This window comes from Nostoc sp. ChiQUE02, from assembly GCF_034531305.2.
GTDB lineage: Bacteria > Cyanobacteriota > Cyanobacteriia > Cyanobacteriales > Nostocaceae > Nostoc.
On record NZ_JAVRBN020000020.1, the window covers coordinates 57,672 to 115,342 of the forward strand.

Sequence of the window (57,671 nt, forward strand, 5' to 3'; positions counted from 1 at the left end):
TATCTATACCATCTAAATAATTAGTTGGTATATCAAAAATAGGACATTCAAGTAAAATATCCCCTTGTTCTAAATCTGCTCCACTAACAATACAATACCAAGGATAACTACTTATATCAATCGAATAATTTACATTTAGAACAAAGTTTATTTGCGAAATAAATATCTGGCTATACCCATGTTTTGATGTAAATATCATCCTTGGTAAATCAGGATTAATATCATCTGGAATGCCAATAATTTGAGGCTGACTATATAAATCTTCAAGTTTATTTTCAAAATCAAAAGCACTTCTCCGAATAGATGGTTTTCTAGGGAATATAACAGTAAAGCTATTTTGTAAGTATTTTGGTTTTTGAAACACTTTGTACTCCTTCTTGTGATTTAATTAGCAATATAATAATTTTAAGCTCAGATTTGTGTACAGTAACTAATGAATAAAATTTTTAAATAAAAAGATCAGCTAGTTTTTATAACAATAACGAAATTGATTTTACTATTTTTTCAATAAACTGTTGCCAATAACCAATATTTTTGTTGATTACATAGAAATATTGAATTATTAATTATATGAAACTTAACGTAATACAATACATTATTATATTATTCCTAGTATACAAGAATTTGCATTGTTACACAAATAAAATAATTTTTATATCAGATTTGTGCTGTTGAATGATCTGTTCTTTCTTTCACAGACAACCTCCCGAAATTCATCTGTTGGCTTGCTTTCACCGGAATCGCAGCAAGATAAATGATAAATCGGCTTACAGCAACTGACTTTTCACTCTAGAAAAAAAGTTTGACTGTTTAATCTGCGACAGCACATTTGGATTGAGCATTCTATTTGGTCTGTGGATGGACTGTTAATTGTTGGTTTGACACCTATTGGACGAGCAACTGTCACTGTATTAACATTAAATCGGGAACGGGTTATCAATATTCGTGCAGCTGATAAAGAAATTGGTCGCCATCCACCAATGGACGATCCGATTCAAAGAAAAATTGATACAAAGGAGTAGGGATAGTATCCTCGCAACATTTTTGTGAGGATACCAAAAGCCGATCGCAATTTGCAGAGATCGCGGGCAGTTCTATATCGCAAATACGTGTATATTGTGGAAATATGTGAAAAACTGGCAAGGAGTGTAAAAATCAAATTTACTCACATATACATCAAATCTATTGTTAAAATCCAGATAATTTTAAGTTAAAATTCCTACCCAACTCCTATGAGAGAAACTGTCCTAGAGGTTCGCAATCTCCAAGTTGAATTTCCCAGTGATGGCAGTAGCGTCAGAGCTTTGGATGGTATTTCCTTTGGCTTGCATCGAGGTGAGACTCTAGGAATAGTAGGAGAATCGGGGAGTGGGAAATCGGTGACAGCCCTAGCTGTGATGGGTTTGTTGCAAACTCCCGGCATAGTGACTGGCGGTGAAATCTGGTTTCGTCCTCAGGAGAATGCCAACCCCATCGATTTGGTAAAATTGCCTCCTGAGCAAATGCAGCTACACCGGGGTGGCGACATTGCCATGATTTTTCAAGAACCGATGAGTTCGCTCAATCCGGTTTATAACATCGGGTTTCAGCTAACAGAAGCGATTATGCGGCATCAAAATGTGTCAGCAGCCCAAGCACGACAAATTGCGATCGCAGGTTTGCAAGAGGTAAAGCTTCTACCTAGCGATGAGGAAATACAACAGCAGTATATCGAAACTTGGCATCAAACCAACGCCAATTTATCTAAACCAGATGGGCCAAAGTTGGCACAGTTGGTTAAAGAACACAAAGAAGCCATGCTGGAACGCTATCCCCATGAACTTTCTGGGGGTCAGTTGCAACGGGTGATGATTGCAATGGCAATTTCTTGCAACCCATTAATCTTAATTGCCGATGAACCAACTACAGCTTTGGATGTGACGGTGCAAGCGACTATTTTGGACTTGTTGCGAGAATTGCAGCAAAGCCGTGATATGGCAATGATTTTCATCACCCACGACTTGGGGCTAATTTCAGAAATTGCTGACCAAGTAGCGGTGATGTATAAAGGTAAGGTTGTCGAATCTGGTACTTCTGAGCAAATTTTCAGCACTCCCCAGCATCCATATACTAAAGGTTTAATAGCTTGTCGCCCCACACTCAACCGCCGTCCCCAAAAATTACTTACCGTTTCTGACTACATGAGTGCAGAAGAGACACCAACAGGACAAGTTGTCATTCAGCCGAAAGAACCTGCACAACCCACAGAAGTCACCACCGAAGAGATTGCTGCAAGATTGGCAAACTTCAATGAGAAGGAACCCTTGCTGCAAATCCGCAACCTGAAAGTTGGTTTTCCAGTGCGCGGGGTGTTTGGTGATACAAAACGCTACAATATGGCAGTTAATGGCGTTTCTTTTGATGTCAAACCAGGAGAAACATTAGGTTTAGTGGGAGAATCTGGTTGCGGTAAAACCACCCTTGGCAGAACCTTGCTGCGCTTAATTGAACCGATGAGTGGTCAGATTATCTTTGAGAAACAAGATATTACTAGCCTTAAAGGAGAACGGTTGCAAAAACTGCGGCGGGAAATGCAAATAGTCTTCCAAAATCCTTTTAGTTCCCTCGATCCACGGATGAGGATTGGGGACGCGGTGATGGAACCGTTGTTAATTCACGCCGTTGGTAAGACAAAGCAACAACGACGGCAACGGGTAGCCGAACTCTTAGAACGGGTGGGGTTGAGTGCAGATGCGATGAACCGCTATCCTCATCAGTTTTCTGGCGGTCAACGCCAACGGATTTGCATAGCTCGTTCTTTGGCGTTAAACCCTAAATTTATCATTTGCGATGAATCAGTTTCAGCACTGGATGTTTCAGTACAGGCGCAGGTATTAAATCTTCTCAAAGAATTACAGTCAGATTTTCAGCTTACTTATATCTTTATTTCTCACGATTTAAGTGTGGTGAAATTTATGAGCGATCGCATTTTAGTCATGAATCGCGGTCAAATTGTTGAAGAAGGCACAGCCGAAAGCATTTACCAAGAACCCAAAGAGGAATACACGCAAAAATTAATTGCTGCGATTCCTACAGGTAGTGCTGAACGGGTGCGAAGTCGTCATCTGAAGGCTTTGTAAAAAGGGCAGTTAGAAACCGCGTCTACACGAGACTTTACCCACCTCCGTGGGTTATAAAATTCTTTTTAACAGATATTTGTGCAAACAAAGTTAATTACATCTGCAAGTCCTGACTGAGTTTTTAAATTAGTAAAAATAAAAGGTTTATCACCGCGCATTTTTTTGGCATCTCGTTCCATCACACTTAAATCTGCACCAACGTAGGGTGCTAGATCAGTTTTGTTAATCACCAACAAATCAGACTTGGTAATGCCGGGGCCACCTTTGCGGGGAATTTTATCGCCAGCCGCAACATCGATGACGTAAATCGTTAAATCCACCAGTTCGGGACTAAAGGTAGCAGCTAAATTATCGCCGCCACTTTCTAAAAATACTAAATCCAAATCGATAAAACGTTCTTCTAACTGTTCAATCGCCGCCAAATTCATCGAAGCATCTTCGCGGATAGCAGTATGAGGACAACCGCCAGTCTCTACACCCAAAATGCGATCGCTAGCCAACGCCTGAGAACGTACTAAAAACTGAGCATCCTCCTGAGTATAAATATCATTGGTCACCACGGCAATCTGATACTGCTCACGCAATCCTTTACACAAAGCATCCACCAAAGCCGTCTTCCCCGAACCCACTGGACCAGCAACTCCCACTCGAAATGCATTCATAACTCCTAACTCCTGTACAGACGCGATTAATGAGCCAGCGCGTTGCGGGGGTTCCCACGCCACTTCCTTCAAGTCGGCAAAGCCGCCCAACGGAGTGGCTCCCCGTTGTAGCGACTGGCGTCGCGTCTCTCCTAACTCCTAAACAACCTTGTATACTGCGTTTCATGCTGCATACTCGCCAGCGACAAACCCCAACTACAACAGGCGAGTTCATCATCCTCCAACGCGAGAATTTCTAATGCCGCAGCACTGAGTAATGGTTGCAAATCTAGCAATAACTGCTGTCCTGCTGTTTGTCCAAGGGGGATAAGTTTCACGCCAGCAGTAATCAAATTACTTGCCCAACTGTGCAGATATCCGAGTAATGCCGCTTTGATACTGATTTGCCAATGGGCAATGGCAATACCAAAAGCGATCGCATAATTGCAAGGATTACCCACAGCATTGGCAATAGGTATAATCTGCGGTTCTAGTTTACCAAGTAATTGGATGAGCGATCGCCCCATCTGCCAACTAGAGGCGCGTAATTCTTCTGTTTCTCTAGCAGCGGATAACCAGAGATTCCAACGGCATAGCGACTCAACATCACTCATTTTTGCAGCTTGCTGCGATCGTACCATCACCGCTGCCTCTAACCGAATTGCCCCGCAGAGCAACTCTGCTTTTAACCAATGTTTGAGATGTACAGCGTTGGCGATAATACCATTTTCTACGAGCGTTTCTAAGCCTTCAGAATAACTATATGCTCCCACAGGCAAAGCGGGGCTAGCCAGTTGCAAAATACTCAAAAGATGGCTGTCAGTGAGCATGATGGTGTTGTCCATAAGCTCCCAATTCTGGCTGAAACGGTAAAATTTCCTCTTTAACTTCTAACCCCAGTTGTTCCAACATTGAGCGTAAAACAGAATCTGAAGACAAACGTAAATAAGTCGGGGTAATTTCTACAGGTACATGGCGATTTCCCAGATGGTATGCCGCCCGTAATAATAAAAGTGATGTTTGGGCAAAGGCAGTCAGTACTAGTTCTGGTTTAGCAGTAATTCTGATTAAACTGCTATGGGTTTCTTCTTGCAGAATATCACCATCGTGTAAGACAGTTCCTCTGGGTAAATGTAAAAACACAACTTTACCATCTTCCGTTTCAAAGCGATGACGACTGCGAGTGCGTTCTTCTGCTGTTAGCGCCAGAGTAAAAGTGACTGCGGCATTGTCATTAGGTGATTTAAGTTGGGTAAAAGTCAGCATACAGAGTTTCGCCTGAACTTCCGCTTTTCATTATGGTTCTAATTTAAACCCCATAGTTGCCTTGCCCGAAGAAAAGATAAAATTAAACAGACAAAGGCAACGAGTCAAACAGGGACAATCATGAACCAAGCCGTTGAGGGAGTACGCTGGACAATTCACGATTTAGAAGTTCTACCCGAAAATGAGTGGACGCGCTATGAAATTATTAATGGAGAACTCTTTGTGACTCGCACTCCTCATCGCCGTCATCAACAAGTTTGTGTTAAGATTGCTCGACAACTCGATGTTTGGTCAGATTTGAGTGGTTTAGGGGAAACAATTGTCGCTCCAGGCGTGATTTTTTCGCAAGCAGATAGCGTTATACCGGATGTAGTTTGGGTAAGTCGAGAACGACTGGCGCAAATTGAAGATGAAGCGGGACATTTGACAGGCGCACCAGAGTTAGTAGTAGAGGTTTTATCCCCTGGGAAACAAAACGAACTTCGAGACAAAGAAGCAAAACTGAAACTTTATTCAGTTCAAGGCGTGCGTGAGTATTGGATTGTCGATCGCTTTACTAAACAAGTTGAAGTTTATCGGCGGGAAAAAGCACAGTTGGTTTTAGTTGCTACTTTGTTAGGCGATGATGAAATCACATCGCCACTTTTACCAGGATTTGGTTGTTCTATCAGTTTATTTTTTCCTGAATGACTAGGTTGTATAGGTTTAGATTCGATATCATTGTTGTGAATCTGATGAATCTCGTATCTTAATTTCTACGTCTCCTATCATCGATTCTGCTTCTGCGAAAGCTTTTGCTAAATCATCAATAGAACTCTTTCCGGCACTGAATCTTATTGTTTCAACTTTTAAATGTCTTTGAGCTTGACGAAATCCGTTACCCTTTCGTCCAACACCTGTGGTATTGATGATTCCAATAGAAGCTGCGCTAATTGCAGCAAAAACTTTTGTCCTAAATGTTCCAAGTTCTTGAACAAAGGTAGCGACTATCAAGGATGAGAGTATAGAAGTTACTCCTAAACTTATGTAAATGGAGTGTAATATCACTGCATCTTGATGCCATCTTTTAATTTGCTTCTGAATTTCTTCTGGTATTTCTTGCATTATGAAAATTAACCTATTAATTTTGGTAATACGTGCACTTTAACTTCAAGTAAAACCAAGTATAAATTATAAACTAACTTACACTTTTTTTATTTAATAACATACAGTAATGTAAGATTGGCTATGCACACCAAAACCTGGATATGGTAGATCAAGCCAACTTTACGTGTATTTCAAGACTCAAATAGGAGTTCCATAATATCTTTTAAAAATGAGGATACCACAGTAAGAATAAAGCCAATATTGCAGGTATTGATTGGATTAAAAATGCTGTTGGGCGTTTCAAAGTAATACTACCAAAAATCCCTGCGATCGCTACACAAATTAAAAAGAAAATCACAATCGATGAAGGCTCAATTTGTGGAACCTTTTGTGAGATAAATAATCCCCAGATTAAGCCAGCAGCAAGAAATCCGTTGTATAACCCTTGATTTTTAGCAAGAATTTCAGAAATTTCCTTTGGACTGAAATCTCCGACTATTGTTTTTTGAACAAAATCTGTATTCCAGAAAAGCATCTGCACAACTAGAAAAAGGATATGTATGAATGCAATAATTCCTATGAGGATTTTGACAAATGTTTCCACAATTAATGCCCTCCTAAAATTTAATTTTTAACTCACTATACTAGTAAATGCCACCTAGTTATCTTGAAGATATAATTATTGAATTTCAACTTTTGCAGATTCAATACTCAGTTGACGATACTGAGATGAAAGATTTTTTAATTCTTCCATATTTTCTACATATTGAGCATCTATCAACAAGTTACTAGCTTGGGCTTGTAGTAGGCGATAACTTCCAGCTTTTTGTTTGACTGGAAAGGCATTCCCAATGGCTTGAATAGTTACGATTACTGCTCCTAAAATACTAGTAGTGACTTTTTTATTTTGCTCATCTATTTGATTTAAAGAAGCCAAAATAGTAATCATTAAAGTGAGGACGATAGTGGTAATTGTTAAACTTGCATCCTAACTTCCATTGATTCGCCTGAGTCTGCTAGTATCTTTAGTTAGTTTCTCAATGTCATTATACAAATTTTTTCTTTGGTCTTGAAAGTCTTGCATTTCAGCCTTCTCCCATATATGAAAGCACTTTGCTTATTTATAAAAATAAAGTTAAAAATTTAACTCAATATTTCATCAATAAGCGTTGTTTAATTGGTTGATTTGAGACTCTATTGAAAATATAGCTTTATGAATGACAAGATGATTTTACTTCGTCTAATTTATAAATGTAAGCCGTCTTTGTATCGGAGTCTAAATCTACCCAATACGTTAGTATTTTTTGCAATATCTGGAATACATCATAAGCCCTTTGAGCCACTTTTCGGCTATAAATTTCGTTTACATCCCCATACTTAAAGCTGAACTCAACTGCTACTGGCTTCTCTGGATCGTGATTGTTGTCATACCAAATAATCAAAGCACATTTAGAGTCTAGCTTGGGTTGATTTCTAATCTGGAATTTCGCTCCTTTAATTACTATCTCACGGATAGTAACTCCTATCGTTCTTATCTCATCCTCTCCTTTTAAAAGACTCACTTTCTCTGTCAAATCTGGATATAATTGTGCAGCATCTTGTATTTGATTCAGTTTCTTGTCTGTAGAGATTATTTGCGTATCTGAGAAGCTATATAATACTTCAAAAGGAGTTTTAATATCTTCCTCAAATTTTGCTTCTCCTCTATTCATATTGCGATCTTGAGAAATATAGCGGTCTCGATTGCGAAACTTTAGAGTAACTTCCCTCCGATCAGTATTAATATCGAGTCTCTCACGAAAAATGTAATCATTTTTGTACAAAATATACTCAGTAGTATCATAAAATCTGATAATTCTTTGGTCTGCAATCTCCTCTAAATCGCCATTGACCTCACTAACAATATTATTAATAGCTTGTGAAAAGGCGTGCCAAAAATTTTTGGCAGCTTGTAATAGTTCTTGCTCACTACCAGTAAACAAGTTCTTTTTAAGCAGAACCTTATATTCTCTAGAAACAACTTTTTCGCTCATCATTCCTCCAATCTTTAAATCGTTTGTGAAAATCTCTATTTCTTATCTCTCCGTGTTCTCTTCGTCTGGAGTGGTTGGATTAAAATTTAATTAAATTGGCTTGGAGTAAGGAGCTACAGCACTACTTTAAGGGCTGGAGCCGCTTACTACAAACCTTTAATTATTCACGCCCACTTACTTAGAAGTGTTCTTTTATTTCTCACTTGTTGCCACCATCATGGTAGAAAATACCTCCCAGATTTCCTCATCAGATATTTGTTTACTCTCCTCACAATCAAATGTGGAAATATCTAAGTGGTAATTATTGTTGAAGGTACAAGTGCTAGCAGTTCACCAAGGGAACCATTGAATAGATTGCTATCTTCATCGGGCGCTGGGATACCTGGAACTTCTGTTCTATCGCTATATTGCCAGAAAGCCCAGGTTTTCCACTCCTTTGGAATCAATGGTTTTGGGTTGTTTAGTCTTGGGTTTGTTGGATAATGAGCCACCCATAGCGGATAACTAGAGAAGTCTTTGACACCAGGCATGAACTCATCCCAAAAACCAAAACTGGTGTAGATAATCGGCTTACGATTAATCTCAGTTTCGACTATGTCAATCCATGTGCGGACTCGCTTAACTCGCTCATTTTTACTCACAGATTCCCATTCACGTCGCACTGAGTCCGGGAAATGCTCTAAATCTAAAGCAGGGGGCAAATCCTCTGGTTGAATTGGCTCAACGCTGGCAACATAATTAAGAAAGTTACGGGCTTGCTCTTTAGGATCTACAGAAGGTCTGAAAAAGTGATAAGCACCACGAATAATCCCTGATCCTTGGATTTGCCGCCAGTTTTTAGGAAAGGTATCAGCTTTCCATGTCCTTCCCTCAGTTGCTTTGGCAAACGCAAAAGTGAAACCTGCACTTCTAACTTGAGGCCAGTTCACGAATCCATCGTGATCGGAAACATCAATTCCCCGCTCGAAGCCTTTGGGATTAACACTCGCAACGATCGCAATCTCGGTACTATCAACTCGATTACCATCTTTGTCAAGTCCTACGATTCTAATCTTCCGTAGTCCTGGCTTGTTAAATCCAGGATAATTCACAATCCAATCCCCTGATTTAACATCATCGCCACCAAGGTGATATTGTTCGGCAAAAAGTTCTACTTTGACAACTTCGCCTTCTGCTTGGCCTTTGAAAGTGACGGGTGTTTTCCAAAGAATTTCTGAGTTATTAATGGGGCTTGTGATAGTTATAGACATGGCAAAACTCCTTTATGATTTACTCGAATATTGAGGTTTAAATTTGAACGCGAGTATAGACAGTTCCTCCACCACTAGAAGTAGCTCTCAGAACCTCCTTGCGATTTCTTGGATCAGCACTAAGATGAATCCACCTCGGATTATCTAAACTGCCAAATTCCAAAATAATTTGGTCGAACTCACTATTGTCATTCACCCATATTGCAAGTTCTTTTGTTCCTACATTTACTGGAACGACATCAGCAGCAAAGCCTTGACGATGGGCACTTTTTCTAGCACCTCCTACTGCTCTGTTAAGTTCTGCTGAACGAAAACCAGAGTTAATTTTTAATGGACCCAAGGCATCCCGTGCAGGTTGTAAGATTTGCTGGCACAGTCTTTTTAAGTTTTGGATTTCTCCTGGTGTTGGTGTGTTATCAGCTCTCACTAAATCGGCTGTCGGAGATATGACAAATTCCCAAAGTTTAAAATCGGTACTCAAGTTCATGTCTAAATCAACTTTTGTTAGTCCATCTAAAAACAACCAATTATCGTCACTAGCAATAAGCTGATTATTCGCATCAAATCCCTTGGCAACAATCCGCCGAGTGCCACCACTGTTAAAATCATAAGAGAGTGACCATTTGCCATTAGTTGCTGAAGTTTTACCTAATAGCCAACGGTCATCAGCCCATAATTCTACTTGAACAATATTCGTACTTGCAGTACCTTCAAAAAGGATTGCATCTTCCAGTTCTAACTCTGCATCTTTTTGAGGTTTATCGATTGTAATTCCCATTAAATACCTCTTATTAATTCTAAATAAAGTGTTAATTGTAATATCACTATGGTTGAATTCCAAACAGACGTTAGCAACTTTTGCTTTGCCTTAACTTAATCAAAACAGAAACCCGATCGCTTTGCCGGTGAGAAAAAGTATGTTTCTAATGTAAAGAATTGTAAAGTTTGCCATAATCTTTCCGGTAAGAACAGAAAGGTTAAATACTTAAACGATACATGGATCTTGTTGAGCGATGACGGCAGAAGAGGCACTCAAAATAGTCGATGCTCTTTTACGCTCTACTCTGTTGGAGCAGGGACTAAATGATGTTCGATCTGTAGTCTTTCTCGAAAGTTGGATCGGACGCACTTATGCGGAAATTGCAGAGAAGCTAGGTTATGATTACGACTATGTTAAACAGGTAGGCTCGCAATTGTGGCGATCGCTTTCCCAAGTCATTGGTGAAGAAGTCTCTAAAAAAAATATCCAAGCCGTTCTGCATCGCCATCAGCAATCCCAAAGCAGTACGCAAGATTGGGGAGAAGCGATCGATGTTTCCCGATTTTACGGTCGCCAAGCAGAACTGCAAACTTTAGCAACATGGATTGGCAATGAATATTGTCGTTTCGCCGGGATTTTTGGACTCGGTGGAATTGGCAAAACTACTCTCTCGGTGAAACTTGCGGGGCAAATTCAATGCCAGTTTGAATATGTGATTTGGCGTAGTTTACAGCAAGCACTGCCACTAAATGCCTTAATCAGTGAAATTTTGTCGATTTTAATGGGTTCAGAGGCAACAATAAATACTTCAATTAGTATTTTGATGCAACAGTTGCAGCAAAAACGTTGTTTGTTAGTTCTTGATAACGTCGAGTCAATTTTACAAAGTGGAAACCGGGGGGGACAATACCAACAAGGGTTTGAAGCATACCAACAGCTATTTGAGCGGATCTGCGATGAAGTCCACCAAAGTTGTCTGATTGTCACCGGACGAGAAAAACCAGGTGGAATTGCTGTGCGCGAAGGAAAAAATTTACCTGTGCGATCGCTCTGTTTGTCAGGACTCTCAGCAATCGAAGGTCAGCAAATACTGATTGCCAAAGGGTTAGATGCAGCACCTCAACATCAAACCCTGGTCAATTATTTTGGTGGTAACCCTCTCGCCTTGAAAATTGCCGCAACAGCTATTCAAGATATATTTTGTGGTGACACACAAGCATTCTTGGCACAAGGCAGTACCGTTTTTAGCGATTTGTGGGACTTATTAAAGCAGCAATTCGAGCGTTTATCGCTTCTGCAACAGCAGATTATGTACTGGCTAGCGATTAACCGAGAAGGGGTAACGCCAGCAAAGTTGCAAACCGAAATATTGCCGCAAGTATCTTGGCGAGAACTCTTGGAAGCCTTGGAATCACTCAAGGGGCGCTCTCTGGTGGAAACAGGAGCCACAGGGTTAACGCAACAACCCGTAATTATGGAATATGTGACGGAACAATTTATCCAAACTATTGAGTGGGAGATTACTACAGGCGAACTTAACTTATTCAGAACTCATGCCTTAATTGAAGCCCAAACTCAAGACTATGTGCGCGAAGCACAAATTCAATTTATTCTGCACCCCTTAGTGGAACGACTTTTAACTAACTTTGACACACAAAGCCAACTTGAGGAGCACCTTTGCCAAATTTTAGCCCAATTGCGACACCAAACAGCAGTGCAAACAGGCTATGCAGGGGGCAATCTGCTGAATTTATTCTCTCACTTGCAAACCGATCTGAGTGGCTTTGATTTTTCTCATCTGGCTATTCGCCAAGCTTACTTAGCCAACGCGACATTGCACAACACTAATTTTACTGGCGTCAATATTAGTGAAACCGTCTTCGCCGAAACTTTTGGCGGTGTACTCGGTGTCGCTTTTAGTCCAGATGGAGAGTATTTAGCCACTAGTGATACCAAAGGCGAAATTCAAATTTGGGATAGTGGCACTGGCAAACAACTAATTCGTTGTCGGGGACACCAACATTGGACATGGGCTGTAACTTTTAGTCCAGACGGACGGTATCTGGCCAGCGCTGCTGATGATTATCTAGTGAAGTTATGGCATGTGGAAACTGGGCAATGTCTGCATACATACAAAGGACATACATACTCAGTTAATGCCGTTGCTTTTAGTCCTGAAGGTAATATCCTCGCGAGTTGTGGCCAAGATTCAACTATTCGTTTGTGGCAGGTTGCATCAGAAAAGCTTAACCGAGAAGTTCAGACTTTAGTTGGTCATGAAGGTCGAATTTGGGCGATCGCTTTTCACCCTAATGGTAAAATTCTTGCCAGTTGTGGAGAAGATTATACAATTCGTTTGTGGGATGTTGCTACCGGAAATTGTCTTTGCGTCTGGCAAGCACACGATCGCTGGGTGCGATCGCTAGCATTTAGTCCAGATGGTCAATTACTTGCAAGCAGCAGCTATGACAACACCATCAAACTTTGGGATGTAAAAACCCAAGAATGTCTTCAGACCTTACGCGGACATCGACAGACAGTAACAGCGATCGCATTTAGTCCAACTGGTGAACAGTTAGCTAGCAGCAGTTTTGACCGCACAGTAAAATTATGGGATGTCGTCACCGGAAATTGCCTGAAAACTTTTCTCGGTCATACCAGCCGAGTTTGGATGGTTGCTTATCATCCTAATGAGCAACAATTGGTTAGTGGTGGCGATGACCACGCCACCAAACTATGGAATATTCAAATAGGACGCTGCACGAAAACATTCAAAGGACATACCAATAGTGTATTATCCCTGGCTCTAAGTCCAGATGGTGATTATCTGGCAAGTGGACACGAAGACCAAACAATTAAGCTATGGGACATCAAAAACGGTACTCTAATGCAAACATTACGGGAGCATACCAACCGCGTGTGGTCTGTGGCGTTTCAACCTAATAGCCAGAATTCTTTACTCGCTAGTAGCAGTGCAGACCATAGCATCAAATTATGGGACTGGAAGTTAGGAACCTGTTTACAAACATTACACGGTCATACTAGTTGGGTTTGGACAGTTGTTTATAGTCCAGATGGCAAACAGTTAGCCAGTAGCAGCTATGACCAAACCGTGAAACTTTGGGATATTACCACAGGTGAATGCTTGAAAACCTTCCAAGGACATACTAGTTCAGTTGTTTCAGTCGCCTTTAGTCCAGATGGTCAACTGCTTGCCAGTAGTGAGTTTGACGGGATGATTAAGCTGTGGGACGTTGACACAGGAGAATGCTGGCAAACTTTAACAGGACACACCAACAGCGTGTGGTCAGTTACCTTTAGTCCTAACGGACAATGGTTACTAAGTACGAGCTTTGACCAAACCCTCAAACTATGGTTAGTTTCCACAGGAGAATGTCTCCAAACTTTTATAGGACACGAAGGCCCCGTTATGGTGGCGCAATTTAGTCCAGATGCTCAGTTTATTGTTAGTGGTAGTTTAGATCGCAATCTGAAACTTTGGCATATCTCTACAGGAGAATGCTATCAAACTTTGGTAGGTCACTCAGAGCTTGTTTATAGTTTAGTGCTAGCCTCTGTCCCAATTGGAGATGCAACTTCTGCCAGACTGACTGCTTTCAGCGGTAGCTTAGACGAAACTCTCAAAGTCTGGGATTTACAAACTGGTAAATGTGAGCAAACTTGGAGAGCGCCTCGACCCTACGAAGGTATGAAGTTTGAAGAAATTCAAGGGTTAACAGAAGCTCAATTAGCAACTTTGCAGGCATTAGGTGCTGCTTCTTATACCAATTCTCTATGAAGTTGCACTTAATAACGAGGTGATGATATAATCTCATCCACAAATAGAAGCGTAGTTTACCGCCGTAGGCATCGCTTCTGCTGAGATGGAACCCTTGAACCAGTTTTAACTTCCGTCTTAATTCATCTTTAAGCCCTTTGCTTGTTCACCATCAAATTTTCTTAGCACCTTGGTATCAAGAAATGGAAAAGTATTTAGTCACCAAAGAAGAGATTGAGTCTTATGAAGGACTAGAAAAAACACATTTTCTTAACTCCAATGCTCGCAGACTGAATAAGTCTTTAGGAGATTTGACAGGTTTAAAAAATATCGGTTTCCACATCATTGAAGTAGAGCCTGGACGTGAATCAACGGAGCTTCACATGCACTATCACGAAGAAGAGTGCGTATACGTTCTTGAGGGAGAAGCTGAGGCAACAATTGGAGAAAGCATTTATCCAGTGAAAGCAGGAGATTTTATTGGATATCGCGCTGGTGGTAAGCCGCACAAGCTGAAAAACACGGGCAATTCTATATTTAAATGTATAGTAGTTGGTCAAAGGCTAGACCATGATATCGGTGATTATCCAAATTTGCAGAAGCGTATATATAGGAGCAAAGGTTTAAAGTGGAATCTGGTCGATATGGAAAATATAGCTGAACCAGTAGCAGGTAAGAAGGCATAACAGGTAGAATGCATTTCCTCAATCGAAACTTCGATTACCCGCGCCTCACCATCTCACAAACTTGAGTGCTGTGAAATTTCCTGTCTGGTTGTACTCTCCTGGCTTTTGAGCCTCAAGTTTTTAAAGTTACTGCGTAACGTAGGGTAAGTTAATTTTTGCAGGTCGATGCAACAAAGGCGCAGGTCGATGCAACTAAGGTACAAGTTGACTAATAGTTAGCTAATAGGTAATGTAAACCAGAAGGTTGCGCCTGTATCCAATGCGCTGTTTACGCCAATTTCGCCGCCGTGAGCATGGATAATTTGCTTACACAGATACAACCCCAATCCTAAACCTACAGAATTGCCGATACTAGCACCCCGAAAGTAAAGGTCAAAAAGCCGATCGCTTTGTTGTTGACTAATTCCCACACCGTTATCACTAACAGTACAATAAATTTTGTCATCCTTACGGGTAGCGTTGATTGTCAAGACCAATCCAGGAGGATTATGTTTCAGAGCATTGACAATTAAGTTAGAAAAAACTCGCCATATTTGGGTGGGATCAGCATTCACTAATGGCAAATCTGCGGACACTAGATTTGTCAGCTTGGCTTGATTTTGCTCTAGCAATGGTTCTAAATCAGCGATCGCAGCTTCGACAACTCTCAGTAATTGTACGGTTTGACGTTGTAAAACAACACCTTGAACTTCGCTGACATGAGCTTCCATCAACGAATTAATTAAGTTCAGTTGGCGATCGCTACTTTGAATCATCTGCTCTAAAATTGAGCGGGGAACAGAGATTGGGGATTGGGAAGAGGCAGAGGGGCGGGGTGCTCTTAGCAGAGGGGAAAATTCTCTCCTGCTCCCTGCTCCCTGCTCCCTGCTCCCCTGCTTGTCCCCCATTCCCTCACTATTGAGCAAATTCTTCAGCACCATTAAAGTACCCAGCACTGGGTTGCGTAAGTCGTGGGAAACTGCATGGAAAAATACTCGTAGTTCTTCTTCAGTTTGCTTGCGCTGGGTAATGTCTTCAATCAAACCCTCGTAGTAAAGTAGTTTTCCCTGTTCGTCACGCACTGCGTAGGCTTTTTCCGAAATCCAGACAATACTCCCATCTCGGCGATAAATTTGAGACTCGAACTCGGAAACGCTGCCATACTTCTCCATTAGGCGCACAAATTCTGCCCGGCGGTTGGGATCAACGTACAATTGTTCAATATCAGTGAAATTTGCTGTCACCTCTTCCACTAAGGAGTAGCCATAAATTCGTGCTAAAGCAGGATTTGCCGTAATGTAATGTCCATCGGGACTGCTTTGAAAAATCCCTTCAACAGCGTTTTCAAAAATGCTGCGATATTTAGCTTCTGCAACCTTGAGTTTTTGGTAGGCAGATTCCAGTTCTTGACGGGCGTAAAACTCAGAACGTTGCAGGCGATCGTACAAATAAACACCGATATCACATATAATACAAAACCAAAAAATGTATAAAATAAACGTTACATTATATATTTCTGGGTGTTCGGGGATTGGTGTTTTTAGCCCAAGTGCCGTATTCACACCAAAATAGTAAATTAGCACACTCACTTGAGTCAGCAAGTGAAGAATCCAGCAGACAGGCATCAACACAGCTTGGCTCAAGAATAACAGCGACCAACCAATGGTATCCGGTAGGGCGAAACCTCTGATGCTTGCAAACAACTGCGACGCTAAACTAATTGACCAAGAAGACCCCAAAAATAATAAATCTGGACGATGACGGCCTAACTTAGTTTTATGTAAGGCAAAGCAGATTAGTATACTCAAGAGCATTGCAATATTAATTACCAGGCGCTGAGTTCTAAGTACTTCTGGCAGCTGCTGCAACTCTGCAAAAGGAAAAAACAAGCCGTAAATGTCTCGCAAAGTAAAAGACAACAGACACATCAGGGCCAGCCATAACCATAAACGCAATCTCTGCCACAAAAAACGGTTACGCCAATCTCTGTAAAGAGTAGTGGTTTCATCTCTTGTTGGTGCAGAAAAGGTTTGTCTCCACCAGCTTTGCACTGTTGTAAACGGAGTAGCCATTAGCATCCGAGCAACTTTGCCCATACCTTGAGGGTGTTTCTCTTACTCAACATTGCCATAAATAACACCCTCTCATTTTTTGGTGATTTATGGGCGATTTGCTGCGGATGAAGTTGCTAAAGGTAATGTAAACCAGAAAGTTAACCCGCGCTTGCGATTACTAATAACACCGATTTCGCCGCCATGCGCCTTAATAACTTTCCGACAAAGATACATTTTTAAGCCAATGCTTGTGGAACAACAATCTTGGGGATCGCGGACATGGAGATCGAAAAGGCGATCGCACTCTACTTTACTCATTACCACGCCGTCATCTTGAATCTGAGTGCGAATCATTCCCGCCTCAACAGTGGCACTGAGGGTAAAATTTAATCCTGGTGGATTATTTTGCAAGCTATGTGCAATTAAATTTGCCAAAACTTTCTGCAACCGAGTCCCATCTGCCATGACTAACGGTAAATCGGTGGGAACCAAGTTTTTCAGAGTCGCTTGATTTTGTGTGAGTGTGGGTTCCAACTGGGCGAATGTTCCTCCCAGTAGGGTGCTAAATTGCACAGGTTCGAGTTTGATTTCAATACCCTGTTTTTCACAGGAATTAATTTCTAGCAATGAGTTAATCATTGTCAGTTGGCGATCGTTGCCTTGAATCATCCGCTCAATGATTGAGCGAGATATTGGAATTGGGGATTGGGAAGAGGCAGAGGGGCGGGGTGCGGGGTGCAGAGGGGAAAACTCTTCTCCCTTGCTCCCAGCTAAGATCTCCCCTGCTCCTCTGCTCTCCACTCCTTGATTTAACAAATTCTTTAACACCATCAAGTTACCCATCACCGAAGTCCGTAAATCGTGGGCAACTGTATGCAAAACTACATCTTTGACGCGATGCAATTTTTCAACTTCTTGCATTTTCTGCTGCAACTGTGCTGTCCGTTCTTGGACTTGGTGTTCTAAATTAGTATTGAGTTCTGCTAGTTTTTGGCATATCTGGCTTTGCTGAATGGCGATCGCTACTTGTTCTGACATTTGCTGTAACAAATCAATTTCTATTGGCTGCCAATGGCGCGGCCCGGAACATTGATTGGCAATTAACGCCCCAAATAATTCATCACCTAGCATAATTGGTACAGCCAAGCTAGCCTTCGTTTGGAATTTTTGACAGTGTGCTTTGACTTTGGGAGAGAATGCTACTTGGGTTATATCTTCAACGACACGCACAACATTATCTTTGAGTAAGTTTCTTAATTCTTGTAGATAAGCTTCATCATTAGTAGACCAACCTGAGACTGATGGATACTTGGGATCTACTGATTCAGCAAGAGTTCTGACTCCTAAATTGGTATTATTTAAACCAATAAAAACTCGATCTGCTTGCAGAAATTGCCTGACTTCCGTCACGGTGGTTTGAAGAATTTGCTCTAAGTTCAGCGAAGATCGAATTCGCACTAGGGTTTCTGCCAACAAGCGATCGCGTTGTGCACAAAGGCGGAATTGCGCTTCTACCTGTTTGCGTTCTGTAATGTCGTGATGGACTGCTAGGATCGAAGGGATACCATCCAAATCAATGACTTCGGCTGAAAGCACCGTTGTAATTATCTCACTAGACTTTTGCCGAAATTCAAATTCCAAGTTGCGAACAACTCCTGTGGCTTGCAACTGCTCTAACAAGTTTAAGCGATCGCGATCGTGTACCCAAAGATTTAACTCAAAAGAAGTTTTACCAATAGCTTCATCTCGCTCGTAACCTGAAAGTTTCACAAAACTGTCGTTAACTTCGATGAAACGTCCTTCTTGTAAGGTACTAATGGTAATTGAATCGGGGCTGCAACTAAAAGCTTTAGCAAATTTTTGGGCAAGATTTTGTAAAGCGATTTCTCCTTGTTTCCGATCTGTAATGTCTCGGACAATTGCTAGTACCTCATCTGTGCCACTCACTACCAACCGTGCCTCATAATCTCTCACTCCCAAAGGCGTTGGTAGATGATATTCACAAGTTTGCAAAGTTCCAGAATCTAAAGTTTTAGCGATCGCTACTTGACTAATCGCCGCAACATCACTAGGCAATAACTCTTGCAAATTTTTTCCAACTATTTCTTCTCTCGAAAGAGTGATATTTGCTCCTTCACTTTTCAAATCTAAATACTCGCCATCACGGCTGATGCGAAACATCAAATCGGGGATAGCATCCAAAATTGCTTGATACCGCGCCTCACTTTCTTGCAATTTTTCTTCGGCTTGTTTTCGGTCTGTAATATCCATTACCAAGCCATTCCAAAGAAAATCGCCTTCTGCTTGTAGTTCGAGTTGCGAAGTACCTTGAATCCACTTAAGTTTGCCACTAGGCGTAATGATCCGACCTTCCCAATGCCAAGGTGTAAGAGTGGTGCGACAAACAGCAATAGATTTTACAAAAGCTTTTATATCCTGTGGATGAATCAGTTTGTATAGCACCCGAAAGTCTGCCTGTACAGCTTCTGGTTCTAATTCATACAAATATTTACAACCAGAACTAACATAAGGGATAAATACAGAACCATCCTGCCGTTGCAGAATTTGGAAAATCATCCCCGGTAACTTGGCAGCAATTGTTTCCAACAGAGCGATCTTCTCTGGTGCAAAATCTGGTTTCTGCGGTGATTTTACAATTTCATCCACTCTTTGACCCTTTAATATATAAGCAATTGGCATAATATTCAAGGCAATCATAGCCATTATGAGGGATTTTTGGCTGTCGGCACGATCACTAACAGCAAAAAAAGCGCTCTACTTTCAGAGTAGTTCTGGATGCAGCGATCGCATTCACCCAATCGGGTGAACCATTGAGCAACTGGTTAAAGGTGAACAAACTTCCGCCAAGCTGCACTAGTTAGTATCAATTAACTGAAATTACTCAGACTCTGCTCCTTATAAAACAAAGATTTGGTATTAAAAATCGATTTAGCCAAATTTGATCGCAACAATCAGATAGAAACTAGTTTCTCGATACAGCTAATCTATTCTCATTTACAAGATAACTAGTAATAAAAAATATATTTAAGGAGGCATCAATGCAATTACAACAGACACCAGTCTTGGAAGAAACTCTCTGGCAAGCAGTTCTCAATCGAGACTCTGCTTTTGAAGGCAAACTTTTCTACGGTGTTCGCTCTACAGGCATTTATTGCCGACCGATTTGCCCTAGTCGCAGACCGAATCGCAATCAAGTTTGTTTTTTCCAGTCGCCACAAGAGGCTGAAATTGCAGGTTTTCGACCTTGTAAGCGCTGTCAGCCACAATCTGAAACAGTTACAAATACAGCTAAAGCGAAGGTCTTAGCTGTATGTCGATATATTGAAGCACAAATCGATCGTATTCCAACTCTCTCAGAACTATGTTCTCACGTTGGAATGAGTCCCAGCTATCTGCAAAGAATATTTAAGCAAATAATTGGTCTATCCCCCTTTCAATATGCAGATGCGTTGCGTAGCCAACGATTAAAACAGCGTCTCCAAGAAGGAGAGGAAATTGCCGATGCAGTTTATGACACGGGGTATGGTTCAAGTAGTCAACTCTATGAGAAAGCACCTAAGCAACTGGGAATGACACCAAAAACTTACCAGCAAGCCGGAAAGACAATAAACATTGTTTATGCGATCGCTCCATGTCCACTAGGATATTTACTTGTGGCAACAACACAGAAGGGTATCTGTGCCGTTAAACTAAGTGATGAAGCAGACAAGCTTGAACATATCTTGAACCAGGAATTTCACCAAGCGCACATCATTCGTGATGACCACACACACAAAGGCTGGATACAAGCAATCCTCGACTTGATTGTGGGAGATGAAACACATCTCGATTTACCACTTGATGTCCGCGGGACAGCATTTCAGAAACAGGTTTGGCAAGCATTACAAAAAATTCCCTATGGCAAAACTTGCACATACACTGATATTGCCCGTGATATTGCCAAGCCACACGCAGTCCGCGCAGTGGGTAATGCTTGTGGAGCAAATCCGATAGCGCTGATTGTACCGTGTCACCGTGTGCTGCGGAGTGATGGCAGTCTTGGTGGTTATCACTGGGGAATTGAACGTAAAGAAAAACTGCTTATACAAGAATCGAAATCGATCAAAGATGACTCAAACACCTGAACTAGAATCGCTGACTGAAGAAAGTTTGACCCGTGGTTTAATGGTGCTTGCCAATCTTGATAGCGATTTGGCTCGGATTTTAGAAACACTGGGGTCTCCACCGATGTGGCAAAGAGAACCGGGTTTCGCAACGCTTCTGTGCATAATTCTGGAACAACAAGTTTCCGTAGCGGCTGCAAAGGCTGTATTTACCCGCCTATGTGGGGTTATTGTCACTCTGACGCCAGAAAATTTTCTGATATTGGATGATGTTCAATTGAGAGGAATTGGATTCAGCCGACAAAAGATTCTATATTGTCGCGGGTTGGCGAATGCGATCGCAACTGGTCAGCTTGACTTAAGCAAGCTGGAAATAATGGATGAAACTACTATCAGAACTGAGTTAAAGCGTCTCAAAGGTATAGGAGACTGGACAGTTGATATTTATTTGCTCATGGCGCTGCGACGTCCTGATGTCTTTCCTAAAGGCGATTTAGCGATCGCGATCGCTTTACAAAAACTCAAAAACTTGGCGACGCGTCCAACACCAGTCCAACTAGAAGCAATGACACAGCACTGGCGACCGTGGCGAGCAGTAGCTGCAAGACTTCTATGGCATTACTACTTGAGTAATGCCACTGCCAAGTCAGTTACAGTTTCCCAGTGAATACCTTTTGGGCCGGGCCTGTCATGTAAACCCGTTGGTCTACTTCTGACCATTCAATTTGTAAGGGGCCACCTGGTAATTCTACAGTTGCGGTGCGATCGCATTTCCCGGTTAGCACACCAGCTACTAAGGAAGCACAAGCACCAGTCCCGCAAGCTAATGTAATCCCAGCACCCCGTTCCCACACCCGCATTTTCAAATAGTCACGGCGTACTACTTGAATAAATTCGGTATTTATGCGTTGCGGAAAAACTGGATGATGCTCAAATTTGGGACCGATGGTTTCTAGCTCAATTACTGCTACATCTTCCACAAAAGTGATGCAGTGGGGATTTCCCATATTTACACAGGTGACATCCCAAGTTTGCCCCGCCACCTCTAACGGCTGAGAAATTACTTTTTCTTCATCGGGTGCAAGGGTAGTGGGAATTTCGCTAGCGAGTAACCTGGGTAAACCCATGTCTACTTTAACTTGACCATCAGATAAGAGTTGGGGAGTCATTACCCCACCCAAAGTATGAATGCGATATGAGTCTTGATTCCGGGATTCGCCTTCTAAGTCTGCTATAAAGCCAGCTAAACAGCGAATACCATTGCCACACATTTCTGGTTCTGAACCATCGGAATTAAAAATCCGCATGGTGTAGTCAGTGCCATTTTCTCCAGGTAGGGCAAAAATTACACCATCCGCACCGATACCAAAATGGCGATCGCACAACTCGATGGCTTGCTCTGGCGTCACTACAGGCAAAGATGACGAGCGATTATCAATCAAAATAAAGTCGTTGCCTAGACCATGATACTTAGTAAATTCGATTGCCATTTTCTCAAGGATGAATTATCAAGGATTAGTTACTCTTTATTTTGCCTTGTAGGTTCATCTTTACTAAAAATGCTTACCGAATTTGACACCACTTTGCCTAGTATTATACAAGTCCAAAACCTGATTAAACAAACAACTCCAGTAGAGTTAAAGCTGCTGACTCAGGATGTACTCACAGGAAGGGTTTTATGGCAAGACCCACAGTGTATCTGTATTGCTGATGAAAACAGTCAACAAATCATTGTTTGGAAACAAGCGATCGCATACATCAAGCCGAAAGTGAGTTAGAAGTGAGGCAGAAAAATCACAGGAGCAAGGGTTTCAATCCCCATCTGAACCTCCCCCTGCTCCCCTGCCTCTTTTTGAACCTCTATTCCTGCCCACCGGACTTACAGTTTTGCAGCACAAACCCACCGATTGCGTCCTTGTTCTTTAGCTTTATACAAAGCTTTATCGGCTGCGTTAATCAAGTCTTGAGCTGAACTTTTATCTGTTGGTTTTTGAATTGCAACACCTAAACTGACGGTCACAAAACATGGAAAGTTATTCTTCATGTGGGGAATCTTTAATTCTTGAATAGACTTTTGAATCAACTTAGTTACTTTAATCGCACCTGATTCGTTCGTATTTGGCAAAATAACAATAAATTCTTCACCACCATAACGAGCTAATAGATCGGTAGGCCGCTTTAATACAGCTTGTGCTGCACGAGCAACTTGTATTAAGCATTCATCCCCAGCTAAGTGTCCATAAGAATCGTTATAATCCTTGAAATGATCAATATCAAATAGAACTAAAGATAAATAATTTTCAGTTTGTCTTAGTCGATTCCATTCCTGCTCTAAAAATTCATCCAAACAATGACGGTTTGCTATTTGGGTTAGAGCATCTAGCTTACTCAGTTTTTCTAGCTGAGAATTTGCAAGTTCTAAAGCATGGTTCGTTTGAGAAAGTTGATTAGCTTGAGAGCGGGATTGCTCTAATAATTCGGAATGTTCTAAAGCTACATTAAACTGAGCTGCTAACTGTCGGATAAATTGAATTTCAGAGGTTTTCCATTCGCGTGAACAATGGCACTGATGAACACATAGTAATCCCCATAAAGTTTTTCCTTTCATTAGAGGTGCAACAATTTGTGCCTTGATTTGAAATTGCTCTAACAGTTGAAGGTGGCAATCCTTTAGCCCAGCTTGGTAAACATCTGATAATACCTGTATACGCCCTTGCTGATAAGCAACTGCATATTTTTCACCAAAACAATTATCCTTCACCTTTATGGCGATCGTAGAATCGTAGTCAGGCAATACATTCTCAGAGACAAATTCCCCAGAGGTATAGTTCGATTCTGGGTCAAATCGAAAGATACTGACGCGATCAGTACGGAGAGCCTTACGAATTTCTCGTACAGTAGTCTTAAACAATGTGTCTAGATTCAGAGATTCACGAATTTCAGCAACTAAATTAAACAGAATATCCTGCTGCTGATTCGCTTTATACAGTTCCGCTGCTTTTTGTTCTGCTTGAGCTAAAAATTCTGCTTGTTTAACTGCAAATCCTAACTGCGTTGCAATCTGAGACAGAAACTGAATTTCTAATTTTTTCCATTCATGTAGCTGTGAGTGCTGATAAGCAGCAAGCACTCCCCACAGGTTTTTACCAACAAAAATTGGTGCAGTTGCATAAGCTCGAATATGGAACTGTTCTAAAATTTCTAAATGGCATTGAGACAAGCCTGCTGCGTAGACATCTGAAATAACTAAAGTTTCATTATTACGATACCGTCCGCCTTGATTTTCTTGTAGATAAGAGTCATTCCAAACTGTATTTTTTCCTAATGTCTCTACATCATCCCATCCAGTTTCTGCAAACTCAAAGTCGCTGACAAATTCTCCACCCCAGTTTTCATAGAAACGATAGACGGCAATCCGCTCGACGCGGAGTAACTTGCAAGTTTCCTTAGTGGCTGTACGAAAAATTGTTTCTAACTCAAGAGAAGCTCGGATTTTGCTAATTACTCTGTAAAGCGCCCTTTCTTGCTCTTCTAGCTGCTGAATTTGAACGTGTTTATCATGCAGTTGAGTTTCTAAATTACTAATACTAGGCTGTCCTAAAAGCTTACAGAGTAGATTAGCAGATACCTTCGTAATTATATGGAAACTTTTGTCCAACATTATAAGTATAATTTCAGTAATATTTTAAAGATGAAAATTGACAGCTAAAACGATGTAAAAACGTAACTTTTTGTAATTTATAACCATTATCACGTAAGGAAGTTCCGTGGTCGCTTCTCTCCATCTGACCTTTTGCCATTAAGTCTTAAAAAGCTTGCTCACAAAGGATTTTTGATAAAGCACAGCATATACAGTACAGTAATTATTATTATCGCCAATGTCTGTGACAGCTTAAATAAGAGATAAAAAAGTATTGTAATGACAGAATAAATTTGTAAAAAGTAAAGCTCAATTCTTAGGTAAATTCAATTATCAAACAAGGTCAGTAGACCGAAAAGTTCTGCGATTGACAAAGATCAAGCAGATGACCCTATTAATTACTTTGCTGCTAAAGAAAATCAATATTTAGAGTTGTCAAAGCCAAGAGGTCTAGTCTTCAAGCTTGATTTGTCCCTTTTCCCGCATCCACTTGACAATAGTGCAATTACCTTAAGCTCTCATGGATGGGCTGTTACCAAAACTGGGCTGCAAATTGCTCAATAGATTGATGATGTCCGCATCGGAGACAACATCTAGGAGCTTGGTATTATCAAAAGCTACATTATCCTAGAAGAATATGATAAAGCATTCCAGATAGCCAAGTCACTACCATCTGAAAGGCACGATCGCTGGATTGAACCGCTTACTTGCGCTAGTCGATTATCAACTAGGGAGTCTTAAAGCTTAATCAGTGCCACTATCGGCAGGCAGAAACTCTTTGAGCGCTTCTGCCTCACCAGCTTTCACCACTGGGATAGAAAGGGGTACTGAACTAGCGATCGCAAATAACTGTTCTATTTGACTCAGACCTGTCAAGCCACCACATAATAATACTTGGTCGCCAACTCGCAAATCCATGCCGCCATCAGGATAGCGAATAAATTTACCATCGCGCCGGATCGCCTGTACCTGTACTCCAAATTGCTTGGCGATATTTAAATCTGCAAGGGTTTTACCTAGTGTTGGCGCATCTGCATTGACTGTAACCCACTGACAAGCACTATTTTCTCCGGGAACAGCCGCTTGTCCCTTAGCGAATTCTGCCAGAGCTGCCAATTCTTCATCTGCTCCCACTACCAGCAAGCGATCGCCTTTTTCCAATCTGGTTTGATTATTGGGATAATCGATTTCATCGCCGTTAGCGCGACGAATTGCCATCAAACTCGCTCCTGTTAAGTAGCGCATATCTGCCTCTTCTATACTCATACCAATTAAGGGCGAATCTGCTGGGAGAGGATACCAGCGCTGATTTAAATCGCGAGTGGCTTGGCGCAAATCACGAGCAACTTCAGTTGCAGAACGCTCTGGCCGCAAATCTAAATAATGATCGTTGCGGATTTGCTGCATTTCCCGTTGGACGATTGCCGTCGACAACAAGCCTAAGCCAGTTAATAAATAGGTTGCCATTTCTAAGCTGGCTTCAAACTCTGGCTGTACCACTTCTCTAGCTCCCAATTGATACAGTACCTCAATATTTTTATCCTGGGTAGCACGGACAACTAAATCTAATTCTGGGCGCAATTCTAAGGCGCGTTTCAAACAAAGACGAGTACTCATCGGGTCAGGGAGTGCGATCGCCATTCCTTTGGCATGATTCACTCCGGCGGTTTCCAAAACATGTAAACTCACGCAATTGCCATAGACATAAGATACTCCAGCCTCACGCAACTGCTGAATTCTGCTTTCTGATTGGTCGATTACTACCACAGGCAGGTCGTGTTGCAGCAACAACTTCACCAAATTTTTGCCGACTCGCCCATAACCGCAGACTACCACATGGTCTTTGAAGGGCAAATCTTCTGATACATCCAGTGCCTCTTGTTCTTCTAAGTACGGTTTCAACCAAGGCATTGATTCGGCAAAGTTAAATAAAAATGGTACTAACCGCAAGACAAAGGGAGTCAGCATGAGAGTAACTGCGGTGGTTCCCAAAATTAATAAGTATATCTGTCGAGATACCAGCCCCAAAGACTGCCCTTCACTGGCGAGAACAAAGGAAAATTCCCCAATTTGCGCCAATCCCAAACCGGCGATTATGGCTGTTTTTAAGGGGTAGCGGAACAGCTTTACTAAGGGCGTGATAATCAAGAATTTACCTATGAAAACTAGTGCTACCAGCCCCAAAATTAATTCCAGGTTGTTCCACAAAAACACTGGGTCAATTAACATCCCAATGGCGGCAAAAAATAAACTGGCAAATATATCTCGCAGTGGTTCGACATAAGTTAGGGTTTGATCGGCGTACTCCACCTCAGAAATCATCAAACCAGCGACAAATGCCCCCATTTCAATGGACAGCCCCAAATGCTCTGTCAACAGGGCAATGCCCAAACACAAGGCTACAACTCCTAATAAAAATAGTTCTCGGCTTTCGGTGCGGGCTAACAGTCGCAACAAAGGCGGTATCAGCCACATCCCCGCAGCTACTGCACCAGCAGCAAATAAAGCAATCCACAGTAGGGCTGTTAGCACGGCGATGCCAATAGTTTCTGCTGGTTGGTTGAGGGCTGGTAGAACTGCTAACATCAGTCCCAGTGCCAAGTCTTGGACTACCAAAATCCCCAACATCACTTGTCCGTGAGGCGTTTCTGTTTCATTGCGTTCCATCAAGCACTTAAGGACAACAGCTGTGGAAGACAAGGATAGAATACATCCCAAAAACATCCCCTTAGCAGGTAAGGTTCCCCAGGCCCCGCTCAACCCACATACCACAACTGTTACCAAAATTGTCAAAGCAATCTGGAGTCCACCTCCACCAAGAGCGATCGCTTTTACCTTCTTGAGTTCCGCAAAAGAAAATTCTACACCCAAGGCGAATAACAAAAAGGCGACACCAAACTGTGCCAGAGTCTCTACTTGAATAACTTCTTTAATCAGTCCCAGTCCGGCTGGCCCAATAATCATCCCGCCAATGAGATACCCTAGCAACACGGGTTGTCGCAAAAGTGCCGCTAATAATCCACCACAGGCTGCAACGCCCAAAACTAAAACTAAATCAACAATTAGCCTAAAATCTTCTTGCACCAGTTTTAAAAGAACTATTTATTAAGACCTATCAATTCAGGATACAAAGTTTTACGATCTCAAACAGCTTGTTTGGTGAACGGACAACAAAATTTGCACTAGTTAAGCAGTAAATATCAAGCTTTTTGAAGTTAATTTGCAGTTTGTGACATATATCTTGGTACAATGCCAATTAGTACTAATTTTCGTAGACATTAGAGATGCTAAAACCTATAATTACAGGTCGTTACAGCTACTAATGTATAGAGATTCCAGTTTTCTGTGAGCTAAATAGTGGCTGCTGGCAATTACCAAGCAACAAAACTTGACAGGCTGTTTTAGCTATCATTTCAGCAGTCGGGTTATCCCTTGATGGTGTTCCCTCTACTTGCTTTTGTAGACTCCACAGCATCAGCCCAGCGGCGTTCCTGTTAATAACAATTTGTGCAACATCACGAACCTTTGCTAGGGTGTAAACATTTCCCCCCCAAGCTTCTGGTGGTACTTGCACTCCCATAACTACTTTTCCTTTGAAATAATTTTGATAAGCTGCTAAGGTTTCTTGAAGGTTGTAAGTAGTCCCAGCATTATAGGACATGATATGCAGTTGGTCAATCATTTTACCTTCAGGTGAACGCAGTAAATTCAGCGTCATACCTGTCTTCTCACCTTGCGGTTGAGCATTTGCCCATTGTCCTTCACCGTAAGCACCGATACTCCATACCGCAACTGTTACTAAGTAATGCTCGGGCAGAACTTGGCGAATTTGCCTGACAACGCAACGGAACTCTGCATCAGATGTACAAGAAACCTTACCATTTGATGATAAACACTTGACATTGGTAGGCTCGTAATCAATATCAACCCCGTCAAATCCAAAATCTTTGACGATATTAGCAATGGCTTGAGGATTCATCTGAGCAAAATTTGTGCCAGCCTGTCCACCTACTGCCACTAATACTTTAGTTTTAGGATTATATTTTTTTAACAAAGTAATTGCATCTTTCACTACTTTGCCATCTGCCGAAAATTTTAACCCGGTTCCAGCAAAATTGTAGCTACCCTTTGTATAAGTTGCATCAGGCTGTATGAAAGACACAATTACCGTATTCACATAGGGAGCTATATTTGCTAGTTGCATCTGTTGTGGATTACTTGTCCATTGTTCTGACCAACTCTGGTAGTAGCCAACAAAGGTTTTTTCACTCTTTTTAGCGAATGCTAAACCAATTTCCCCAGAACCTGACAATATTAAGCAAAAATAGACAGTGCTTAATGACAAAAATAAAAAATATACAAACTTCGTCAAGAATAATTTTTTATCTATTTTTAAACAAACAAGTAATCGGGAAGTATTTCGGGATAAAATTTTTGTTATCATCTAACAAATTCCTCATAGATAATTTAATCATAATAGGTAAAACCCCAGGGGCTTTAATAGCAACAAAAAAAACGTGATAATATTGAGACATTTTATTTCTCAGCAAGTTTACTAAGTTCACCGATGAAAATATAGGGAAGTAGGAAACTCCCCTACGACATAAATACAACTAGCTTTCCAGACTCTATTTCAGCTCGTCGCTCTGACAATAACTCACAAATCTCTTTTTTTTTAAGGCTACCTTATCTGAGTCATATTTGGGATTATGAGCTTGAGTTTTTTTCCAACTAATACGTGCTTCGTTAAATAATTCGTAGTAGCTTTGCTTTGACTCGAAAGCAACTCCATACTTGGATCAATATGGTACTCTAATTCATTAAGAGTCCATAATTCTTTTGTTAAGAGCCATTCGGTTATCTCTACACGTTGCTGTTGGTATAAAATTCCAATACTTCCTTTATGTGCTAGCTTTAGACCCTCAACTCCATGAATTTGACTTTAATCTAAAAATTAGGATTTGGCAGAGCAAGGGCATGGGGTATTGGGAGTTTTGAGGTTGTTCACGAGTATCAAAGACTCATTAACGGAGTTAAAAGGTGGATGAACCGAGTTTTCTAACACCTGCTAAATGCCCATTAAATTTTAGGCGAACTGAGGGCATTCAATAATAGCAGTGACCACGGCATTTTTATATCGGGTATGAGCCATGAGTAGTTTCTCAGTAAAGGTAATGCAGCCGGCAGTACAAAACGTAGAGAGCGTAGGGATGCAGGACGATCGCCATTTTCATCGACAATTCCATATTTATCAGCTAGTTCGGCAACAATCTGCACACGTCCTGTACGGCGCATTAAATTTGGTTCACAAGCAAGTGCAGCGATCGCTCGTCCAGTTAATAAGGGAGTTTCCCAGTTGTAGCGATCGCTCAAGAATGAGTTTTTTTGGTCAGTAGCATTGGTTTGATTCATTTCCGAAGCAAAACGGGAAAAAAGCTCAGTACCAACAATACCTGGCCAAATTGAAACAGAAGCGACATTATGGGGTTTTAACTCAACAGCCATATCAGCAGCTAGGCGATCGCAAGCTGCTTTCCCAACACCATAAGCTGTATTAAAGATATAAAACATACTACCCCACGAGGAAATGGTGCAAATTAGTCCAGAGTTACGCTTAGTCATCATCCGAGCAGCAAAAACACTTGCAACATAGTGGCTACGCAGACCAACGTTGTTGCTAGCATCCCAGAGACTTGGTTCACAATCCCAAAAAGGCTGCCCATAAGCGTCTTTTAATACCTGAACTCCTGAGTAAGCATTATTTACCAGTAGGTCAAGTTGTCCATCCTGCTCATCTTGAATGCGATCAAAAAGCAAACGCACCTGCTCATCATCACTGTGGTCTACTTGGACGGGAATGCATACACCACCGACTTCCTGAATAGCTGATTGAGTTTCAGCAAGACTCCCTGAAACCCCATTACTGGAAGAGTTGTTGAGACTGCGTCCCGTGATGTATACAGTTGCACCTGCTTCACCAAGACCAATGGCAATTCCCCTACCAATTCCCCGCGTAGCACCTGTGACTAATGCCACTTTACCTTCAAGATGTTTCATGAGCGCTCATTTGTGCCTAATCTTTTACCGTTAAATATTGATTATTACAATATTCTTTTGTAGCTGTGACTGAAACAACTTCTACTTCTATCGGTTTTTCTTTAGTTCCGTTAATGAGAAACTCACTAGCTCCTTCACGAGGTTTTTTCGGATTTCCCCAATCATAGGTGTAACCTAAACCTGTCCAAGGATAATGTTCTTGACTACCAACTGTATAAGAAGCTGAGTATATCTGGTTCAAAACAGGATAACTAGCAGGAACAGGTATAGGTAAAACATTACAAGTAGAATCATTAATTTCTGGATCAATACATGGTCTACTTAAATCTTCGGCTTTTACCCACATTTCTACAAAATGCGTCTTATTTGAATTCCTATTTAAAATTAAGCCTAAATATTGCTGTAACCGGAGCGCAAGCATGATGTTACCAGGAATATTTATTCCTATTCCTTTACAATTTTCACAGAATTCTTTAACTTGAGGAACGGCTGTTAACCAAGTCTGGTTTTCTATATTTTTTTTTGTACCTATTTTCCAGTCTTCTGTTGGGTTCTTCACATATTTCCAACTTGCCATCAGATATTCAACTTGACCGCCATTCTCTCTAGACTTGACTCGTGAATTACTTTTTGACAATGACCAAAGATTTTTTACCACTTTTTCTTCCCTTGGTCTTTTTGCATCCTCAATTGCTGCATCTAACTGCCTTTTCAGAGCCTTATAACTTGCAGGTTTATTTTTCTCCAGATACTCATTGACATTTGGGTTAGTTTCTGATGGTGCTAATAAATCCTTTCTGAGGTTTGACCTACTCTGTATGGGAATTTCTCTAGCCAGCAAACTGGAATATCCGACTGCCAAAAATGCACCTGTCAAACCTAAAAATACTTGAGGTTTCAATTTTTTCATCAAAATAATCCTGTGGATTTCCAACAATAGGGTAAATATCGCATCCCATGTAAATATGGGTTCAACTCAAAGATTGAATCTGATTTTATATTTACGTTTGGCTGATATGCTATTAGGCTTAATATTTTTAATTAACTTTTTCCGTATAAAAATTAATATCTAATCTATTAGGATTCATATAGGACTCGTATTTGATTTTTGAAATATACGTAGGGTGCGTTATGCCTCTGGCTAACGCACCGTCCGAAAGCTTTGGTGCCGTACTCTCGCCGATAACACACCCTACAGATACTTAGATTTTTTCAGAAATCAAATCGGATTCCTATATTTGATTTTTGAAATACACGTAGGGGAGCCAGCCGCGTGGGCGGGTTTCCCGACTTGAACAGACTGGCGTTGTGTTACGGCTTCCGTAACACACCCTACTCAGCACTCAGCACTCTCCAGTCCTGCTGGCATATCTGCAAAAGGAAGCGATCGCAGTTGAGCTACAGCTAATATTATCACCGTAGAATTGCTTATAGCTTCCAACTCTTTTTAGGTAAGTAGACCATGTCATACGGACACAGCAATGCTCATTGGTGTGCCCTTGCAAAATCTTACCAGGCAACACTAACAATCGATCGCTTGCGGAAAACATTGTTTTATCTTTTATACGAGGGGTCTGACCCTCTACTAAGCATCTGTATCCACGAGTGGGAAGGGATTTTGGTCAAGCCATGCTTGTTGGTAACCAACTTGGGCCTTGATTCACAGGATGACGCTGGCTAAACAAGCGATTAAACTATGGATAATGTCAAGCAATTGTTGCTTTTAACACTACTTACATAAATTTAATCTCATTGTTAAATCTAAAATCTCATCCTGCTATATAAAATACCAGTTATGTCAGCGTATCAAGGAAGTTGTGGGGAGACCACCGATGTGATTATTGGTGTTCACAACCAAGAAAACCTCGAATTACAAGCGAATTCTGCTCCTGTGGGTGCTCTTGCTACAAGACAAGGAACTTTTTCTACGTTTCTTGCTCCCTTGACTCAGGATACTTTTAAACAGGTCGTTAAGGATGTTGAGCAAAAATTACAGATTGTCCATCAAACCCTATCAATGCTGGATTCTCAGGGGTTTGAAACCATTCTGCAAGAAATGTTGCATTCGATTACCTTAAAAACCGGGGAATTACTGGGGGCAGACCGGACGACAATATTTTTATTGGATGAAGAAAAACAAGAACTCTGGTCAATTCTAGCTGAGGGTGAGGGCGGTCGCTCTTTAGAAATTCGCATCCCCGCTAATAAAGGCATTGGTGGTGAAGTCGCCACCTTCAAGGAAGTTATTAATATTCCTTTTGATTTTTATAACGATCCGCGATCGCATTTTGCTCAAGAACAAGAAAAAAGAACTGGCTATCGCACCTACACCATGCTGGCTTTGCCACTCTTAAATGAACATGGGCAATTAGTTGCGGTAGTGCAATTACTGAATAAATTAAAATCTGGGAACAATCACGATGCGCCACTTGCAGAGCGCATTGATACCAGAGGTTTTTCCTGTGCTGACGAACAATTGTTTCAAGAATTTGCCCCTTCGATTCGCCTGATTTTAGAGTCCTCGCGCTCTTTTTATGTAGCTACTCAAAAACAACGAGCTGTGGCGGCGTTGATGAAAGCGATCAAGTCTCTCTCTCAAAGCAGTCTCGACTTAGAAGACACCCTGAAGCGGGTGATGGATGAAGCCAAAGAATTGATGAATGCCGATCGCAGTACACTATGGTTAATAGACCGCGATCGCCATGAATTGTGGACGAAAATCACCCAGGATGATAGTTCAACGAAAGAGTTGCGAGTCCCCGTAGGTAAAGGCTTTGCTGGTATAGTAGCGGCTTCTGGCAAGAAACTGAATATTGCCTTTGATTTGTACGACGATCCTGACTCGGATACCGCCAAAAAACTCGATCAGCAAAATGGCTATCGCACCTGTAGCTTGCTTTGTATGCCAGTATTTAACGCCGATCAACAACTGATTGGTGTTACCCAACTTGTAAATAAAAAGAAATCCGGGGATTTTCCACCTTATAATCCGGCTGATTGGCCCAAAGCTCCCGACTGCTTCCAAGCTAGCTTTGATCGCAATGATGAAGAGTTCATGGAAGCTTTTAATATTCAAGCGGGAGTAGCGCTGCAAAATGCCCAGTTGTTTGCCACAGTCAAGCAACAAGAACAGATGCAACGGGATATTCTGCGTAGTCTTTCCAATGGAGTGGTTTCCACTGATAAAGCGGGGTTAATTATCGCCGCCAATGAAAGTGCTAAACGTTTACTGGGACTGGAAGTAGAAGACCGTTTAGAAGGTAAATTAGTTACTGATGCGATCGGTATCAAAGAAGGTGACTTTGGCAAGTGGTATCAGGATGCTTTACATGCTGTTGACTTAAAAGGTCGCCAGCAATATTATCCCGATCGCACACTCCTAACCACTGGTACGGAACAGCATAGTATTAATTTATCGATTAACACAATTGCCGATGCTAGCGACCAAGAGCAAGTCCGTGGGGCGCTGGTAGTGATGGAAGACATCAGTGATGAGAAGCGGCTCAAGAGTACGATGTACCGCTACATGACCCAGGAATTAGCCGAAGAATTGCTGAAATTGGATGATGCTAAACTAGGAGGCGATCGCAAAGAAGTTTCGATTTTATTTTCCGATATTCGCGGCTACACCACTTTGACGGAAAACTTAGAAGCAGAAGAAGTGGTGAGTATGCTCAATGAATATTTTGAATCAATGGTAGAGGCAGTCTTTAAACATAAAGGCACCCTTGACAAATACATCGGCGACGCCATCATGGCTGTGTTTGGTTCTCCCTTACCCTTAGAAGAACACGCTTGGATGGCTGTGCAAACATCCTTAGAAATGCGCGTTCGTCTGCACGAATTTAATCAACGTCGCTATGAAACTAATAAGCCCAGAATTAATATCGGCATTGGCATCAACTCTGATACCGTCATTAGTGGGAATATTGGCTCTAGTAAGCGGATGGAATTTACTGCTATTGGCGATGGTGTTAATCTTGGCTCTCGATTAGAAAGTGTCAGTAAACAGTATGGTTGCGATATTATTATTAGCCATAACACTTTTAAACCATGCCAAGATCATATTTGGGCTAGGGAACTAGATTACATTCGTGTCAAGGGCAGAAATGAGCCAGTAGCCATATATGAATTACTGGGTTTGCGTTCTAATCCGATTGAAAGCGAAAAATTGCAAGTGATTGAGCATTATCACAAAGGACGCGAATATTACCTCAAACGCGATTTTAACCGTGCTAGAGCAGAATTTGCCCTAGTTTTAGCAGCTGACAATCAGGATAAAGCTGCTATGTTGCATCTTCTACGTTGTCAGCATTGGTTACAATCACCCCCAACAGAATCAGATTGGGATGAAGGAGTTTGGACGTTTCTGGAAAAATAAGTGGCTTTCCTCAATTGACCTCTGATATCAAATCTGCATTTAAGTATATATCGCTACTAAATTATCTGCGTCATTATGTACCGATTGTCTGGGGATACTGCATATAAAAGACTTTTTATCATTTTTCTCGTTTCCAGCCTCTGGCTGGAAATGCATTAAAAGCGGCTCTGCCGCAAATTCAGGAGGCGGAGCCTCGCATTAGCCATTCCCAGTCTCTGACTGGGAACGAGGTAATTGATGCAAGAGGTGAGTTATCGATGCTGAAGAGTTGCTCAAGCGTTATGCAGCTGGGGAGAGAGACTTTAATGAGATTAATTTGATAGGGCTTAACTTGAGTGGTCTCAACCTGAGCGAGATTAACTTGACTGGTGCTGAATTGGGAAAATCTAATTTGATATTTTGATATTAAAATATTGAGTATTTCTAACAGAAAAAATCTATATAAATTACTTTTAAAAAAATCTTAATATTTCTCAACTTAGGTTAAAAAATCTTGGGATTGAGTTCAGAATTAAGAGCGATCGCTTTGTAAAGGTTAATTGATATTGCTTGTCAAACTGCTGGTGAAGTTAGAAACTAAAGAAATACAACACACGCAATTATTTTATGACTGCTATTTCTAACCTTGAATTCAAACGACCAATTTGGCAAACCGCTATCATATTGACTTTGGGCTTTTGGCTCAGTGCTAGTCTAGTTTTAGATTGGGTAATTATGCCTAGTCTTTATCTTTCTGGGATGATGAGCCAAGCTGGTTTTACAACAGCAGGCTATACGATTTTTTGGAACTTCAATCGGATGGAATTGTTATCTGCTGCTATAGTCCTGACTGGGGCACTAGCTTTGAGCAAAACCCGATATCACTGGAGTATTGGCAGTATTGTTTTATCTGTGCTGCTGCTAATTATAGCTGTGCTTGATACCTATTTATTAACTCCGCAGATGTGCGCTATCGGAGTTCAACTCAACCTATTTGAAGCTGCTGCTGCTATTCCATCGACAATGAATTTACTACACGGCAGTTATTGGGTACTGGAAGTAGTTAAGCTGGTGGCTGGTGGCACACTTTTAACCTGGTGCTGGCGTGAGCAAGTTTAAGTAAATGGAGAAGTATAACGGTGAGAATGTCCACTTCTAAATCTCACGCCAAAGACGCAAAGAAATTCTTTGCGTCTTTTTGCTACAAATAGCTTATGGGTTAATGAATGCAATGTCTGTCTTGAAAAGTTCAGCCGAACCGACTTTTCGCTGCGTCGCTAACAGATGTCTAACGACAATCCGTGACAACGGTCTATGCGTACAATTTTATATTTATAATTGTGACTTTTAAAACTTGAGATTTTTATGGTAAATTGCTACTATAAAATGATTCAATCCTTTATAAGTGTAATTAAATAAGCAAATAAAATTATCTTTTACGGTACATTTTCAGCCTTTCCGGACATCCGATCAAATAAATACTAAAAGATAATATTAATTAGTTTTCATGTTTACTTTACTGATTTCTCATGAAGTTTATATATTTCTGCTAACTTTTTTTGAAAATTATAGTAACCTGAATTTTAGTGAGTACGTTACTTGTTATCTACCATCTAGCTGAAAATAGCTATTTTGCAAGTATGTACTACCAATCAAGAATTTCGCTGTAAGTTCTTGAACTTCTCATTCCAAATTGTGCAGGGTGATTATTTAGCCTCACACAACATTAGAACCCATTTCCAGTACTTATGAAGAGACTCCCTTCTGCTGATTTGGTCGCCCGTGCATCTCACCACACACCATCATGGCGGCAATTATCAGCTAACTCATCCTTGGTCGGAGGTTATCATTCTTGTTGTGCAAGTGATAATTTTGCCCAATCCCAACTAAGAGTTGCTCTACAATCACAAATCTAAGTAAGACATTGACATTTTTTAACGCTTAGTTATTAATAATACTTTTTCTTTGAAGAAGTTTCTCTTAAGAATAAACTTCTTGGAAAAGTATCCGACGACTTGCGTAACGGCTGCAAAAACATAGTTCGTCGGTGCGGGATTAATGCCTATAAGCCTTGATGGAGAACCATTTATGTCTATCATTACAGTAGATTTTAGCAGCTCCAGACTTTAACATTAGGGGCAAAAAAAATTTTGCTAGAGAACTAAAGTATCTGCAATTTTAGGCTGCAAAATACGGATAACAGTGATGCTTTTGTGACTGATGGGCGAGAGCCAATGGTCTGTGCGTGGCACTTGAGTTACTGTTAGATTGGCCAGATTAGCGAAAGATACAGAAAACCAATCTAATTTTTGAAATACTATATCCTGGCAACTAGTCGGGCCATTTTGCTATTGGGCAATAGCATGAATTAGTTTAGTTGTAACTCGTGCATTATAGCTTAACAGAGATTGGTGAATTAGGAGTTGGGGGGTGTGGAATCTCTGTACTAACTCAAATGTGACCGCTATATTTATCTGACAGTACTCCCAACAAAGTCGCGGTGAATTCCGAAAAGGTAATTCACTAATTTTTCCTGCAAATGTTAATTTTATTCCAGAACCATCCCAATGAAGACACTTCCGATTAGTAGATACAGATTTTTCCAAAAGCTCCAGCCGCTATCTTTGTTGAAAAAAATCACCGGTAAATCAGTTACTGGTTGTTTGCAAGTGTTTAGCACTTCAGGCTCTTGGTCAATATATATGGACGAGGGTAAACTAATTTATGCCTGCTACTCAGAGAAAATGTTTGAGCCACTTTACAGAAATTTGCAACGCTTGAGTCAGCAAATTTCTACTCTCCCTCGCGGAATCAAAGAACAGTTGCGGGCGATATTTGAAACTGGTATTGAAAATCAGGCAATACCGAACCCAGATTATCTGGCTATTTGCTGGTTAGTCAATCAGAAATATATCAGTCCCTCTCAAGCGGCGATACTCATAGAGCAATTGGCGCTAGAAGTTCTGGAGTCATTTTTGAACTTAGAAGAGGGGAGTTATGAATTTATTCCTGAAAGCTTTCTGGATGATATGCCAAAGTTTTGTCATCTAAATCTCCGCTTATTAGTTGAACGATGTCAAACACCCCGGAGCGAAACAGCTTATCGTCAGACATCGCCAACTTCTCAATCGCACCCCTCACAATTGTTCCAAATAAATCAACTGCAACCTCAAACCAAAATTACTCCAAAGTCGCCTAGAACAAACGCCTATAAACCATCAGCCTACTCTATTAATACTAATGAACATAGGGGTCAGCGAATTATCCAACCAACTGTTGACAAAAAAGTCTACACAATTTTTTGTATTGATGACAGTCTTACAGTATTGAATGCTATTAAAAGTTATTTAGATGAGCAAACTTTTTCTGTTGTCGGAGTTACTGATTCTTTGAAAGCTTTAATGCAGATTGTTCGCACAAAGCCCGATATAATTTTGTTGGATATTTCGATGCCTAATTTAGACGGATATGAACTCTGCACTTTGCTGCGTAAACACTCACATTTTAAAAATACACCTGTGATTATGGTGTCAGGAAAAGTAGGATTTCTAGATAGAGCTAAAGCTAAGATGGTCAGAGCATCGGGCTATTTAACTAAGCCTTTTACACAAGGAGATTTACTAAAAGTCATTTTTCAACATATTGTTTAATTTCCAAACATAAAAAATAGCTCCAATCAACCAACATATTATTTTGGAGATTTAAGGTTGAGTATTACCTGGATCGCTACCATTTTAGTTATAGAAGATTGTCTGAGTGAATTAAAATCAATTAGTCGTTATCTCACAGATAGAGGTTACAATGTTATTAAGGCAACTAGTGCGAAAGAAGCTTTAGAAATAATCTTAGAAGAAAAACCGGATGCGATTGTTACTGATGTCGTGATGCCAGGAATGAGTGGATTTGAATTGTGTCGCTTCATCAAAACAAATCCGACTAATCAAAAAGTACCGATTGTAATTTGTAGTAGTAAAAATCAGGCAATTCACCACTTGTGGGCAAAGAAGCAAGGTGCTGATGCCTATATAACTAAGCCATATACGCCTGAGCAGTTACTGAGTGTCATTCAATCGCTTGAGGCATAAACCTACAAATAAGTTTGTGGGATATGGCAATCCAATTTGATTTTTATAAATAAAATATCTAAATTTCTGCCGATGCTAGTGGACTCGCTACCGCTCCGCTATCCTGCCTTATTTACGCAGCCCCTGGAAGGGATTATGGTTTAAATGGATAAAAAAGGCTGTGGCAAATAGAGCGATCGCTATTTTCCACGGTTATATTAGTCTTTAAATAATCCCGCACCCAATCACAACTGTATTTCACTAGATCGAGATGGAGAATTTGTTCTAGATCCCACAGAATTACAAGTTGGTCATCTCCGCCAGAGGCGAGGGTTTTGCCATCGGGGCTAAAGGCAACACTGCTCACATTAGAAGTATGTCCATTCAGGGTTACGAGCAAAGTACCATCGGTCTTCCAGACTTTGATAGTATTATCAAAACCTGCGGCTGCCAACATTTGACCATCTGGACTGAATGCTACCCTCGTTAAGCCAATACTTTTACCATCAAAGATTCTCACCAGAGTGCCATCACGCTTCCAAAGTCGGAGACGACCATCTCCACCAGTGGAGGCAATAAATTGACTATTCGGGCTAATGGCAACTCCAAAAACTTCACTGTTATGCCCTTCTAAGGTTCGGTCGGGTTTCTCCAACAGGCGTTCGCTGTTTTCTGAAGTCCAAAGTTTGATGGTGCCATCAGCACTGGCAGAGGCGAGAAACTGCCCATCTGGACTATAAACAATGTCCCAAATGCGGCCTGTATGCGCCTGGATAATTTGGTGGAGTTGGAATTGTCCATTAGCGTCGCGTTGCCAGAGTCTCAGCTTGTAATCAAAACCCACAGTCACTAACCGTTTACCATCAGGACTGTAGCTAACACCCAAAAGACCGATACCTGGGCCCTTAAGAAGGGTTCGCTGATTGCTGTTTAGTTCCCACAGTCTTATAACACCGCCGGAACCGACGATCGCTAAAGTTCGACCATCGGGGCTAAAGGCGAGACTAAGCATTTGAGAATCGTCTTCAACAATGGTTTTCGCTAGAGAACCATCGCGTTTCCAGAGTTTGACTTCTTTGCCAGCAATGGAAGCTAGACGTTGCCCATCAGGGCTAAATGCCACCCGCCAGACCATTTCTTGATGGCCATTGAGTAGCTTTACTAAAGGTGAGTTGACTCTCCAGAGTTTGATGGTGTTGTCGTGACTGGCAGAGGCGAGAGTTTCTCCATCAGGACTGAAGGCGATGGTTTGAACATTTGAGGTATGCCCCTGCAAAGTTCTTAATAGAGTACCATCTACCCGCCAGAGTCTTACAGTTTTATCATGGCCACCGGAGGCAATGGTCTGCCCATCAGGACTAAAGGCTACACCAAATACTTCAGCGGTGTGTCCTTTAAAAGTTCTCAGTAGGGTGCCTTCTCGATTCCACAGTCGCACCATATTATCTGCACCGCCAGATACTAAAGTTTGTCCATCTGGGCTAAAAGCAAGACTCCAAACAGTTGCCTTGCCGGCTGTGAATGTTTTGATCAGTGTTCCATCCAATCGCCAAAGCTTATTAGTACCACCCACCATGCTAGAAGCGATGGTTTGACCATCGGGGCTGAAGGCAATTCCCCACACACCACGCTCATGCTTGAGAGTTCTGATTAAAGTGCCATCTAGTTGCCAAAGCTTAACGCTCAAATCGCCACTGGCAGAAGCGATCGTTTGTCCATCTGGGCTAAAAGCAACTCGCCACACCGCAGATTTATGCCCTTTGAAGATGGTTAATAATTTACCATCGATTGTCCAAAGACGGATACTGCCATCAATGCCGGCAGCGACTATCCGGCGGCTATCCGGGCTGAAGCGAACGCTGTGTATGGTTGCAGTATGTGGTAGTGTTTTGACCAGTGTTCCATCCCGTCTCCATAGCTTGACTGTGCGATCGATGCTAGATGAGACAATCCACTGACCATCAGGGCTGAAATCAACACCTAAGACAATCCCTTGATGCCCTGACAGGTGATTGAATTCATCAGCACCGTAGACAGCTTGTTCCAATACTTTGCGGGTTTGGAAATCTAGGGCATTGGCATCTGCAAAATTTTGCAGTTCGAGCCGTTGAAATTTCTGTCTGGCTTGGATTGCTTTTACCAGTGCATCTAAGCGTTGATTAGAATTAAAACTCCCATTGGAAGCAGCTGCGATCGCTCGTACCTCACTCAGCGATGCATATCGATCGGCGTAGAGTGTTGTGATCCCCAAGATAATCGCTGCTACTAGGGTCACACTTACCCCTACCAGTAGTCGTTGCTGACGGCGGGCGCTCTTTTGTTCACTCGCTAATCGCACTTCATTTTCTTTGAGCCGTTCTACTTCCATTTTTTGCTGGACTTCGCGGCGTTCTAATTCTTGGCTGGCTGCTAAAAATCGATAGTCCAAATCGCTGAGACTTTTGCATTGAGTCCAGTCCAAGACCTCTTGTAACGCATTCCCCCGCAGTAGGCGTGACTCATCTTGAAAGTCCGATGCTACCCAAGCATTGAATGGCTGTGAGTAAGGACGCAGATTGTCTAACTGCCTTAACACCCATTCAGCATTGAAAATACTGCGGTAAATCGGATTTTTAATTCTGAGATAGCCGTTGTGCCTCTCGACTAATCCTGATAGTAAAAGCTCCGTCTGTTCTCGACTATCATCGGTAGGCACGGGAGATATTAGAGGTAGAGAATGCCAAGAGTCGCTAGTATCTTCCCTCTTTGCGTCTTCCCATTCTCCTACTTCCTCCGCTTGCAATACCTGCTGATAAAGAGCCAATAACCGTCCTGCTTGTTGTTGGTTAAAAAGTAGGCGATCGCGAATAGTGCGGAGGTGTTCGGGTTCATCTTGTGATTCCCAGTGTTGGATAATTTGCGATCGCACCAATTCTTCTACCCAATATGCTTCAGTGTTTGGGGATAGAACAATTTTCCGATCTGATGTTTTTAAGGCAGTTTGGAGAACTAACTGACAAAGTTTTTGAGTTAGAAACGGTTGTCCCCCTGTCCAGTAGATTACCTCTTGCAGCACTACTTCTGGTTGGCTGATTGCTCCCTTTAACCCATTTAGCAATGGGTTAGTTTCATCCAATCGAAAGCCGTATAACTCTATGGCCGTCCCAATGTTAAAAGGTGTCCGGCGTTTGTCAGCAATTAAGTCAGATGGACTGGCTACTCCAAACAATGCAAATCCCAGGCGTTGGAAATTTGGGTCGTGTGCCTGCTGATTGTAGCAATGACGAATCCAGGCAAAAAAGTCATTGACAGGAAAATTCAAACTCAGCAAACTATCAATCTCGTCAATGAAGATGAAAATGCCTTTGGCTTTGTCATCTCCTTCACAATCGCTCTTGACATTTGGCAGCAAAACTTCTTCAACAAACTGGTGTAGTTTTTGTACAGGAGAAAGACCTGCTTGCATATTCCACCATTGCTTAAAGTTGAGATGTTCCGCCAGATTTAACCCGTAGAACATGCTGACAATAATTCCTTTATACCATTGTGCTGATGTGGTATCCTCGCTACCCAATTGAGTCACGTCTAAGTAAACACATTTATAGCCTTCTGACTTGAGACGACGACTTATTCGCTGTAATAGGGATGACTTACCCATTTGGCGGGAGTTGAAGACGTAGCAAAAATCACCACTTTTCAGACTTGTATAAAGTTTTTCGTCAGCCTGACGCACAACATAAGTGGGATCGTCAATGTGGAGGCTACCGCCAACTTGGTATCTCATGCAAAATTCTGATTAGAAAAAGTAGATGCGATTGCAGATGGAGAAACGACGGCAAATGATTTGCCTTTGGTAAATACTATGATTTACTGATTTTAGATTGGATGTTGCCTAAAGTCAGTGGGTTGGTTAAATCCGCCAAATTCCTAAAAGCAATTTTGTCTTTGTTTAACCATAGCTAACCTTGACCCGGAAAACATGGCAGATTACTTGAATAAGTACCAAAAGTCTGACAGGAAAACCATACTAATGAGAATTTGGACTACTGCTGTGCTAGCTTCTTTTTGGCTAATATCTGGAGTTATATGTTCTGAGCCAATCAAGGCTACTGCTGTTTTGGGAGAAAATCCTATATCGTCTCCTGCGCCAACGAATGCAAAACAGATTACTGTCAGTAACACCGAGTTTGGGCTGAAGAAAGTTGACTCCCAAGGAAACGTTACCATTTTCCAGACAAAAAGAGTGCCACTTCAGGAAGGAAACATCTATGGATGGCGGATTAAACTCAGAGACTACCAAGGTGAAGTGAAATGGCGCGAAGTCTTGCGTTTACCAAAACCCCCAGAAACTTGGGGTACAGATAACGGTGAAGATTTCTCAATATCGGCAGACGGCAGGACATCTGTAACGCGGCGCACACAGTCGGCTCCAGAGGGTGTAATTGAGAATTTTTGGACGATCGCTCCTGGCGATCCAGTTGGTAAACATAGAATAGAGGTTTATATTGATGACCGTTTAATCAGTACTTTCGAGTTTGAACTTATTCCAGTCAAGTAGATGTGAAAGGGATTGGGAAGAAACAAGGAAGAAATTTGTTTAAAAATTATCGCTTGTCTCCCTTGTCTCCCCATCCTCCTGGGAAGCTGAGGAGTATCTTAGAGATAGAAGTTTGATTCTTGTTGGGTGGCGATCGTGAATACAGAGGAATTCTTGCGATTGATCGAAAAGCAGCGCCCATGTCCTCAGACACTGCCAAAAGGGCTGCAAGCAATGTGGTATGACAAGAAAGGTGATTGGAGCAAAGCTCATGAAATAGTTGCAAATGCCAGCGATGCTGACAGTGCATGGGTTCATGCTTACCTGCACCGCAAAGAAGGCGATTTGAACAATGCCCATTTTTGGTATCAACGCAGTGGTCAATCAGAGTTTTTAGGAGAATTAAGCCAGGAATGGGAACAAATAACTTCTGTATTGTTAAAGAAGGTGAACGCGACGCATGAATGCTGAGGAATTAAAAAGGCGTTTTGCCGCAGGAGAAAGATATTTTCCAGCCGTCAACTTAAGTAGGGACAAGCTGATTGGAGCCTATTTGCCTGGAATTAACTTATGGGGATCTGACTTGAGTGGAGCTAACCTAGCTAAAGCTAAACTCTGGGGAGCAGATTTGAGTAGAGCTAACTTAGCCAAAGCGAACTTGACCAGAGCTAATTTGAGCGGTGTCAAACTGAACGAAGCAAATCTCCGGGGAGCAAAACTCAACTATGCCAAGTTGTATGGAGCGAATCTGACTGGCGCTTACTACGATGAAAGCACGCGGTTTTCTAGAGGTTTTGACCCCATCAGTCAAAATATGCAAAAGGTGTGAAGGGACTGGGGAAGGAGCAGGGGGCAAGGGGGAGAATAAAAACTACCTCTTACCCTCTGCACCCACCAAGAACTGCCCCTCTGCCTCTTGTGCCCAATACTTCGGCTCCGGCTCCATCGAGCGACTTGTACTGAGCGTAGTCGAAGTAAGTCGAGATGCTCAGTACAAGTGCCCAATGCCTAATCCTCCATCCCCTTTACATAACTGATTTTGATACGTGTTTATGCGAGCCATCTAACATAGACGATGTCAACATTTGTTCAAAGACTTTGGAAAGAGCAGTTTGAAAACGCTGACGATGTTTGAGTTTGAAAAAAGGTCGAACTATTTCTGCGTAGGCGTAGCCTGCCGTAGGCATCGCACCGTTACCCTCTCTATTATCAATCACTCGAATTGCTCGCAGAGTTCCCAACTGTATTTCTTTTTTTACCATCAACTCAGAAATTCCAATTGCACCGACACCATCTTCGATCGCTGCTTTTGTCATCTCTCCACTGTTAAATACTAAAATTACATCTAGTTCACTGAGATTGATTCCCCAATTTTGTAAGGCTTCCTCAAACCTTTGCTGGGTTCCAGAACCTGGTTCTCGCATCACCCAAAGGGTTTGAGTCAATTGGCTTAAGTCAATTTCTCCCCACTCAAACCAAGGGTGTTTTTGACCTACGACAATTTGTAAGCGATCGCTCCCGACTATTTCATACTCCAGAGTACTCTGGAGTGCTGGCTTCACATCTCCTTCCACCAAACCTAAATCAAACTGTCCTGTCGCCGTTCCGAGACAAATCTCTTCTGTATTGGCAAGGCTACAGTTAATTTGGATACCGGGATATCGGCTCTTAAACTCACTAATCTTACTTGGTAGCCAGTAGTTACCAATTGTCAGACTTGACCCTAATTTCAATTCACCCCGTTGCAGATTGTTCAATTCTCGCAATCCCCTTTCAGTCAAGGAAACTTGATCGAGAATTTTTTGCGCTTCCACTTGCAGTAATTTACCCGCCTCAGCAATCTCGATATGGCGACCAATTCGATGGAACAGTTTTACACCGTATTCTTGCTCTAAGTTGTGGATCGCTGCACTGACAGCAGGTTGTGTAATATAAAGCTCCTCTGCTGCCCGAGTAAAGTGTAAGTGCTGTGCCACAGCCAGAAAAATTTTTAGCTGCTCAAGCGTCATTCCTGCCATTTATGGTATCCCTACAACTTGGTGTCAAAATTTTAATCACTTTCATTTATCATTTTGACAAACAAAAGCATTTGATTCTATCGGTTAGTTTGACTAAAGTATAAATCAAGGCTTCGGCACGGACTCAAACAGCCAAGTAAAGAGCACGATAAGCAGAGAAACAGGGAAAGCAGGCGGAAAAGTTGCAGTATGTATTTCCCCTCTATCCCTCTGTCCCTCCGCCTCTTGTGCCCAATACCCAAGTATGAAAATAAGGACTTCCACAAATGAGCGGTTTAGTAACTGCAATTACCACAGGGATCACGGCATTCAGTGCCACCAACATCGATGATATTGTCATTCTGACATTGCTTTTTTCACAAATAAATAAAACATTCCGCAGTCGTCACATCCTTGCTGGTCAGTATCTCGGTTTTGCTGCATTGATCGTTGCTAGCCTTCCCGGTTTCTTCGGTGGACTAATCATACCGCAGGACTGGATTAGACTACTTGGTTTAATGCCAATAATCATTGGTGTGAGTAGCTTACTAAAGCGCGAAGAAGATTCACCAGAGGAAGCCGAAGAAGAAACCGAGCCGTCTTGTCCCTCTATAATTACCAGCTTTTTCTCTCCGCAAACATGCAATGTAGCTGCGATCGCCTTTGCGAATGGTAGTGATAATATCAGCGTCTACGTGCCCCTGTTTGCCAATTCGGAATTAGATAGTCTGCTAGTAATACTAAGTGTATTCTTTACGCTAGTGGGTGTATGGTGTTATACCGCTTATAAGTTAACCTACTTGCCTGCGATCGCCCAATTTCTAACTGAAAACGGCAACACTTTTGTGCCTTGTATCTTGATTGGTTTGGGTGTATTTATTGTTACAGAAAATGTTACTTGGACTCTTTTATCTGTAGTTTCTAGTTATATATTTTCATTGATTTTAGGTTTCAATACTCAGTCTTCGAGTGAAGATCGAGAAAAATTAAGTGTCTAAAAACAGGTGCATCATGAATTTTCTGAGCAAAATGAATTTCAAACTGCAAAATATCTTACCCATCAACAGGAACCAAAACATGAAAATCTGGAAATCTCTGCTAATTGTCTTAATGATTGTCGCTAATCTCGCCTTCGCTCAACCTTCTTTTGCTGATAGACCAAAATTTAGCAAAAACCCTGATTACATCGAAGTCACTAAAGCTCTTAACGAACTCTCTCAAACAAAAGATGCCCAAACTCAAGTTGAAGGTCTTACACCAGAAGAAATTCAAAAGAGAGTGGAGGAATTAACACTGCAAAAATATGCCTTAGAGACAGGAATTAACTGGGGTCAATGCGACAACCAAACAGGTAAGACCATAGCGGTATATGGCAAAAGACCAAATGATGAAGAGGATGAAGATGCCGTATACGAAAATGGGTTGTATTTTCTAGCGAATGGTCACTCCACTAAAAAGAACTGGGATTGTGATGGCATCTATCTACCGAATGATGTCAAGGTAGCAAATTTCACTTCTAGTCCTAATGGGCAAGGTCAAGAATTGACAGGAGCGGCTGCTCTGAAGATACTTGATGGAACTCAATTGGTGATTAAGACGAATCCAGATACTGATGCGATTGAATTGAATGTTCCGACTGTAAAAGTTATTAACAGCAAAGAGGCTAACTGGTTTATCCCAGATGTATCACAGGCTGCCATAGAGACACGAGTTCCTAATGCGCCTAGCAATCAGTCTTGAAATAGAACTGCATAATCTATTTTTGAATGATTGTTCTCAATTTCAATAGGGTAACAGCCAATATCAGAGGAGAAACAGGACACGCACTGGTGAAAAACCTCTCTGAATATTGGCTATTTTCTTGAATTTATCTATTCTCAATTTCAGGCTTGTTTTATTTAGATATCTGCATTAAAATAAATTTTGAATTTGAAAAAATGTACAATCATAACAAGTATATTTCAATAGCGCAAATATTGCGCTGGGTGCAAGTCATCTGGAAAGAGATTTACTATTACCTCCGCATTTTTTTGAGAAGAGCCTCTTTGGGGATAAGGGTATTATTGATGCAGTTAAAATTGAAACCTACAGAAGAAGATAAAGATAAAAAAAAGGCAGGACGACTGAATCCGTCCCGAATCCGAGATCACTTGGCAAATGAGCGTACCTACCTCGCTTGGATGCGGACAGGAATCGCTCTTTTAGGTTTTGGTGTCGTCATCGTGCGTTTGCGTGCCTTCCAAGTACCTTTAGTACCTCGTCCTGGCAACGGCTGGAAGTTAGGTTTAGTCTTCTCGCTGGTGGGTTTAATTACGGTGTGGCTCTCAACGGGGCACTATTTTGCTGTCCGTCGTGATATCGAAGAAGATACTTATGAACCGACAGACCGCTGGGTGTTGCTGTTTAGTCTCGCTGTGATGATTCTCGGCGCTGGGGTAATCTATTTTGTTTTTACAACTTCTTTAGATCCATCAAGTCCACTTATTCCTGAGTAATAAGGCGTTGCAAAACAGTGGGATAATTGGGGCAAGCTCTTGAGGCAGGGGAGGCAGAGGGAGCAGGGGGGAATTTTGGAAGTTGCTAAATCATCCCGCAAATATGCAATGCCAGTAATAGTATTTTTAAAATCGTATCTTATATAACTCGAATAATTCCCCTGTTTTCTGCGTTACGACTTTAGCACCAGCCGCTTTAATCGTTTTTTCCCACTTAGCCAAAGGCTCTAAAAATACCTCAGCCCCCAAATAGGTTTCCAAAACTGCCCAATCTTCTGCTAAAGGCTGTTCTGGGTTGAGAACGTCAAACACAAAATGTCCACCTGGTTTTAACACCCGCTTGACCTCTGCCAGTACAGCATCCCAATATTCGAGTGGAAAATAACAGCTAAATCCTGTGGCGATCGCTAAATCAAACTGCTCTGATGGATAATTTAACTGATGGGCTGCTCCCAACTCAACACCTTTGAACAGCTTGGAATTCAACTGCGGCCCACGGGAATTAAGGGTATCCCGTGCGACATTACTAATTTCTTGCCCATGAAAATATGCTTGCCAATCCCGCCAAGGATAGATTAAAAAGCTGATACCACAGCCAATATCTATACAGTGCTGGTTTTTTTGAGGTTTAGCAATTTCCCAGAAAGGGGAAGCAATTCTCCCTGAGAAGCTACCTCCAATCCACTCGCGGAATATCGGCATCGCCTGTACTTCTGTTGGGAGTTCAAAAGTTTCACGTTGATACTCTCGGTTAAAGCGATAGGCTATTTGGGCTAATCTTTCGTCCCAGTTGGTTGATTTATTTGAAGCAAAAAGATTTTGGAACTGCGAATCGGGCTTTTTAGACATTGGGTTTTTACTACTTTTAAGTACTTTAGTCCAGTTCTAGTGTAGACAAAGTGCAAGCAGTAACTGCAAAATAGCTTACCTGAAGGTTAATTTAAAGATGAAAATTTATTTTCAGAGTATCAAGCGACTTACTAGGGTTGGTTTGCTATTCTCGGTAAGGCTCGTAAGGTTGCGATCGCAAATTCTTCAGAATCAGCAGAGTGTTTAACGAGAACCACCACTTTTAACTACATCCTTTCCAGGGTGTATTGGTATCTCAATCACAAACTTTGTTCCACCATCTGATGTTGAATTATACCAAATCTTGCCACCGTGTTTTTCTACAACAATTTGATAACTAATAAATAATCCCAGTCCCGTCCCTTTGCCTACAGGTTTGGTGGTAAAAAATGGGTCAAACAACTTCAAGCGAATTTCTTCGGGAATTCCCCTACCGTTATCGGTAATGGAGATAGACACTAGATTGTCCGAGGTTAGCTGAGTTTGAATCCAGATGCTAGGTGTTTTATGTTGTCCGTTAGTTGTTTCGACTGACTCTTCTAAAACATCTATCGCATTCGTGAGGATATTCATAAACACCTGATTCAGTTCTCGAGCATAACACTGCACCAAAGGCAATTGACCATATTCTTTGATAATTTTAATTCCCGTAGCATTTGCTTTTGTCTGGAGGCGGTGATGTAAAATTATTAAGGTATTATCGATACCAGAATGAATATCCACTTCCTTAAAAGCAGCTTCATCCAAGCGGGAGAAATTTCGCAGTGAAACAATAATATCCCGGATGCGTTGTGTACCGACTTGCATCGATTGAAGAATATTGCCGAGGTCTTGTACAAGAAAGTCGAGTTCTATAGAGTTAACTACTTGTTGAAGTGATGGGGGCGGGTTAGGATAATGCTGCTGATAAGCCATCACTAATTGCAGTAAATTTTGAGTATATTCATCTATATGGTTAAGGTTGCCGTAGATGAAGTTGACAGGATTATTAATTTCGTGTGCTACTCCTGCTACCAGTTGTCCCAGACTGGACATTTTTGCTGTTTGAATGATTTGTGCTTGGGTTTGTTGCAGTTGTGAGAGTGTATGTTGAGCAAGTTGAGCATTCTCACGAGCTTCGGTATAAAGTTGTGCTTGTTTGAGAGCTATTAGCATTTGACGATGAGCGTAGATGTAATCCAGAATGAGTCCAGCTAAGGGGACTAAGTAGGCAACAATTTTCAAAAAGTGAGCAATATTAAAATGATTATCGAACAAAGCCGTTGAGCCAAAAACCATGTGTAATTGGGTAGCGACATTGGGAATAGTACTAACAATTAAAGCGTGAGAGAATAAACTCGGATACTTGCGCCAAAAGCGTGGATAAATCAGAATGCCAGCTACCAGAAAAAGGATCAAGGGTATGATATCCCAAGGTCGAGTAATAATTGATTTGGGGAAAATAGTTGGTGGTAAAGTGTGACTAGTGGCACAAACAGAAATTATGCCGTAACAAACTAACCCAAAGCCCAAAGTCACTGCAACTATAAAATTGAAACTGCCTTGCCACTTTTTGGGTTTACCGATCAGAAAAATACTAACGCCAATTATCGTCACTAACGCATTACACAGTCGGCAAAGTGCCCAAGTAAAAGGGATGAGCTTACTATTATCAGCAACGGCTTCAATTAACCTATCAGCAGCTAGAGTGTGGAAGGCATCTATTAGCCCAGCGCACAACAAAGTCACCCCAATAATTGGTGTAATAATATCGCTTTTTATATAGAAGTGAGCAAAAGCAAGAATAATAGTGAAGATGGCAGTACAGACAGCGCTCCATTCTAAAATTGTATGGACGAAGCTTCCTTCCAATCTTTGGTAAATAACTTCTTCAATAAATCCCAAACTAGCAGGATTACAAATAACCTCTAAATTCCGGGGTGGCAGAGTAGAAGCAAAACTAACTCCCAAAACATTTAATGCTGATGGGAATAAGCAAATTAGCCATATTATCCAAATTAACTGAACAGGAAGTTTTAGTGTTTGCTCTGTTGATATCGTCACCACAACCACCTCTGGAGTAGAAACTAATGGGTAGGAAAATAGAATAAAGTGCGTTGGACTCTATCGTGAACACAAACTTCACTTTTTTCTTTTTCTTAGAATTCCCAAAAACCATTCGTCTCTAACTACCGCAGTATTCTATTGGCGATAATAGAAGCGGTAAGACCTCATTTTGGCATCTCAACTACAAGCAAAAAATTTCGTTACTGAAACTCTTAATTAAAAAACTTTTCAATTGACTTAAGTGGACATGCGCTATCAGCCAGAGATTTAAATCTCTGGCTGATGGGTAAAAGGCTCATTTAGGAGAGCCTTTTAGCAGATAAATGCGATATTAACCCAAGTCGAAAAGCAAGATTTCGCCGCCGATATTGGTGCTAATTTCTAGCTGTTCTTCGCCGTTAATTTGCACTCCATCGCCTGCTCTGAGTTCTTCGCCATTCAAATTAACTATGCCTTGTGCTATTTGTATCCAGGCATAACGACCAGGTTTGACTTGATAATTAACAACATCACCTTCCTCTAAAACAGATGTGTATAAATCAACATCTTGGTGAATTGTGACGGCTCCATCGCGTCCATCTTTAGCAGCAATTAAGCGGAGTTTGCCACGCTTTTCTTCTAGAGGAAAAGCTTTTTGTTCATATCTTGGTGTCAACCCTTCTTGGTCAGGAAGAATCCAGATTTGTAGTAAATGGAGTGGTTCAGTTGGTGAGGGATTAAATTCGCTGTGGCTGATTCCAGTTCCAGCGCTCATGATTTGTGCATCACCGGGGCGAATCACCGACCCAGTACCCAAGCTGTCTTTATGCTCTACAGCACCTTCTAAGACGTATGTGAGGATTTCCATGTCACGATGACCGTGGGTAGGGAATCCGGCACCAGGGGCGATGCGATCGTCGTTAATTACCCGCAGAGAGCGAAATCCCATACGGTTCGGATCGTAAAAACTACCGAAGGAAAATGTGTGATAGCTATCGAGCCAGCCTGTTTGAGCATGACCGCGGGCATTTCTATCATGAATTAGGTGGCTAATTGTATTTTGAGACATAGATTTACCTCGTTGTTAATGAGTATTTAGTTAAGAGTTAGGAGAGACGCGATAATCGCTTCTGTAGTTAGAGAGACGCGATTAATCGCGTCTGTACAAGAGTTAGGAATCAGAATGCAATTAGCATACTTTTTCACTAACCTACTAGCTTATTGAAGTTGAAGGAAGTATTAATTTTGAGATGTAACTTGTTGAAGATATTTTTGAATTGTTCGACTTAGTTTTGAACTATTTCAATAGTAAGGTATATACATATAAATGAAAAGTACGCACTTAAAAGTGACGTACTTACCAAAAAGATACTACTAGATTTAAGAAAGACTACTTTTCTCAGAAGTGCTTATTTTACAGCAGCAGGTGTCTTTTGAGTTTTAGTAGTACTTGCTTTGCCATTCTCTGCTTTAATTTCTGCTATTTGGAGATGAGCTTCTAAGAACCAGAGTCGCTTGTCAACGGTGCGGGAAATTTCGGTGTAAAGGTCAGCGGTATCAGCATCGCCTAAGTTATCAGTTTTAGCGATCGCTTCTCTAATATGTTTAGCATAGAGTCCAAAGCGATCTGACAACGCTGTCACGTGGTCTTTGCCATCCAAAATATCTAAAGGATATTCTGGCAGAATTGAATTACTAGCTGCGGCGCGGACTGTTCCGAAAGCGTAGCCACCTAAAGCTGTAACGCGTTCAGCTACCATATCGATGTACTCTTCCAATTCTCCAGCAAGTTCATCAAATAATAGGTGCAACTGGTAGAAGTCAGTTCCTTTAACATTCCAATGCGCTTGCTTCGCTTGGGTTTTCAGATCCGAAGTAGCTGCCAAGGTTTGGTTGAGAATTACCACGATTTGCACTCGCGCTTCGGCGGGAATGTCAATGCGGGTAGGGTACAGACGTGATGAAATGCTGTTGTCACTCATGATTCTACGTTGTTAATGCCTTTTATATCTAACTTTACAGAATTGCAAGGCTTGGCGAAACTCTCTGACGATGGATTGTATTAACGCCTGAATGTGTTACTGTTTATGACTATTAGTTAAATGCGATAGTTTTCTATGGTATTGAATGTGCCACCGAAAAGGCGATCGCGAATATTATCATTCTGCAAAAAGTCATGGGGAAAACCCAGTTCAATTTGACTCACTTCATTTAAATGTTGCAAATGTTCTGGCGAGAGGCTGACATCTAAAGAAGCTATGATGCGGCCGCCCTGGGGAACAGGCTTGCTTACAAGTATTAAGCCTATAGTGTTAAGAGTGATGTTGCCCCCGCTACCATGAAAACCAAATTCAGAGCTAGCAGCGATATCACTCAAGAGAGTTAGCCACCCTTAAAAATTAATACGACGATAGATTTCAGTCAGGGGAATTTCCACGTTGTTTAAACTGTGCAGAACAATCGTCCGCTCAAGGTTAGAGTGAACTTGCCATAGCCAGCGATCATTACTGTTACGATCCAAGTTATGATACTGTTCAATGTAGGGTTCAGTTTGACTCACAAGCAGATATTCACAAAAGCTGGTAAGAGAGCGGTATTTTCTGAACTTGTCCCCTCGGTCGTATGCTTCGGTAGAGGGTGATAAAACTTCGACAATCAATAAAGGATTTAGAATTTCATCATGGCGATCGTCATTAAACTCTGGTTCGCCATTAACAACCATCAAATCGGTATAAGTCCCACACTGATATTCAGGAATCCAAACTCGCAAGTCGCTCTTATACAAACGAAAATCGGTGTCTCTCAGTAAAAACCCTAAGTAAATTAAGAAGTTGCTGGCAATCGCACTATGAGATTCCGAACCTCCCGACATAGTAATAACCTCTCCGTTGCGATATTCATGGCATTCTGGGTTGGTTTCTTCCATAGCCCGATACTCGTCTAACGCGAGGCGAGTTATTATTACATCTGGGGGACTGGTTTGAGCAAAGACCACAATCAGACCTCTTGAATAATTAGCTCTAAAACTATTATCAGCAACGAAAAGAAGAATTGCTAATGAACGCCTGCTAACTCTGGTAGATGGACTATATGAAGAATCTGTGTTTCAGGGGACGGAACCAATCAAAATAGTGATTTACCCGATGCTGGATTTGACAGCAGACCTAGTAATAGCATCTGGACAGGTCTAAAATTCAATGTATTGAAGGTGGCGATCGCTGACAACAAAGACATTGGATGATTTGTATGGCTAAACCAGTAGGCGAAAAAGTTCCCAAACAAATGCAAGGGAAATTTGAGGAAATCACCCGCCTCACCGATGCCTTTTGCTCTCAACATCTCAACGCTGAATATGCAGAGATGTCGCGCCAACTGGCGGCAGCTCTGTGCCGCAAGCGTCCCTCGCCCCTAGCAACAGGACTTGCGAAGTCCTGGGCTTGTGGCATCGTCCACGCCCTCGGCATGGTTAACTTTCTCTACGACTCCTCCCAAACTCCCCATATCAAAGCTAGCGAACTCTACCAAGTCTTTGGCGTAGCGGAAAGTACGGGACAGGGGAAATCCAAAGCAATTCGGGATGCAATGAAGATGAGCTACTATGATACGACTTGGTGTTTGCCCAGCCGACTAGATAGCCATCCGACTGCCTGGTTAATTTCCGTCGATGGATTGCCTATCGATGCGCGTTACACTCCCCGCGAGATTCAAGAAGAGGCATTCCGCAGGGGTTTAATTCCCTATTTACCATCGATAAATGATTCCGAGGAGATATAAAAGTGCCTAATTCCAATAATTATCTGTCTCGCCCATCCCTGCTTCCTAAATATTAGACCTGAATCTTTACGGTTGTCCTTTTTATAGATGAGTGTCATTTACTCTGGGGTGATGTTTGTGGATATGTCTGGGGTAAAACAGATATCCGAATATAAATTCACATCAAAAATCAAAAAGATAGACAAACGTATTATGGTGCATTAAACTATCAAACTAAAGAATTTATTGTCAGGGAATATTCATCGGGGAATGGAGAGAATACTGTGAGTTTTCTGAAAATTTTACAGTTGCAGTTTCCTAGACAAAGAATTGTCGTAATTTGGGATGGAGCTTCGTATCATAAATCAACCGAAGTGAAAGAGTTTCTAGCAACAGTCAATAATAGTCACGACTCATCACAGTGGCAATTTACTTGTATTGTATTCGCACCTAATGCACCCGAACAAAATCCTGTAGAAGATGTTTGCTTACAAGCCAAAAATTTCTTGAGAAAGTCTTGGCATCTCTGTAAATCTTTTCCTGTTGTTAAGTGGTTATTCAAATTATTTACTAATCACCAAAAATTTGATTTCCCTAAATTAAAACAATATATGCCTTGTTCGTAACTCATTCTTTTGTAGTCCCTCTTCTCGTGGTAGTAGATGGGTTCCACGCGCCATTTGAAACGGGCCATTTTCTGCGGTTACTTCCACAAGGGGAAAGTTAACAGCTAAGGCATAAAGTGGTGTAACTATGTCATCGCTAAACAATGGGCGAAAGTCCCGATGGGTTTCCTGATAATCCGAACCCTGAAACGGGACATCAACCCCTAACTGAACCATCACGTATTCTTGGTAAAACACTCGCTTAAGGATACCTATAATCACTGGGTTAGCATAAACCAACTCATTAGCGAATGGGTAAATCCAAGGCAAGGTTAGATAATACCGGGAAATTTCACGGGGAGCCAAACCACCCGGTTGATTTTGACGATCGTGAAATAACTTTTCAAAAGCTTGTAACCACTCGTCAATTAATTTTTGCTCAAAAACATGAGGAATGACACAAATTCCGTCTCGATTCAGTTCTTCAGCAAACCTATCTAGGTCGGTAGCTGAATATTTAGCTATACCGCCTATACTTTGAAGCATTTTTTTTAACCTCTTTCAATGAGAGCTTTAGAGCCGATGAAATCAGACTCTCACAGCAGTTTTTTGTAATTGCTTGTCGATAATAGCGTATTAGGCATCACCGTGGTCGGGTAGCAGGACTATATCGCTATAATCCCGCCCCCCTCAGAACCGGACGTGCGCCTTGCAACGCATCCGGCTCAAGCAAGTTATAAACTACTGATTGTTCCAGAATGTATTTGCTGATGGCAGTACAGATGTACAAGTTGTAGGTTGCCGTAATTGTCACCACCACCCTGAGATTTTGGCTTTTTATGATGAAGATGTAACTCCTCATCATTTAATAGAGATTCCCCGCATACAGGACAGACATCTTGTTGCCTTTGGGCTATCTTCTGCCTACTTTTGATTAATTCGGATTTAGTTAAAGCTGACTGCCGTTTAATCCAGTAGTCCCTTAATTTGGGGTCATCGGGTGATGATTTACCTTGTGACTTGAATGTGCCTTTCAATCTTGATCCAAGCAAATTTCAGCATATAGGCTCCGGTTTGTTTATTACCGAAAACCCATCGGTCAAATGGTCTATCAAGATTTAGATTTCCCCAGTATTTCGCCTGATGCCAGCTATCAGATTTTTTTTCGATGAGTGCGTTTGGCATACATTTTCTGCTTCTCATATAACTGGAGTTTAGTGGGTCATGAACTGAAAGTTCATGACCCACTAAACTCCAGATATAACCAGTGGTCAAGAAAATGGCTTTGTTGCATGAAAGAAAAAAAGACAAACCAATCCGCGATTGGAATTGAAATTAACCTTCCACTTTATAAGTGTCCGGTTTACCTAACTGGATGATGCGATTAAGTGCCGCACATTGCAGGAATAACTCAACGGCTTGATTGTCAAAAAAGCGTCGTCGTAACTTGCCGCAAAAAATGATCTTGAGCCGAAACATGGCAGTTTCAGACAAAGAACGCCGATGATAGCCGCTGTGTTGTGTCCATTGCTTAAGTCCCAATTGATTCACCCGTCGCAGGTTTTCATCTCTAGGATGCGGCTGTGCTTGATGGGAGCAACGCGAAAAAGTGAGATCATCGTAAAGTAAACAGGGGAAGCGGGGGGAGCAGGGGAGGCAGTGCGGTCTTGGGGTTTCCCCAAGTAGAGCAACTGCCGTGGAGCAGGGGGAGTAAAGAGAAACTTTTAGTAATTTTTTGCTACCTTAATAGCCCTGAATACACTTATTTATTTGTCTCCCCCTGCCTCAAGAGCCTCCCCTGCTCCCCCTACTCCCTGCTCCCTGCCCCCCTGCCTCCACAGCGATAGGATATTTTTTTAGTTGGAAGTCCCTTGATGGATGCTAAATGTGGGATTCAGGCAGCTATGAGCAGCCAGCGCAAAATGTGCTGACTGCTTCGGCAAACTGCTGGTTTTGTTCCATCAATGCCATGTGTCCACCTGGTTTTATGGTGACTCGTTCAGAATAAGGCAATTCTGCTGTCATGCGATCGCTCGCCACAGGTTTTGTCGCTATATCTGAAGCACCACACATTACCAATACAGGCACATTAATAGTTGCAAGTGTGTCTGTTTCATCAAACTTCAACATTCCCAGTGTGCCACGAGCCAGAACACCAGGCGAACCCAATGCTGATAATAGACCTGCAAAACTTAGTTGACCCCGTGTTTCAGTACCCGTAAATCCAGACAGTTCGACGGTGATGTACAGGGAACCATTCAAATACGAAAGCCAAGTCATCAACCAAAAAATCGGCCACAGCACAATAGTCAGGTACAACACAGGTTCGAGTAGCGGTTTCTGCAATTTATGTACCAGATTGCTAAAGATACAAGTTTTAACCGGATTGGTGTAAGTAGTATCTACAAGAATTAAGCCAGCCACCCGACTCCTTAATTGCTCTGGAAACAGGCGACAGAATGTCAAGTTAATCATCCCACCCATGCTGTGTCCCAACAAGATAACAGGTTTATCCCCTGCTATTGCAACAACAG

The 57,671-nt window shown here is 41.6% G+C and carries 52 protein-coding genes and 3 pseudogenes (2 of these 55 cut by a window edge); 23 read left to right on the plus strand and 32 right to left on the minus strand.

Annotated features, from left to right (window positions below; genetic code table 11):
* Positions 1-364, minus strand: the 5' portion of a protein-coding gene (locus RM347_RS20645; protein WP_322720203.1) for a hypothetical protein. It extends 431 nt beyond the left edge of the window; 364 of the gene's 795 nt are visible here — the first part of the coding sequence; the start codon lies at positions 362-364; its stop codon lies off the left edge, out of view.
* Positions 365-854: 490 nt separating this feature from the next.
* Here RM347_RS20645 and RM347_RS20650 point away from each other — a divergent pair, with 490 nt between their 5' ends.
* Both RM347_RS20650 and RM347_RS20655 read left to right on the plus strand, forming a co-directional pair.
* Positions 855-1,022, plus strand: coding sequence for a hypothetical protein (locus RM347_RS20650; protein WP_322720204.1), 168 nt, complete (start codon positions 855-857; stop codon positions 1,020-1,022).
* A 210-nt stretch (positions 1,023-1,232) separates the two neighbouring features.
* Positions 1,233-3,119 (plus strand): ABC transporter ATP-binding protein, encoded by a 1,887-nt coding sequence (locus RM347_RS20655; RefSeq protein WP_322720205.1) that lies wholly within the window; start codon positions 1,233-1,235, stop codon positions 3,117-3,119.
* Positions 3,120-3,184: 65 nt separating this feature from the next.
* Here RM347_RS20655 and ureG read toward each other — a convergent pair whose 3' ends face one another.
* The 3 genes from ureG to ureE all read right to left on the minus strand — a co-directional run bounded on the left by ureG (position 3,185) and on the right by ureE (position 5,026).
* Positions 3,185-3,781 carry an urease accessory protein UreG gene (gene ureG, locus RM347_RS20660; protein ID WP_100901384.1) on the minus strand — a complete coding sequence of 199 codons (597 nt, stop codon included), beginning with the start codon at positions 3,779-3,781 and terminating at the stop codon, positions 3,185-3,187.
* A 131-nt stretch (positions 3,782-3,912) separates the two neighbouring features.
* Complete coding sequence (locus tag RM347_RS20665) at positions 3,913-4,605, minus strand: urease accessory protein UreF (RefSeq protein ID WP_322720206.1); 693 nt, start codon at positions 4,603-4,605, stop codon at positions 3,913-3,915.
* Positions 4,580-5,026, minus strand: coding sequence for an urease accessory protein UreE (gene ureE / locus RM347_RS20670; RefSeq protein ID WP_322720207.1), 447 nt, complete (start codon positions 5,024-5,026; stop codon positions 4,580-4,582). Before ureE ends, RM347_RS20665 begins: the two co-directional genes overlap by 26 nt.
* A gap of 120 nt (positions 5,027-5,146) precedes the next feature.
* Here ureE and RM347_RS20675 point away from each other — a divergent pair, with 120 nt between their 5' ends.
* Positions 5,147-5,716 carry a Uma2 family endonuclease gene (locus RM347_RS20675; protein WP_322720208.1) on the plus strand — a complete coding sequence of 190 codons (570 nt, stop codon included), beginning with the start codon at positions 5,147-5,149 and terminating at the stop codon, positions 5,714-5,716.
* Positions 5,717-5,743: 27 nt separating this feature from the next.
* Here RM347_RS20675 and RM347_RS20680 read toward each other — a convergent pair whose 3' ends face one another.
* From RM347_RS20680 to RM347_RS20705, 6 genes are all read right to left on the minus strand, one after another.
* Positions 5,744-6,130 carry a hypothetical protein gene (locus RM347_RS20680; RefSeq protein WP_322720209.1) on the minus strand — a complete coding sequence of 129 codons (387 nt, stop codon included), beginning with the start codon at positions 6,128-6,130 and terminating at the stop codon, positions 5,744-5,746.
* A 205-nt stretch (positions 6,131-6,335) separates the two neighbouring features.
* Positions 6,336-6,716 (minus strand): DUF1304 domain-containing protein, encoded by a 381-nt coding sequence (locus tag RM347_RS20685; protein ID WP_322720210.1) that lies wholly within the window; start codon positions 6,714-6,716, stop codon positions 6,336-6,338.
* 75 nt (positions 6,717-6,791) lie between these two features.
* Positions 6,792-7,061: a hypothetical protein gene (locus RM347_RS20690; RefSeq protein ID WP_322720211.1), complete on the minus strand. Its 270-nt coding sequence runs from the start codon at positions 7,059-7,061 to the stop codon at positions 6,792-6,794.
* A gap of 262 nt (positions 7,062-7,323) precedes the next feature.
* Positions 7,324-8,148: a hypothetical protein gene (locus tag RM347_RS20695; RefSeq protein ID WP_322720212.1), complete on the minus strand. Its 825-nt coding sequence runs from the start codon at positions 8,146-8,148 to the stop codon at positions 7,324-7,326.
* A 287-nt stretch (positions 8,149-8,435) separates the two neighbouring features.
* Positions 8,436-9,395, minus strand: coding sequence for a glycoside hydrolase family 25 protein (locus tag RM347_RS20700; protein ID WP_322720213.1), 960 nt, complete (start codon positions 9,393-9,395; stop codon positions 8,436-8,438).
* Positions 9,396-9,432: 37 nt separating this feature from the next.
* The gene (locus RM347_RS20705) at positions 9,433-10,173 is read right to left on the minus strand and encodes a D-Ala-D-Ala carboxypeptidase family metallohydrolase (protein ID WP_322720214.1); all 741 of its coding nucleotides are present in this window, start codon (positions 10,171-10,173) and stop codon (positions 9,433-9,435) included.
* A 235-nt stretch (positions 10,174-10,408) separates the two neighbouring features.
* On the opposite strand from RM347_RS20705, the gene RM347_RS20710 reads away from it, so the two are divergent.
* Both RM347_RS20710 and RM347_RS20715 read left to right on the plus strand, forming a co-directional pair.
* Entirely contained in the window at positions 10,409-13,954 is a 3,546-nt protein-coding gene (locus tag RM347_RS20710; protein WP_322720215.1) for an NB-ARC domain-containing protein, read from the plus strand.
* Positions 13,955-14,136: 182 nt separating this feature from the next.
* Positions 14,137-14,619: a cupin domain-containing protein gene (locus RM347_RS20715; RefSeq protein ID WP_163937094.1), complete on the plus strand. Its 483-nt coding sequence runs from the start codon at positions 14,137-14,139 to the stop codon at positions 14,617-14,619.
* A 215-nt stretch (positions 14,620-14,834) separates the two neighbouring features.
* On the opposite strand, the gene RM347_RS20720 is transcribed toward RM347_RS20715, so the two are convergent.
* Positions 14,835-16,670: a PAS domain-containing sensor histidine kinase gene (locus tag RM347_RS20720; RefSeq protein WP_416211925.1), complete on the minus strand. Its 1,836-nt coding sequence runs from the start codon at positions 16,668-16,670 to the stop codon at positions 14,835-14,837.
* 87 nt (positions 16,671-16,757) lie between these two features.
* Complete coding sequence (locus RM347_RS20725; protein WP_322720217.1) at positions 16,758-19,376, minus strand: sensor histidine kinase; 2,619 nt, start codon at positions 19,374-19,376, stop codon at positions 16,758-16,760.
* 335 nt (positions 19,377-19,711) lie between these two features.
* Between RM347_RS20725 and ada the strand changes: the two genes are divergently transcribed.
* A complete protein-coding gene (ada, locus tag RM347_RS20730) occupies positions 19,712-20,797 on the plus strand; it encodes a bifunctional DNA-binding transcriptional regulator/O6-methylguanine-DNA methyltransferase Ada (protein ID WP_322720218.1) in 1,086 nt (361 codons plus the stop codon).
* Positions 20,781-21,443: a DNA-3-methyladenine glycosylase family protein gene (locus RM347_RS20735; RefSeq protein WP_322720219.1), complete on the plus strand. Its 663-nt coding sequence runs from the start codon at positions 20,781-20,783 to the stop codon at positions 21,441-21,443. The genes ada and RM347_RS20735 overlap by 17 nt, the downstream gene beginning before the upstream one ends.
* Here the strand turns inward: RM347_RS20735 and dapF are convergent.
* Positions 21,427-22,266 carry a diaminopimelate epimerase gene (gene dapF / locus RM347_RS20740; RefSeq protein WP_322720220.1) on the minus strand — a complete coding sequence of 280 codons (840 nt, stop codon included), beginning with the start codon at positions 22,264-22,266 and terminating at the stop codon, positions 21,427-21,429. The two genes, RM347_RS20735 and dapF, sit on opposite strands and share 17 nt — an antisense overlap.
* A 69-nt stretch (positions 22,267-22,335) precedes the next feature.
* Between dapF and RM347_RS20745 the strand changes: the two genes are divergently transcribed.
* Positions 22,336-22,554, plus strand: a complete 219-nt coding sequence (locus RM347_RS20745) for an Hfq-related RNA-binding protein (protein WP_322720221.1) — start codon at positions 22,336-22,338, stop codon at positions 22,552-22,554.
* A gap of 101 nt (positions 22,555-22,655) precedes the next feature.
* Here RM347_RS20745 and RM347_RS20750 read toward each other — a convergent pair whose 3' ends face one another.
* From RM347_RS20750 to RM347_RS20775, 6 genes and pseudogenes are all read right to left on the minus strand, one after another.
* Positions 22,656-24,437, minus strand: coding sequence for a diguanylate cyclase domain-containing protein (locus RM347_RS20750; protein ID WP_322720222.1), 1,782 nt, complete (start codon positions 24,435-24,437; stop codon positions 22,656-22,658).
* A 723-nt stretch (positions 24,438-25,160) separates the two neighbouring features.
* Entirely contained in the window at positions 25,161-27,500 is a 2,340-nt protein-coding gene (locus RM347_RS20755; protein WP_322720223.1) for a cation:proton antiporter, read from the minus strand.
* A gap of 235 nt (positions 27,501-27,735) precedes the next feature.
* On the minus strand, positions 27,736-28,761 hold the full coding sequence (locus RM347_RS20760; RefSeq protein ID WP_322720224.1) for a glycoside hydrolase family 18 protein: 1,026 nt from the start codon (positions 28,759-28,761) through the stop codon (positions 27,736-27,738).
* Positions 28,762-29,018: 257 nt separating this feature from the next.
* Positions 29,019-29,346: pseudogene (locus tag RM347_RS20765) on the minus strand (helix-turn-helix domain-containing protein); the annotation flags it as partial.
* A gap of 149 nt (positions 29,347-29,495) precedes the next feature.
* The gene (locus tag RM347_RS20770; protein WP_322720225.1) at positions 29,496-30,473 is read right to left on the minus strand and encodes an SDR family NAD(P)-dependent oxidoreductase; all 978 of its coding nucleotides are present in this window, start codon (positions 30,471-30,473) and stop codon (positions 29,496-29,498) included.
* A gap of 16 nt (positions 30,474-30,489) precedes the next feature.
* Positions 30,490-31,383, minus strand: coding sequence for a hypothetical protein (locus tag RM347_RS20775; protein WP_322720226.1), 894 nt, complete (start codon positions 31,381-31,383; stop codon positions 30,490-30,492).
* A 552-nt stretch (positions 31,384-31,935) separates the two neighbouring features.
* Between RM347_RS20775 and RM347_RS20780 the strand changes: the two genes are divergently transcribed.
* The 7 genes from RM347_RS20780 to RM347_RS20810 all read left to right on the plus strand — a co-directional run bounded on the left by RM347_RS20780 (position 31,936) and on the right by RM347_RS20810 (position 38,918).
* Positions 31,936-32,154 carry a hypothetical protein gene (locus RM347_RS20780; RefSeq protein WP_322720227.1) on the plus strand — a complete coding sequence of 73 codons (219 nt, stop codon included), beginning with the start codon at positions 31,936-31,938 and terminating at the stop codon, positions 32,152-32,154.
* Positions 32,155-32,268: 114 nt separating this feature from the next.
* Positions 32,269-34,854, plus strand: coding sequence for a GAF domain-containing protein (locus RM347_RS20785; RefSeq protein WP_322720228.1), 2,586 nt, complete (start codon positions 32,269-32,271; stop codon positions 34,852-34,854).
* A gap of 268 nt (positions 34,855-35,122) precedes the next feature.
* On the plus strand, positions 35,123-35,257 hold the full coding sequence (locus tag RM347_RS20790; protein WP_322720229.1) for a pentapeptide repeat-containing protein: 135 nt from the start codon (positions 35,123-35,125) through the stop codon (positions 35,255-35,257).
* 203 nt (positions 35,258-35,460) lie between these two features.
* Positions 35,461-35,952 carry a hypothetical protein gene (locus RM347_RS20795; RefSeq protein WP_322720230.1) on the plus strand — a complete coding sequence of 164 codons (492 nt, stop codon included), beginning with the start codon at positions 35,461-35,463 and terminating at the stop codon, positions 35,950-35,952.
* Between the two features lie 629 nt (positions 35,953-36,581).
* Positions 36,582-36,749 carry a hypothetical protein gene (locus RM347_RS20800; RefSeq protein WP_322720231.1) on the plus strand — a complete coding sequence of 56 codons (168 nt, stop codon included), beginning with the start codon at positions 36,582-36,584 and terminating at the stop codon, positions 36,747-36,749.
* A gap of 651 nt (positions 36,750-37,400) precedes the next feature.
* Positions 37,401-38,483 (plus strand): response regulator, encoded by a 1,083-nt coding sequence (locus tag RM347_RS20805; protein ID WP_322720232.1) that lies wholly within the window; start codon positions 37,401-37,403, stop codon positions 38,481-38,483.
* A gap of 57 nt (positions 38,484-38,540) precedes the next feature.
* Positions 38,541-38,918 carry a response regulator transcription factor gene (locus RM347_RS20810; RefSeq protein WP_322720233.1) on the plus strand — a complete coding sequence of 126 codons (378 nt, stop codon included), beginning with the start codon at positions 38,541-38,543 and terminating at the stop codon, positions 38,916-38,918.
* A 133-nt stretch (positions 38,919-39,051) separates the two neighbouring features.
* On the opposite strand, the gene RM347_RS20815 is transcribed toward RM347_RS20810, so the two are convergent.
* A complete protein-coding gene (locus tag RM347_RS20815; protein ID WP_322720234.1) occupies positions 39,052-42,660 on the minus strand; it encodes an AAA-like domain-containing protein in 3,609 nt (1,202 codons plus the stop codon).
* Between the two features lie 246 nt (positions 42,661-42,906).
* On the opposite strand from RM347_RS20815, the gene RM347_RS20820 reads away from it, so the two are divergent.
* The 3 genes from RM347_RS20820 to RM347_RS20830 all read left to right on the plus strand — a co-directional run bounded on the left by RM347_RS20820 (position 42,907) and on the right by RM347_RS20830 (position 44,242).
* Positions 42,907-43,434 carry a hypothetical protein gene (locus tag RM347_RS20820; protein WP_322720235.1) on the plus strand — a complete coding sequence of 176 codons (528 nt, stop codon included), beginning with the start codon at positions 42,907-42,909 and terminating at the stop codon, positions 43,432-43,434.
* A 135-nt stretch (positions 43,435-43,569) separates the two neighbouring features.
* Entirely contained in the window at positions 43,570-43,884 is a 315-nt protein-coding gene (locus RM347_RS20825; RefSeq protein WP_322720236.1) for a hypothetical protein, read from the plus strand.
* Positions 43,874-44,242, plus strand: coding sequence for a pentapeptide repeat-containing protein (locus RM347_RS20830; protein ID WP_322720237.1), 369 nt, complete (start codon positions 43,874-43,876; stop codon positions 44,240-44,242). The genes RM347_RS20825 and RM347_RS20830 overlap by 11 nt, the downstream gene beginning before the upstream one ends.
* 196 nt (positions 44,243-44,438) lie before the next feature.
* On the opposite strand, the gene RM347_RS20835 is transcribed toward RM347_RS20830, so the two are convergent.
* Positions 44,439-45,431 carry a LysR substrate-binding domain-containing protein gene (locus tag RM347_RS20835; protein ID WP_322720238.1) on the minus strand — a complete coding sequence of 331 codons (993 nt, stop codon included), beginning with the start codon at positions 45,429-45,431 and terminating at the stop codon, positions 44,439-44,441.
* Positions 45,432-45,697: 266 nt separating this feature from the next.
* Between RM347_RS20835 and RM347_RS20840 the strand changes: the two genes are divergently transcribed.
* The 3 genes from RM347_RS20840 to RM347_RS20850 all read left to right on the plus strand — a co-directional run bounded on the left by RM347_RS20840 (position 45,698) and on the right by RM347_RS20850 (position 47,905).
* Positions 45,698-46,408, plus strand: coding sequence for a cadmium resistance transporter (locus tag RM347_RS20840; protein WP_322720239.1), 711 nt, complete (start codon positions 45,698-45,700; stop codon positions 46,406-46,408).
* Between the two features lie 79 nt (positions 46,409-46,487).
* Positions 46,488-47,150 (plus strand): hypothetical protein, encoded by a 663-nt coding sequence (locus tag RM347_RS20845; protein WP_322720240.1) that lies wholly within the window; start codon positions 46,488-46,490, stop codon positions 47,148-47,150.
* 326 nt (positions 47,151-47,476) lie between these two features.
* Positions 47,477-47,905, plus strand: a complete 429-nt coding sequence (locus RM347_RS20850) for a YidH family protein (RefSeq protein WP_322720241.1) — start codon at positions 47,477-47,479, stop codon at positions 47,903-47,905.
* A 126-nt stretch (positions 47,906-48,031) separates the two neighbouring features.
* On the opposite strand, the gene RM347_RS20855 is transcribed toward RM347_RS20850, so the two are convergent.
* The 6 genes and pseudogenes from RM347_RS20855 to RM347_RS20880 all read right to left on the minus strand — a co-directional run bounded on the left by RM347_RS20855 (position 48,032) and on the right by RM347_RS20880 (position 53,774).
* Positions 48,032-48,754: a class I SAM-dependent methyltransferase gene (locus RM347_RS20855; RefSeq protein WP_322720242.1), complete on the minus strand. Its 723-nt coding sequence runs from the start codon at positions 48,752-48,754 to the stop codon at positions 48,032-48,034.
* Between the two features lie 204 nt (positions 48,755-48,958).
* Positions 48,959-50,797, minus strand: a complete 1,839-nt coding sequence (locus RM347_RS20860) for an ATP-binding protein (RefSeq protein ID WP_322720243.1) — start codon at positions 50,795-50,797, stop codon at positions 48,959-48,961.
* 334 nt (positions 50,798-51,131) lie between these two features.
* Positions 51,132-51,848: a pirin family protein gene (locus tag RM347_RS20865; RefSeq protein WP_322720244.1), complete on the minus strand. Its 717-nt coding sequence runs from the start codon at positions 51,846-51,848 to the stop codon at positions 51,132-51,134.
* Positions 51,849-52,188: 340 nt separating this feature from the next.
* Positions 52,189-52,761, minus strand: a complete 573-nt coding sequence (dps, locus tag RM347_RS20870) for a DNA starvation/stationary phase protection protein Dps (protein ID WP_322720245.1) — start codon at positions 52,759-52,761, stop codon at positions 52,189-52,191.
* Positions 52,762-52,877: 116 nt separating this feature from the next.
* Positions 52,878-53,039: pseudogene (locus tag RM347_RS20875) on the minus strand (aldo/keto reductase); the annotation flags it as partial.
* 132 nt (positions 53,040-53,171) lie between these two features.
* Positions 53,172-53,774, minus strand: coding sequence for a Uma2 family endonuclease (locus RM347_RS20880; protein WP_322720246.1), 603 nt, complete (start codon positions 53,772-53,774; stop codon positions 53,172-53,174).
* A gap of 251 nt (positions 53,775-54,025) precedes the next feature.
* On the opposite strand from RM347_RS20880, the gene RM347_RS20885 reads away from it, so the two are divergent.
* Together RM347_RS20885 and RM347_RS20890 are read left to right on the plus strand one after the other, a co-directional pair.
* Positions 54,026-54,553 carry a DUF6398 domain-containing protein gene (locus RM347_RS20885; protein ID WP_322720247.1) on the plus strand — a complete coding sequence of 176 codons (528 nt, stop codon included), beginning with the start codon at positions 54,026-54,028 and terminating at the stop codon, positions 54,551-54,553.
* A gap of 161 nt (positions 54,554-54,714) precedes the next feature.
* A complete protein-coding gene (locus RM347_RS20890; protein ID WP_322720268.1) occupies positions 54,715-55,158 on the plus strand; it encodes a transposase in 444 nt (147 codons plus the stop codon).
* Here the strand turns inward: RM347_RS20890 and RM347_RS20895 are convergent.
* The 5 genes and pseudogenes from RM347_RS20895 to RM347_RS20915 form a co-directional block, all read right to left on the minus strand.
* Positions 55,132-55,683: a phytanoyl-CoA dioxygenase family protein gene (locus RM347_RS20895; protein WP_322720248.1), complete on the minus strand. Its 552-nt coding sequence runs from the start codon at positions 55,681-55,683 to the stop codon at positions 55,132-55,134. The two genes, RM347_RS20890 and RM347_RS20895, sit on opposite strands and share 27 nt — an antisense overlap.
* Positions 55,684-55,871: 188 nt before the next feature.
* Positions 55,872-56,189: an HNH endonuclease gene (locus tag RM347_RS20900; RefSeq protein ID WP_322720249.1), complete on the minus strand. Its 318-nt coding sequence runs from the start codon at positions 56,187-56,189 to the stop codon at positions 55,872-55,874.
* Positions 56,146-56,322, minus strand: a complete 177-nt coding sequence (locus RM347_RS20905; protein ID WP_322720269.1) for a hypothetical protein — start codon at positions 56,320-56,322, stop codon at positions 56,146-56,148. Before RM347_RS20905 ends, RM347_RS20900 begins: the two co-directional genes overlap by 44 nt.
* 150 nt (positions 56,323-56,472) lie before the next feature.
* Positions 56,473-56,724 (minus strand): annotated as a pseudogene (locus RM347_RS20910) (IS5/IS1182 family transposase); the annotation flags it as partial.
* 315 nt (positions 56,725-57,039) lie between these two features.
* Positions 57,040-57,671, minus strand: the 3' portion of a protein-coding gene (locus tag RM347_RS20915; protein ID WP_322720250.1) for an alpha/beta fold hydrolase. It continues 469 nt past the right edge of the window; 632 of the gene's 1,101 nt are visible here — the last part of the coding sequence; its start codon lies off the right edge, out of view; the stop codon is at positions 57,040-57,042.

Coding starts and splice junctions, on each gene's coding strand:
- RM347_RS20655 (WP_322720205.1), top strand. CDS start 1,233: ATGAGAGAAACTGTCCTAGAGGTTCGCAATCTCCAAGTTGAATTTCCC.
- ureG (WP_100901384.1), bottom strand. CDS start 3,781: ATGAATGCATTTCGAGTGGGAGTTGCTGGTCCAGTGGGTTCGGGGAAG.
- RM347_RS20665 (WP_322720206.1), bottom strand. CDS start 4,605: ATGGACAACACCATCATGCTCACTGACAGCCATCTTTTGAGTATTTTG.
- ureE (WP_322720207.1), bottom strand. CDS start 5,026: ATGCTGACTTTTACCCAACTTAAATCACCTAATGACAATGCCGCAGTC.
- RM347_RS20675 (WP_322720208.1), top strand. CDS start 5,147: ATGAACCAAGCCGTTGAGGGAGTACGCTGGACAATTCACGATTTAGAA.
- RM347_RS20680 (WP_322720209.1), bottom strand. CDS start 6,130: ATGCAAGAAATACCAGAAGAAATTCAGAAGCAAATTAAAAGATGGCAT.
- RM347_RS20690 (WP_322720211.1), bottom strand. CDS start 7,061: ATGATTACTATTTTGGCTTCTTTAAATCAAATAGATGAGCAAAATAAA.
- RM347_RS20695 (WP_322720212.1), bottom strand. CDS start 8,148: ATGATGAGCGAAAAAGTTGTTTCTAGAGAATATAAGGTTCTGCTTAAA.
- RM347_RS20700 (WP_322720213.1), bottom strand. CDS start 9,395: ATGTCTATAACTATCACAAGCCCCATTAATAACTCAGAAATTCTTTGG.
- RM347_RS20705 (WP_322720214.1), bottom strand. CDS start 10,173: ATGGGAATTACAATCGATAAACCTCAAAAAGATGCAGAGTTAGAACTG.
- RM347_RS20710 (WP_322720215.1), top strand. CDS start 10,409: ATGACGGCAGAAGAGGCACTCAAAATAGTCGATGCTCTTTTACGCTCT.
- RM347_RS20715 (WP_163937094.1), top strand. CDS start 14,137: ATGGAAAAGTATTTAGTCACCAAAGAAGAGATTGAGTCTTATGAAGGA.
- RM347_RS20720 (WP_416211925.1), bottom strand. CDS start 16,670: ATGGCTACTCCGTTTACAACAGTGCAAAGCTGGTGGAGACAAACCTTT.
- RM347_RS20725 (WP_322720217.1), bottom strand. CDS start 19,376: ATGGCTATGATTGCCTTGAATATTATGCCAATTGCTTATATATTAAAG.
- ada (WP_322720218.1), top strand. CDS start 19,712: ATGCAATTACAACAGACACCAGTCTTGGAAGAAACTCTCTGGCAAGCA.
- RM347_RS20735 (WP_322720219.1), top strand. CDS start 20,781: ATGACTCAAACACCTGAACTAGAATCGCTGACTGAAGAAAGTTTGACC.
- dapF (WP_322720220.1), bottom strand. CDS start 22,266: ATGGCAATCGAATTTACTAAGTATCATGGTCTAGGCAACGACTTTATT.
- RM347_RS20745 (WP_322720221.1), top strand. CDS start 22,336: ATGCTTACCGAATTTGACACCACTTTGCCTAGTATTATACAAGTCCAA.
- RM347_RS20750 (WP_322720222.1), bottom strand. CDS start 24,437: ATGTTGGACAAAAGTTTCCATATAATTACGAAGGTATCTGCTAATCTA.
- RM347_RS20770 (WP_322720225.1), bottom strand. CDS start 30,473: ATGAAACATCTTGAAGGTAAAGTGGCATTAGTCACAGGTGCTACGCGG.
- RM347_RS20775 (WP_322720226.1), bottom strand. CDS start 31,383: ATGAAAAAATTGAAACCTCAAGTATTTTTAGGTTTGACAGGTGCATTT.
- RM347_RS20780 (WP_322720227.1), top strand. CDS start 31,936: ATGTCATACGGACACAGCAATGCTCATTGGTGTGCCCTTGCAAAATCT.
- RM347_RS20785 (WP_322720228.1), top strand. CDS start 32,269: ATGTCAGCGTATCAAGGAAGTTGTGGGGAGACCACCGATGTGATTATT.
- RM347_RS20795 (WP_322720230.1), top strand. CDS start 35,461: ATGACTGCTATTTCTAACCTTGAATTCAAACGACCAATTTGGCAAACC.
- RM347_RS20800 (WP_322720231.1), top strand. CDS start 36,582: ATGAAGAGACTCCCTTCTGCTGATTTGGTCGCCCGTGCATCTCACCAC.
- RM347_RS20805 (WP_322720232.1), top strand. CDS start 37,401: ATGAAGACACTTCCGATTAGTAGATACAGATTTTTCCAAAAGCTCCAG.
- RM347_RS20815 (WP_322720234.1), bottom strand. CDS start 42,660: ATGAGATACCAAGTTGGCGGTAGCCTCCACATTGACGATCCCACTTAT.
- RM347_RS20820 (WP_322720235.1), top strand. CDS start 42,907: ATGAGAATTTGGACTACTGCTGTGCTAGCTTCTTTTTGGCTAATATCT.
- RM347_RS20830 (WP_322720237.1), top strand. CDS start 43,874: ATGAATGCTGAGGAATTAAAAAGGCGTTTTGCCGCAGGAGAAAGATAT.
- RM347_RS20835 (WP_322720238.1), bottom strand. CDS start 45,431: ATGGCAGGAATGACGCTTGAGCAGCTAAAAATTTTTCTGGCTGTGGCA.
- RM347_RS20840 (WP_322720239.1), top strand. CDS start 45,698: ATGAGCGGTTTAGTAACTGCAATTACCACAGGGATCACGGCATTCAGT.
- RM347_RS20845 (WP_322720240.1), top strand. CDS start 46,488: ATGAAAATCTGGAAATCTCTGCTAATTGTCTTAATGATTGTCGCTAAT.
- RM347_RS20850 (WP_322720241.1), top strand. CDS start 47,477: ATGCAGTTAAAATTGAAACCTACAGAAGAAGATAAAGATAAAAAAAAG.
- RM347_RS20855 (WP_322720242.1), bottom strand. CDS start 48,754: ATGTCTAAAAAGCCCGATTCGCAGTTCCAAAATCTTTTTGCTTCAAAT.
- RM347_RS20865 (WP_322720244.1), bottom strand. CDS start 51,848: ATGTCTCAAAATACAATTAGCCACCTAATTCATGATAGAAATGCCCGC.
- dps (WP_322720245.1), bottom strand. CDS start 52,761: ATGAGTGACAACAGCATTTCATCACGTCTGTACCCTACCCGCATTGAC.
- RM347_RS20885 (WP_322720247.1), top strand. CDS start 54,026: ATGGCTAAACCAGTAGGCGAAAAAGTTCCCAAACAAATGCAAGGGAAA.
- RM347_RS20895 (WP_322720248.1), bottom strand. CDS start 55,683: ATGCTTCAAAGTATAGGCGGTATAGCTAAATATTCAGCTACCGACCTA.
- RM347_RS20905 (WP_322720269.1), bottom strand. CDS start 56,322: ATGCCAAACGCACTCATCGAAAAAAAATCTGATAGCTGGCATCAGGCG.